The 57,671-nt window shown below is 70.0% G+C and carries 49 protein-coding genes and 4 pseudogenes (1 of these 53 running past the window's edge); 29 read left to right on the top strand and 24 right to left on the bottom strand.

Features of this window, described 5'->3' with window-relative positions; translation table 11 throughout:
• The 4 genes and pseudogenes from ACFYO2_RS36755 to ACFYO2_RS36740 all read left to right on the top strand — a co-directional run.
• Positions 1–1,016: the 3' portion of an NAD(P)/FAD-dependent oxidoreductase gene (locus ACFYO2_RS36755; RefSeq protein ID WP_388358202.1), read on the top strand. The gene continues 268 nt to the left of window position 1, outside the view; the window shows 1,016 of its 1,284 coding nt (coding positions 269–1,284); its start codon lies off the left edge, out of view; it ends in the stop codon at positions 1,014–1,016.
• Positions 1,017–1,159: 143 nt separating this feature from the next.
• Positions 1,160–1,537, top strand: a pseudogene (locus ACFYO2_RS36750) (lyase family protein); the annotation flags it as partial.
• Positions 1,538–1,682: 145 nt separating this feature from the next.
• Positions 1,683–1,862: a hypothetical protein gene (locus ACFYO2_RS36745; RefSeq protein WP_388358199.1), complete on the top strand. Its 180-nt coding sequence runs from the start codon at positions 1,683–1,685 to the stop codon at positions 1,860–1,862.
• The gene (locus tag ACFYO2_RS36740; protein WP_388358198.1) at positions 1,859–2,584 is read left to right on the top strand and encodes a hypothetical protein; all 726 of its coding nucleotides are present in this window, start codon (positions 1,859–1,861) and stop codon (positions 2,582–2,584) included. The genes ACFYO2_RS36745 and ACFYO2_RS36740 overlap by 4 nt, the downstream gene beginning before the upstream one ends.
• Before the next feature lie 119 nt (positions 2,585–2,703).
• Here ACFYO2_RS36740 and ACFYO2_RS36735 read toward each other — a convergent pair whose 3' ends face one another.
• The 4 genes from ACFYO2_RS36735 to ACFYO2_RS36720 all read right to left on the bottom strand — a co-directional run bounded on the left by ACFYO2_RS36735 (position 2,704) and on the right by ACFYO2_RS36720 (position 10,818).
• Positions 2,704–5,583, bottom strand: coding sequence for an FAD-binding and (Fe-S)-binding domain-containing protein (locus ACFYO2_RS36735; RefSeq protein WP_388358195.1), 2,880 nt, complete (start codon positions 5,581–5,583; stop codon positions 2,704–2,706).
• Between the two features lie 323 nt (positions 5,584–5,906).
• Positions 5,907–6,569, bottom strand: coding sequence for a hypothetical protein (locus ACFYO2_RS36730; RefSeq protein ID WP_388358193.1), 663 nt, complete (start codon positions 6,567–6,569; stop codon positions 5,907–5,909).
• Between the two features lie 13 nt (positions 6,570–6,582).
• Positions 6,583–9,864: an amidohydrolase family protein gene (locus ACFYO2_RS36725; RefSeq protein WP_388358190.1), complete on the bottom strand. Its 3,282-nt coding sequence runs from the start codon at positions 9,862–9,864 to the stop codon at positions 6,583–6,585.
• Between the two features lie 420 nt (positions 9,865–10,284).
• On the bottom strand, positions 10,285–10,818 hold the full coding sequence (locus ACFYO2_RS36720; protein ID WP_388358187.1) for an ester cyclase: 534 nt from the start codon (positions 10,816–10,818) through the stop codon (positions 10,285–10,287).
• Positions 10,819–10,949: 131 nt separating this feature from the next.
• Between ACFYO2_RS36720 and ACFYO2_RS36715 the strand changes: the two genes are divergently transcribed.
• Positions 10,950–11,456: a MarR family winged helix-turn-helix transcriptional regulator gene (locus tag ACFYO2_RS36715; RefSeq protein ID WP_388358185.1), complete on the top strand. Its 507-nt coding sequence runs from the start codon at positions 10,950–10,952 to the stop codon at positions 11,454–11,456.
• 195 nt (positions 11,457–11,651) lie between these two features.
• Here the strand turns inward: ACFYO2_RS36715 and ACFYO2_RS36710 are convergent, their stop codons facing one another.
• Positions 11,652–12,665 (bottom strand): LacI family DNA-binding transcriptional regulator, encoded by a 1,014-nt coding sequence (locus ACFYO2_RS36710; RefSeq protein WP_388358182.1) that lies wholly within the window; start codon positions 12,663–12,665, stop codon positions 11,652–11,654.
• A gap of 312 nt (positions 12,666–12,977) precedes the next feature.
• On the opposite strand from ACFYO2_RS36710, the gene ACFYO2_RS36705 reads away from it, so the two are divergent.
• From ACFYO2_RS36705 to ACFYO2_RS36650, 12 genes are all read left to right on the top strand, one after another.
• Positions 12,978–13,997: a sugar ABC transporter substrate-binding protein gene (locus tag ACFYO2_RS36705; protein WP_388358179.1), complete on the top strand. Its 1,020-nt coding sequence runs from the start codon at positions 12,978–12,980 to the stop codon at positions 13,995–13,997.
• Positions 13,997–15,073 carry an ABC transporter permease gene (locus ACFYO2_RS36700; protein ID WP_388358392.1) on the top strand — a complete coding sequence of 359 codons (1,077 nt, stop codon included), beginning with the start codon at positions 13,997–13,999 and terminating at the stop codon, positions 15,071–15,073. The genes ACFYO2_RS36705 and ACFYO2_RS36700 overlap by 1 nt, the downstream gene beginning before the upstream one ends.
• An 8-nt stretch (positions 15,074–15,081) precedes the next feature.
• Positions 15,082–15,987: an ATP-binding cassette domain-containing protein gene (locus ACFYO2_RS36695; RefSeq protein WP_388358176.1), complete on the top strand. Its 906-nt coding sequence runs from the start codon at positions 15,082–15,084 to the stop codon at positions 15,985–15,987.
• A 73-nt stretch (positions 15,988–16,060) separates the two neighbouring features.
• Positions 16,061–16,912 carry a sugar phosphate isomerase/epimerase family protein gene (locus tag ACFYO2_RS36690; protein WP_388358173.1) on the top strand — a complete coding sequence of 284 codons (852 nt, stop codon included), beginning with the start codon at positions 16,061–16,063 and terminating at the stop codon, positions 16,910–16,912.
• A 173-nt stretch (positions 16,913–17,085) separates the two neighbouring features.
• Positions 17,086–18,075 carry a 5-dehydro-2-deoxygluconokinase gene (gene iolC / locus ACFYO2_RS36685; RefSeq protein ID WP_388358171.1) on the top strand — a complete coding sequence of 330 codons (990 nt, stop codon included), beginning with the start codon at positions 17,086–17,088 and terminating at the stop codon, positions 18,073–18,075.
• 4 nt (positions 18,076–18,079) lie between these two features.
• Positions 18,080–18,952 (top strand): aldolase, encoded by an 873-nt coding sequence (locus ACFYO2_RS36680; protein WP_388358170.1) that lies wholly within the window; start codon positions 18,080–18,082, stop codon positions 18,950–18,952.
• Positions 18,949–19,830 (top strand): 5-deoxy-glucuronate isomerase, encoded by an 882-nt coding sequence (gene iolB, locus ACFYO2_RS36675; protein ID WP_388358168.1) that lies wholly within the window; start codon positions 18,949–18,951, stop codon positions 19,828–19,830. The genes ACFYO2_RS36680 and iolB overlap by 4 nt, the downstream gene beginning before the upstream one ends.
• A complete protein-coding gene (gene iolD, locus ACFYO2_RS36670; RefSeq protein WP_388358165.1) occupies positions 19,827–21,710 on the top strand; it encodes a 3D-(3,5/4)-trihydroxycyclohexane-1,2-dione acylhydrolase (decyclizing) in 1,884 nt (627 codons plus the stop codon). The genes iolB and iolD overlap by 4 nt, the downstream gene beginning before the upstream one ends.
• 29 nt (positions 21,711–21,739) lie before the next feature.
• Positions 21,740–23,242, top strand: a complete 1,503-nt coding sequence (locus tag ACFYO2_RS36665) for a CoA-acylating methylmalonate-semialdehyde dehydrogenase (protein ID WP_388358162.1) — start codon at positions 21,740–21,742, stop codon at positions 23,240–23,242.
• Positions 23,243–23,270: 28 nt separating this feature from the next.
• The gene (locus tag ACFYO2_RS36660; RefSeq protein WP_388358160.1) at positions 23,271–23,522 is read left to right on the top strand and encodes a hypothetical protein; all 252 of its coding nucleotides are present in this window, start codon (positions 23,271–23,273) and stop codon (positions 23,520–23,522) included.
• An 11-nt stretch (positions 23,523–23,533) separates the two neighbouring features.
• Positions 23,534–24,730, top strand: coding sequence for a Gfo/Idh/MocA family protein (locus ACFYO2_RS36655; RefSeq protein WP_388358157.1), 1,197 nt, complete (start codon positions 23,534–23,536; stop codon positions 24,728–24,730).
• Between the two features lie 28 nt (positions 24,731–24,758).
• Positions 24,759–25,757 (top strand): sugar phosphate isomerase/epimerase family protein, encoded by a 999-nt coding sequence (locus ACFYO2_RS36650; RefSeq protein ID WP_388358154.1) that lies wholly within the window; start codon positions 24,759–24,761, stop codon positions 25,755–25,757.
• 225 nt (positions 25,758–25,982) lie between these two features.
• Here the strand turns inward: ACFYO2_RS36650 and ACFYO2_RS36645 are convergent, their stop codons facing one another.
• Positions 25,983–26,867 (bottom strand): pirin family protein, encoded by an 885-nt coding sequence (locus ACFYO2_RS36645; RefSeq protein WP_388358151.1) that lies wholly within the window; start codon positions 26,865–26,867, stop codon positions 25,983–25,985.
• A gap of 420 nt (positions 26,868–27,287) precedes the next feature.
• Between ACFYO2_RS36645 and ACFYO2_RS36640 the strand changes: the two genes are divergently transcribed.
• Together ACFYO2_RS36640 and ACFYO2_RS36635 are read left to right on the top strand one after the other, a co-directional pair.
• A complete protein-coding gene (locus tag ACFYO2_RS36640; RefSeq protein WP_388358148.1) occupies positions 27,288–30,260 on the top strand; it encodes an AAA family ATPase in 2,973 nt (990 codons plus the stop codon).
• A 242-nt stretch (positions 30,261–30,502) separates the two neighbouring features.
• Positions 30,503–31,489 (top strand): NADP-dependent oxidoreductase, encoded by a 987-nt coding sequence (locus ACFYO2_RS36635; protein ID WP_388358146.1) that lies wholly within the window; start codon positions 30,503–30,505, stop codon positions 31,487–31,489.
• Between the two features lie 920 nt (positions 31,490–32,409).
• Here ACFYO2_RS36635 and ACFYO2_RS36630 read toward each other — a convergent pair.
• Together ACFYO2_RS36630 and ACFYO2_RS36625 are read right to left on the bottom strand one after the other, a co-directional pair.
• Positions 32,410–33,327, bottom strand: a complete 918-nt coding sequence (locus tag ACFYO2_RS36630) for an HAD family hydrolase (protein WP_388358143.1) — start codon at positions 33,325–33,327, stop codon at positions 32,410–32,412.
• Between the two features lie 123 nt (positions 33,328–33,450).
• Positions 33,451–33,528 (bottom strand): annotated as a pseudogene (locus tag ACFYO2_RS36625) (hydrolase); the annotation flags it as partial.
• A gap of 186 nt (positions 33,529–33,714) precedes the next feature.
• Between ACFYO2_RS36625 and ACFYO2_RS36620 the strand changes: the two are divergent.
• The 3 genes and pseudogenes from ACFYO2_RS36620 to ACFYO2_RS36610 all read left to right on the top strand — a co-directional run.
• Complete coding sequence (locus ACFYO2_RS36620; RefSeq protein ID WP_388358140.1) at positions 33,715–34,182, top strand: MarR family winged helix-turn-helix transcriptional regulator; 468 nt, start codon at positions 33,715–33,717, stop codon at positions 34,180–34,182.
• Positions 34,183–34,921: 739 nt separating this feature from the next.
• The gene (locus ACFYO2_RS36615; RefSeq protein ID WP_388358137.1) at positions 34,922–35,872 is read left to right on the top strand and encodes an NmrA/HSCARG family protein; all 951 of its coding nucleotides are present in this window, start codon (positions 34,922–34,924) and stop codon (positions 35,870–35,872) included.
• Positions 35,873–35,909: 37 nt separating this feature from the next.
• Positions 35,910–36,023, top strand: a pseudogene (locus ACFYO2_RS36610) (SDR family NAD(P)-dependent oxidoreductase); the annotation flags it as partial.
• Between the two features lie 102 nt (positions 36,024–36,125).
• Here ACFYO2_RS36610 and ACFYO2_RS36605 read toward each other — a convergent pair.
• The 6 genes from ACFYO2_RS36605 to ACFYO2_RS36580 all read right to left on the bottom strand — a co-directional run bounded on the left by ACFYO2_RS36605 (position 36,126) and on the right by ACFYO2_RS36580 (position 43,756).
• The gene (locus ACFYO2_RS36605; RefSeq protein WP_388358134.1) at positions 36,126–37,460 is read right to left on the bottom strand and encodes a cytochrome P450; all 1,335 of its coding nucleotides are present in this window, start codon (positions 37,458–37,460) and stop codon (positions 36,126–36,128) included.
• Between the two features lie 327 nt (positions 37,461–37,787).
• Positions 37,788–39,197, bottom strand: a complete 1,410-nt coding sequence (locus ACFYO2_RS36600) for an amidase (RefSeq protein ID WP_388358131.1) — start codon at positions 39,195–39,197, stop codon at positions 37,788–37,790.
• 50 nt (positions 39,198–39,247) lie between these two features.
• Positions 39,248–39,931: an ABC transporter ATP-binding protein gene (locus ACFYO2_RS36595; protein WP_388358128.1), complete on the bottom strand. Its 684-nt coding sequence runs from the start codon at positions 39,929–39,931 to the stop codon at positions 39,248–39,250.
• Positions 39,932–39,933: 2 nt separating this feature from the next.
• Positions 39,934–41,592, bottom strand: coding sequence for an ATP-binding cassette domain-containing protein (locus ACFYO2_RS36590; RefSeq protein WP_388358125.1), 1,659 nt, complete (start codon positions 41,590–41,592; stop codon positions 39,934–39,936).
• A 125-nt stretch (positions 41,593–41,717) separates the two neighbouring features.
• Positions 41,718–42,920, bottom strand: coding sequence for an ABC transporter substrate-binding protein (locus ACFYO2_RS36585; RefSeq protein WP_388358122.1), 1,203 nt, complete (start codon positions 42,918–42,920; stop codon positions 41,718–41,720).
• Positions 42,881–43,756, bottom strand: coding sequence for a branched-chain amino acid ABC transporter permease (locus ACFYO2_RS36580; protein ID WP_388358119.1), 876 nt, complete (start codon positions 43,754–43,756; stop codon positions 42,881–42,883). Before ACFYO2_RS36580 ends, ACFYO2_RS36585 begins: the two co-directional genes overlap by 40 nt.
• Before the next feature lie 116 nt (positions 43,757–43,872).
• Here ACFYO2_RS36580 and ACFYO2_RS36575 point away from each other — a divergent pair, with 116 nt between their 5' ends.
• Positions 43,873–44,817, top strand: a complete 945-nt coding sequence (locus tag ACFYO2_RS36575; protein ID WP_388358117.1) for a helix-turn-helix domain-containing protein — start codon at positions 43,873–43,875, stop codon at positions 44,815–44,817.
• A gap of 16 nt (positions 44,818–44,833) precedes the next feature.
• Here ACFYO2_RS36575 and ACFYO2_RS36570 read toward each other — a convergent pair whose 3' ends face one another.
• Positions 44,834–45,439 (bottom strand): TetR/AcrR family transcriptional regulator C-terminal domain-containing protein, encoded by a 606-nt coding sequence (locus ACFYO2_RS36570; RefSeq protein WP_388358114.1) that lies wholly within the window; start codon positions 45,437–45,439, stop codon positions 44,834–44,836.
• Between the two features lie 145 nt (positions 45,440–45,584).
• On the opposite strand from ACFYO2_RS36570, the gene ACFYO2_RS36565 reads away from it, so the two are divergent.
• Together ACFYO2_RS36565 and ACFYO2_RS36560 are read left to right on the top strand one after the other, a co-directional pair.
• Complete coding sequence (locus ACFYO2_RS36565) at positions 45,585–47,048, top strand: APC family permease (RefSeq protein WP_388358111.1); 1,464 nt, start codon at positions 45,585–45,587, stop codon at positions 47,046–47,048.
• Between the two features lie 75 nt (positions 47,049–47,123).
• The gene (locus ACFYO2_RS36560) at positions 47,124–48,737 is read left to right on the top strand and encodes an amidohydrolase (RefSeq protein WP_388358108.1); all 1,614 of its coding nucleotides are present in this window, start codon (positions 47,124–47,126) and stop codon (positions 48,735–48,737) included.
• On the opposite strand, the gene ACFYO2_RS36555 is transcribed toward ACFYO2_RS36560, so the two are convergent.
• Both ACFYO2_RS36555 and ACFYO2_RS36550 read right to left on the bottom strand, forming a co-directional pair.
• On the bottom strand, positions 48,718–49,212 hold the full coding sequence (locus ACFYO2_RS36555; RefSeq protein ID WP_388358105.1) for a carboxymuconolactone decarboxylase family protein: 495 nt from the start codon (positions 49,210–49,212) through the stop codon (positions 48,718–48,720). The genes ACFYO2_RS36560 and ACFYO2_RS36555 overlap by 20 nt on opposite strands.
• 56 nt (positions 49,213–49,268) lie before the next feature.
• On the bottom strand, positions 49,269–49,844 hold the full coding sequence (locus ACFYO2_RS36550) for a GntR family transcriptional regulator (RefSeq protein ID WP_388358104.1): 576 nt from the start codon (positions 49,842–49,844) through the stop codon (positions 49,269–49,271).
• Between the two features lie 168 nt (positions 49,845–50,012).
• Here ACFYO2_RS36550 and ACFYO2_RS36545 point away from each other — a divergent pair, with 168 nt between their 5' ends.
• The 3 genes from ACFYO2_RS36545 to ACFYO2_RS36535 are packed head-to-tail and all read left to right on the top strand — an operon-like array spanning position 50,013 to position 51,334.
• Entirely contained in the window at positions 50,013–50,396 is a 384-nt protein-coding gene (locus ACFYO2_RS36545) for a nuclear transport factor 2 family protein (RefSeq protein WP_388358102.1), read from the top strand.
• Between the two features lie 21 nt (positions 50,397–50,417).
• Positions 50,418–51,044, top strand: a complete 627-nt coding sequence (locus tag ACFYO2_RS36540; protein WP_388358099.1) for an FAD-binding protein — start codon at positions 50,418–50,420, stop codon at positions 51,042–51,044.
• A complete protein-coding gene (locus ACFYO2_RS36535) occupies positions 51,029–51,334 on the top strand; it encodes a hypothetical protein (protein WP_388358096.1) in 306 nt (101 codons plus the stop codon). The genes ACFYO2_RS36540 and ACFYO2_RS36535 overlap by 16 nt, the downstream gene beginning before the upstream one ends.
• A gap of 129 nt (positions 51,335–51,463) precedes the next feature.
• On the opposite strand, the gene ACFYO2_RS36530 is transcribed toward ACFYO2_RS36535, so the two are convergent.
• The 6 genes and pseudogenes from ACFYO2_RS36530 to ACFYO2_RS36505 form a co-directional block, all read right to left on the bottom strand.
• On the bottom strand, positions 51,464–53,092 hold the full coding sequence (locus ACFYO2_RS36530; RefSeq protein WP_388358093.1) for a transporter: 1,629 nt from the start codon (positions 53,090–53,092) through the stop codon (positions 51,464–51,466).
• Entirely contained in the window at positions 53,089–53,544 is a 456-nt protein-coding gene (locus ACFYO2_RS36525) for a hypothetical protein (protein WP_388358092.1), read from the bottom strand. Before ACFYO2_RS36525 ends, ACFYO2_RS36530 begins: the two co-directional genes overlap by 4 nt.
• 69 nt (positions 53,545–53,613) lie before the next feature.
• A pseudogene (locus tag ACFYO2_RS36520) lies at positions 53,614–54,097 on the bottom strand (PaaI family thioesterase).
• A gap of 29 nt (positions 54,098–54,126) precedes the next feature.
• Positions 54,127–56,043 (bottom strand): acyl-CoA synthetase, encoded by a 1,917-nt coding sequence (locus ACFYO2_RS36515; RefSeq protein ID WP_388358090.1) that lies wholly within the window; start codon positions 56,041–56,043, stop codon positions 54,127–54,129.
• A complete protein-coding gene (locus ACFYO2_RS36510; RefSeq protein ID WP_388358088.1) occupies positions 56,040–56,216 on the bottom strand; it encodes a hypothetical protein in 177 nt (58 codons plus the stop codon). The genes ACFYO2_RS36515 and ACFYO2_RS36510 overlap by 4 nt, the downstream gene beginning before the upstream one ends.
• A gap of 37 nt (positions 56,217–56,253) precedes the next feature.
• Positions 56,254–56,841 carry a TetR family transcriptional regulator gene (locus ACFYO2_RS36505; RefSeq protein WP_388358389.1) on the bottom strand — a complete coding sequence of 196 codons (588 nt, stop codon included), beginning with the start codon at positions 56,839–56,841 and terminating at the stop codon, positions 56,254–56,256.
• Between the two features lie 244 nt (positions 56,842–57,085).
• On the opposite strand from ACFYO2_RS36505, the gene ACFYO2_RS36500 reads away from it, so the two are divergent.
• Entirely contained in the window at positions 57,086–57,235 is a 150-nt protein-coding gene (locus tag ACFYO2_RS36500; RefSeq protein ID WP_388358084.1) for a hypothetical protein, read from the top strand.
• Positions 57,236–57,341: 106 nt separating this feature from the next.
• Here ACFYO2_RS36500 and ACFYO2_RS36495 read toward each other — a convergent pair whose 3' ends face one another.
• A complete protein-coding gene (locus tag ACFYO2_RS36495) occupies positions 57,342–57,560 on the bottom strand; it encodes a hypothetical protein (protein WP_388358081.1) in 219 nt (72 codons plus the stop codon).
• Between the last annotated feature and the right edge of the window lie 111 nt (positions 57,561–57,671).

Here is a 57,671-nt window from a genome sequence, read left to right as displayed (position 1 = left end):
GCGCCCGCGAGCTGTACGACGCCTTCCGCGAGGCGGTCGACGTCGTCGAGGAGCTCACGCGCACCGAGAACATCGACTGCGACTTCAACCGTTCCGGGCGCCTCGGCGCGGTCTGCAAGCCCGGGCACTTCGAGGGCCTGCGGGCCAAGCAGCGCGACCTGGCCGAGAACTTCGGCCACGAGACGGTCGTGCTGAGCAAGAGCGAACTGCGGGCCGAGCTCGGCACGGACTACTACCACGGCGCCCTGCTGGACCCGCTCAGCGCGGGCCTGCACGTGGGCAAGTTCGTCGGCGGCCTGGCAGACGCCGCCGAGCGGGCCGGCGCCGAGATCCACGAACGCAACGCGGCCACCGGCCTCACCCGCCTGCCCGGCGGCGGCTTCCTGGTCGAGACTCTGCACGGCACCATCCGTGCCAAGCAGGTCATGGCGGCGACGGACGCCTACACCGACAAGTCGATGCCGTGGTTCCGCAAGCGGCTGATCAATGTCGGCAGCTTCATCATCGTCACCGAGCCGCTGGGGGAGGCGCGCGCCAAGGAGCTCATCCCCAACGGCCGCCTGCTGGTCGCCCACAAGAACGTCGGCCACTACGTCCGCCTCACCCCCGACAACCGCCTCGCCTTCGGCGGCCGGGCCCGCTTCGCCCCCTCCAACCCGGCCTCCGACATCAAGAGCGGGGACGTCCTGAAGCGGGAGATGACCGAAATCTTCCCGCAGCTCGCCGGGGTGCGGATCGACTACGTGTGGGGCGGCATGGTCGGCTTTTCCTGGGACCGCATCCCGCACGCGGGTGAGGTCGACGGCCTGTACTACTCCATGGGTTACTGCGGCCACGGCGTCCAGATGGCCACCTACATGGGCCGGGCGGTCGCCGAGATGATGGACGGCAAGCCGGAGGCGAACCCGCTGCGCGGATTCGGCTTTCCGAAAGTCCCCGTCCCCTTCTACAACGGCACGCCCTGGTTCCTGCCGTTCGGTGGCGCCTACTACAAGGCGAAGGACAGGCTCTTCTGAGCCGATACCGACGGCGGTGAAGCCGCGGAGACCTCCCAGGCAGTGGTCCTGGGACGTCCCCGCGGCTTTCCGGTCTCGCGGCCTGTTGCCGCACCTCGCATACGCCCACGCCTGAACCGCGTCGAGAGAGGGTCCACTCCGCCATGACCGCCGCCGTCACCCGCAGTGAACACGACCTGCTCGGCGACCGTGACGTCCCCGCCGAGGCGTACTGGGGTGTCCACACCCTGCGTGCCACGGAGAACTTCCCCATCACCGGCACCCCGATCTCTGCCTACCCGCACCTGATCGACGCCCTGGCCGCCGTGAAGGAGGCCGCCGCCCTCGCGAATGAGGAGCTGGGTCTGCTGGAGCCGCGGAAGGCCGCCGCGATCGTCGAGGCCTGCCGGGAGATACGTGAGGGCAAGCTGCACGACCAGTTCGTCGTGGACGTGATCCAGGGCGGTGCCGGCACGTCGACGAACATGAACGCCAACGAGGTCGTCGCGAACCGGGCGTTGGAGTTGATTCAGCGCGGGAAGGCTCCTGCCGGGATGGGCCGACCCGGCGGCCGTCGCACGACGGTGTGAAGTGCGCCACCGTGGACACGGGTCGGGACGACAGCCGGTGGCTCCGATGGTATAGATGATGCATCAACTAGAAAAATTCGGATGTCAGGAGACTGCCGTGAATCCACCGACCACCGTGGAAGACGGCGTATCCCCGTCGCAGAAGACGACGGAGCGCACGGCCACAGGCGTCGTGCCGCTGTGGGAGGCGGCGAGCGCGAAGCGACTTGTGCTCGCCCCGTACCCCTTCGTGTCCGGCACCCACAGTTCGGCCGTCGCTTCCAGAGGGATACGGTGAGTTCCGCTGCCGGCTGCGCCCAGCGCATGCGCCGCGCACCGCGCGAGACGGTCTTCCGTTTCGCCACGGCACGAGAGGCGACGGTGCGTCGGCGTCTGCGGCGCTGCGCGACGGGCGCGACGGTGACCGTGCTCGTCTACGCCGCCCTGTTGGTGTGGCCCGCGGGGAACGAAGGGCTCTTCGAGGCGAGTTGGGTTCGGTTCGGCGCGGAACACCTGCGCACCCCGGCCGCCGCCGCGGCAGAGCGCCTGGCGGCCTTCGGTCAGGACACGGCGCGGACCCTGACCCCGCTCTACGCCGTAGCCCTCTGGCCCTTGGGGGCGCTGGCCCTGCTGTGGCTCGCCCGTCGGCACCCGGTGGTCTATGTGCGCGGCGCCTTCGCGGTGCTGTTGTCCGGCGCGGCCGGGCTGACCGTCCTCGCCGTGGAGCAGGGGCTGCCCGGGCACGAGACATCCCTTGTTCATGACTACCTGGCGCTGCCCGGGGTGCGGGCCGGCTGGTACGTGCTGATGGCGCTCGCCGTGCTGACCACCGCCACGAGAGCGTGGATACGGGCAGCTGCCCTGGTGATCGCGCTGGTCGTGGACGCGGCGACGGTGACGACCGTGCACCAACACCTGCTCGGCGGGCTGCTGGCGGCGGCTGTACCTCTGATCGCCTGGTACACCGCCGGCCGGCTCCGGCTCCGGACGCGACTGCAGCGAGCGGACCCACAGCCATGAACGTCAACGCCCTGATCGAAGCGGCCGGATGGTGGTCGTACATAGTCGTGTTCGCTGTGACGGTCGGTGAGACCGGCGCCTTCGTCGGGCTGCTGCTCTGCTTTGGGAAGTGTTTCGGGCTACTCGGTCGTCCCCGGGTCGATCAGTTCGGCCAGATGCAGGCGCTGTCTGTCGGGATCGAGTTGCCTGACCTGCATGGAGCAGCTGAACCCGTCCGCCAGGACCGGGGTGTCCCGTCCGGTCCTCGCGAGGGCGGGTGCGAGAGCCTGCTGGGCGACCTTCATGGAGATGTCGTAGTGCTCGGCCTCGAAGCCGAAATTGCCCGCGACGCCGCAGCATCCCGTGGCCTCGACGACGTTGGCCACGCCCAGTGCCGCCAGCGCCTTGCCCTGGACGGCGGCACCGAACGTCGAGTACTCGTGGCAGTGGGTCTGCACGGTCACCGTCGAGGGCACCGCCGGAGGCCGCCAGCCGCCGTCGACCCATTCCTTGACGGCTTCGGCGAAGCTGCGGACCCGGGAGGACACCCGCTCGGCCGCCGCCGTGCCCAGGAGCTCGGGGCCCTCCTTCCTGAGGGCGGCCGCGCAGCTCGGTTCGACCACGACGATGGGCGTGTCCGTGCCGTCGTCGAGCTTCGCGACGGCCTTGGACAGAGCCTTCTTGGCGGTGTCGAGCTGGCCCGTCGAGATCCAGGTCAGCCCGCAGCACGCGTCGGTCTCGCAGGAGACCTGACGGCCGGTGTCGGTCACGACCCGCGCCGCGGCACCGGCCACCTCCGGCCGGAAGCCCTTGGTGAACGAGTCGACGAACAGGACGACATCGACGGGCCCTGCGGCGCCGTCGAAGGGTTCCAGCTGCTTGCGGAGGCTGCGCCGCGACGCGAACCGGGGCAGGGCCCGCTGGGTCGTCAGGCCGCCGATCCTCGCCGCGACTCTGCCCACCGGCGTGGCGAGCAGCGCGTTGACGAGCGGGCTGACGTACGCGGTGAGCTTGAGCCAGCGCGGCAGCCAGCCCATCGAGAAGTGGGACATGGGCCGCCTGCGACCCGCGTAGTAGTGCGAGAAGAACTCGGACTTGTACGTGGCCATGTCCACGCCCGCGGGGCAGTCGTGCGAACACGCCTTGCAGGCCAGGCACAGGTCGAGAGCCGCGCGGGCGTCCTCCGACTGCCAGCCCTCGTCGATGCTGTGCGCGCCCCGCACCATGTCCTGGAGCACGCGCGAACGGCCGCGGGTCGAGTCCTTCTCGTCACCGGTGGCCCGGAAGCTCGGGCACATCACGCCGCCGGAGTCCGAACGGCACCGTCCCACGCCGATGCACGACTGCACGGCGTGCACCCACGGATCCGTCCCCGCCTCGCGGGCGTCGACGGGACTGAGCGCGAAGTGGGTGCGCCACTCGCGATCGGGGACACCGGCGAGCGCGAGGTTCGCGTCGATCAGGTCCGGCTGGGTGATCGAGCCCGGGTTGAGCAGCGCCGAGCCGTCCCAGCTGCGGCGGTAGGCCGCGAAGGCGGTGAGCACCGCCGGGCTGTACATGACCGGGAGGAACTCCGACCGGGCCCGTCCGTCGCCGTGTTCCCCGGAGAGCGAGCCTCCGTGCCGGACGACCAGTGCGGCGGCTGCCGCCGTGAAGTCCCGGAACACCTTTCGGCCCGCGTCGGTGCGGAGGTCGTAGGTGATGCGGATGTGCATGCACCCGGCCCCGAAGTGGCCATACATGATGCCGGTGAGTCCGTGCTCGTCGAGCAGCAGACGGAAGTCGGCCAGGTAGTCGGCGAGATGTTCGGGGGCGACGGCGGAGTCCTCCCAGCCGGGCCAGGACTCCGCGCCGGACGCCGGTCGCGAGGACAGGCCGGCGCCGTCCTCGCGGACCCGCCACAGCGACGCCCGCTCGTCGGGGTCGGGAACCGCGCGACCGTCCACCAGGCGCCCGTCGGCCTTCAGCCGCTCGAGCAGCCGTACGGCATCGGCGGCCACCTCCTCCGGCCGCTCCCCGTCGAGGTCGACGTAGAGGAACGCCTTGCCCCGCGGCATGCCCAGGACCGAGTCGGCGCCGCGGCGCAGCCGCATCGTGTCCACGATGACCTCGTCGATGCCCTCCACGGCAGCGGGGGAGAACTCCAGGATGGTCGTGATGTCCCGCGCGGCATCGACGACATCCGCGTAGCCCAGGCACACGAGGAGCGCGCTCGGAGCCTTCGGTACGAGCCTCATCCGCGCCCGCACCACGATGGCGCACGTGCCCTCCGAACCGACGAGGGCGCGGGCGACGTGGAAGCCCTTCTCGGGCAGCAGGTGCGAGAGGTGGTAGCCGGACACCTGCCGCTGGATGCGCCCCAACTCGGTGCGGAACGGTACGAGGTTGGCCCGGGCGAGATCCTTGAGCTGCTCGCCGAGCTCGAATGCTCTGGCCACCGAGTGCGCGTCTTCGGGGTCGGTCGCGCGCAGTCCGCCGGCGAACGCCGTGAGCCGTGCGCCGTCCGAGGTGACGACATCCAGCTCGATCACGTGCTCCGAGGTCCGCCCGTACCGCACGGAGTGATTTCCGCACGCGTCGTTCCCGATCGCGCCGCCGACGGTGGCCCGGGTCTTCGACGAGGGGTCGGGGGCGAAGGTCAGCGCACCGTCCGTGGCCCGCTCCGCCTCGCGGCTGAGCACCGCCAACACGACACCGGGATCGACATCGGCCGTGCCCGAGGCTTCGTCGATCGCGTGGATCCGGTTCATGTGGCGGGAGAAGTCCAGTACCACGCCCGGGCCGATCGCGTTCCCCGCCATCGACGTCCCGCCGCCCCGGCCGACCACCGGCGTGCCGGTCGCGGCACAGGCCCGCACGACCGCGGTGACGTCATCGACGCTTCGCGGGAAGACGACCGCCACGGGCGGTACGCGGTAGTTGGACGCGTCGTAGGCATAGGCGGCGAGCCGGAGCCCCGAGGCCTCCACGGACACGCCGGCGGCCTCGATCCTCGACAGGACGTCCATGGGGGCAGTCACGTCAGAGCCCGTCCTTTCTGTCCGCGGGGCCGCAGCGGACGCCGGTCGTCGCGCGACCGAACCCACTGATGGTCACTCGCCGGAAGGCTAACCGAGGCCGTCACGCGCCCCCTCTCGGAAAAGGCACCAGCCGTCGGACGGGCCCTCGGCATTTCTCCAATGCCGCCTGGGCTCCCTGCCGACCCAGGCCGTTTCTGATGGCTCTTGCTCGGCTGCCGGGCCGACCCGTCGGCGCCACGTGAACCGCCTCGTGTGGCGCCGACCGCCTCAGCAGGCGCACCTACGTCGGCCCGTCGGCGGGTTCAAGAGCCGTCAGAAGCGCCCTAGCGGTCAAGCCAGCGCTGCAGCGCCTCGAGCGCGTTGTTCGGATGTGTGTTGAAGCTCAACCGGATGCCCGGCTGGAGGTCGATGAGCACATTGACGATCCGCTCGAACAGGACGGTGTTCTCCGGGACATTCCGAATGCCGCCGCCGATGAGCGCCACCCCGAACGAGCGCCCGTCGAACTTCCGGCGCAGCTCGGCCTCAGCCTCGTCGACGTCCATGCCGATTTCGCACATCTCGCCGTCGATGCCTGCGGCCTGCAGATCCGCCCAGCCGCGCTCGATCTGGGCGGCCAGCTCCTCGACCGTCGAAAACTGCGGCGGCGGATGCGCGTCCCCGTGCGTGTACGGCCCGCGCTGCACCAGCTTGTTCGCCTCGATCTGGTCCCGGAAGACGGCGACCACCGCACCAGGCTCCAGACCGAGCCCGACGGCCCGAGCGGCGACGTCATCGAGGATGGGCGACGGCGGGCAGCAGCGCGGCGGATGCGGCGACCAACACGGACCGCGTACGTCGGATTCGCACAGGGCCGGTGCTGCCGGTGAGAACTCCAAATCCTTCACCTGGACCGCCGCCGCCGAGATCCTCGCCAAGGTCCGACTCGTCCAGACCAGCGTGAAGAAGCTCGTCAGCGACACATCGAAGAACGCACTCAGAATCACAAGACACTGGGTGTCAGGTCGCGCAGCAGCTTCCGCGGCGGAGGATCGAACCGACCGCGTGCCAGTGCTCGCTGTCGCTGTCCGCCCGGTCGGCGGTGAGGCGGTGGGGGCCGACCACGTTCTCCTGACGGTGAATGATGCCGTCGCGCATCACCCAGGAGACGCGCGTCAGGTCGGTGAAATCCTGGAAGGGGTTGCCGTCGATCACGGTGAGGTCGGCGAGTTTGCCGGGTTCCGCGGTGCCCAGATCGTCCTCGGCTCCGAACATCCGGGCGGGCGTGACGGTGACGGTACGCAGAGCCTGCGCGGGGGACAGACCGCCGTACTGGTGGAGGGCGCGCAGGCCGAGGTGGAGTTGGAGACCGACGGGAGTGTTCGGGGAGTCGGTCCCCGTGACGAGGGTGCCGCCCTCGGCGATGATCCGCCGGTAGGTGGCCATTTCGAGCCGCAGTTGACGCAGCACCTCCTCGGTGGGCGGGGCCTTGGACAGCGCGTTCACGGTGGCGGTGTCCCAGGGGGGCATGAGGGTGGTCACCCGTGGGTCGTCGGCCAGGGCCGGGTCCGCGCCCAGCAGGAAGAGGGCGTTGAAGGGTGTGATGATGAGCCCGAAGCTGCCATCGCGGTAGATCTCGTGGACGTCCCCGTAGGTGTGCATGGTCGGGGACGCGGAGCGGCCGTACTCCTGACGCTCGGTCGCCGTCAGATGGGTCGTCAGGTCCTGGCCGACCTGGATGCCGGGTGTCAGCAGGTGGCCTCCGACGGGGACACCGAGCTCGTGGGCCGTCCGGGTCGCCTCCTTCATCATCGAGGCGGGGGCACGGACGTAGGTCTTGACGAAGTCGTAGTCGAGCGCGACGGCACGTTCGAGGGTGCGCCGGAGGCCGTCGGATGTGCTGTGGGCACGGCCTATGTTGAATCCGACCCGGCTTCCGTCGATGAGTTCGCCGGTGGTGAGCAGCCGCGGGCCGGTGAGGGCACCCGCGTCGGTGGCTTCGCGGAGGCGGGCCCCTTCGTAGGCGAAGCCGCCCAGGGAGACGTTGGTGGTGACGCCGTAGGCGAGCATCAGGCTGGTCTGTCGACCGCCGTAGATGTTCGGGAACGGGTGGGTGTGGGAGTCCCACAGGCCGGGGAGGACGGTGGATCCGGAGGCGTCGATCCGACGCTCTCCCGCTCTCCCGGCACCGGATCGGTGCGCTTCGACGGCTGTGATGCGGTTGCCGGTGATGACGATGTCGACGTCCTCGCGGACGGCCTCTCCGGTGCCGTCCCACAGCCGTCCGGCGTGTACCCGGACCACGTCGGTGCGGGGCGGCAGGCGGCGGGCTGCGGTCAGGGTGTTCGGGAGGGTGCGGCGGCCGGTACCGTCCCGGTTGATCAGCCGCAGCCGGCCGCCGGAGAGGTAGAGCAGGTGGTGGGAGTCGCCGGACCACGACGGGTGGTCGGCCGGCTCGTCGGTGATCTGCTGCGGCCGGCCGGTCGGGGTGCCGTCCGGGCCGACGGGCAGGACCCACAGCGCGGACTCCATGACCAGAGCCAGCCACGCTCCGTCGGGCGACCAGACCGGTCCGCTGTCGCAGCGGTCGGACACCGAGGTGTGGGGCAGCGGCAGGAAGGCTTTGGAACCGCCGTCCCGGGTGTCGATCACCCGGATCACGTTGTACCCGTTTTGGTACCGCTGGTTGAGCTGGTTGCGGTCGCACATGGCGATGTACCGGCCATCCGGGGACCAACTGGGACGGCCCGGCAGGCCGTCGCCGACGAGGGGCGCGGCGAGCTTGGTCTCACCACCGGACGCGACGTCGACGACGAGGAGATTGCCGGTGACATCGTGGCAGGCGAGCCGGGCGCCGTCGGGAGAGAGGGCCGGGTTGAGTCGGCCACCGGTGGCCAGGACCGTGACCTCACCGGTGTCCGGTGAGAGCCGGTGGACGGCGGCCAGACCGTCGCCGCCGGCGTCTCCGTCGTACGAGTAGACGACGCTCCTGCCGTCCCGGGCCCAGGAGGGCATCTGCACGTACCGCGAGGGGTCCGCCTGGAACAGCTTGCGGGGCCGCGCGCCGACGGGCATCAGCCACAGGGCGTTCAGGGCTGCGAAAACGACTGATCCACCGTCGGGTGAGAGCGCCGGGAGGTGGATGCCGCGCGCCGGCACGGGTGCGGTGGAGTCGAAGTCGCGTACCTTGCGGCGGTACTCGGGCGGCGTCACGTCCAGCGAGGCGGTGAACGGGATCTCTCCGGTCGGCTCCAGGGAGGGGCTCAGTGCCTTGATCCGGCCGTCGGCGAAGTAGAGCAGGCCGCCATCCGGCGTCCAGCAGGGCGGGAGCGGCGAGACGTCCTCGGTGCCCGAAACCGTACGGCCGTCCACGACCAGGGCAGACGTCCCCGCGAAGAACCCGGACCCGCCGTAGGTCCACACGTGGGCCACGCGGCCGTCCTTGGAGACGGCGGGACACAGCGGAGCGCCGGTGTCCACGGCGCGTACCGTGGTCACCTCGCCGCCGGCGGCCGGTACCGAGACGATGGTCCGTCCTGAGGCGCTCGCGCGTACGAACAGGATACGGTCGCCGTCCGGGTGCCAGGCGGGGTCGTAGTCCTCGAAGTCCGGCTGACTGGTCAGGCGGGTCAGCTCGCCGGTCGCCACGCCGAGGGTCCAGATGTCGTACGAACTGCCCCGCACCGCGTCCCCGCCGCGCTCGGAGGCGAAGGCGATCCGCGTGCCGTCCGGCGACCAGGACACGCCCCGGTCGTCCCAGGGACCGGAGGTGAGCCGGCGCAGGTTCGAACCGTCAGGGGCCATCGTCCACAGGTGGAATCCGCCGCCCTTGTAGGAGCAGAAGGCAACCGCCGAGCCGTCCGGCGACCAGGCGGGACGGGTCGGCTCCATCCCGGGATCGGTCAGCGCGGTCGCCGTTCCCCCGCTCCGTGGCAACGCCCACAGCACGCCCTGCACCTCGATGACGAGCCGGTCGCCGTCGGGTGAGACGGTCACGGAGGCATTGGTGCCTGTGGTGAACGTCAGCGTCCGGGTGTCCGGGCCGCCTGCCGCGGATGCGTCCGGCGCAGGGGTTGAGGGTGAGGCGGCCGCCGCCGGCGACGCCGAGAACGGAACGAGTGCGGTGCCGACACCGCCCAGGGCCGCCGCGCCCAGGAGACCCCGCCGGGTGACGCCTGCGGGGAGCCGCCTCGCGGAGGTCGCGTCGGATGCGGCGGAGAGGTGTGCGGGTGCGTCGGCCCCCGGGGTGGCCAAGTGCTCGTCGGACGGCTCGCCGGGGAAGCCCTGCTTGACTGTGTTCATGAAGAAAGCTCCGGTGCTGGGGGCATCTGGCATCCGCAGGAGCCGCAGCTCGGCCACCGGTCCGCGTCGGACCGCCGGGCGCGGGCCTGTGCCGTCGACGCGTCCGGGACTCCCCTGAGTTTTCAAGTGCACGCTAGGGCATGGTTGACATATCATCAACCTTGGTAACGTAAAGGAAGTTACTCGCGGGGCGCGGGTGCTCCTGCTCGCCGGCGCCGGCGCGCGTCCCAGTCCGTCCGACGCCCCGGTGATCAGGACGTGTGCCGCGTCTCGGCTCCTCGCTTGTCGAGGGGTGGCGACGGGCGCCGCTCGGGTTGCCCGGATGAGTGAAGTGCCGACCGTGTGGTCCTTGCTCACCGCCGCAGACGTCCTTGGCCCAGTCGCGTGGTGTGGGAGGCGATGGTGACGATCGCCTCTGGATCAGCCGCCCGAGGGTGAGGTGAGAACGCCGAGCTGGACCAGGACCGAGGCGGTGTCGTCGAAGGGCCACTCCTCGCTGATCTTCCCGTCGGTGATCCGCCAGATGGTCCCGGACTCCCAGCTCAGTTGTTTGCCGTCGGCGGGTATGCCCAGCAGGGAGCCACGCACCGTCGCGGTCACGAAGTACCGCACCGTGACGAGATCACCTTCGGCGAGGATATCGAGCTCCTCGGCGTTCAGATTGGGCATCGATTCGATCCACGAACCGATCAAGCCCACCAGGCCCTCCACCCCGGAAACGGTCCCCATGAAGCCGCCGTGCCAGACGAAGTCCGGCGTCACGAACTTGACCGCCAGCTCAGGCTGGTGACCGTTGAACACCTGCGCCGCGTAGTCCCGCACGAGCTGCTTGTTGGCATCTGTGCTCTGCCGGTGGTGCTTGGGGGCCGTGGCGGCGTGGCCGGTTGTAGCCCCGGCGACCGACGCGGCGCTGACGGCGGCGCCGGTACCGAGGAGTGAACGACGACTGACCATGACTTCCTCCTGATGCCGCACATGAAGTGACGCACAGTGCGTCACTCACAGTGAGTTTGTTGCGGCAGCAACAAACTAGCCCCGCGTAGTTGTTACGTCAACCTCTTCTGAGGTTTCCGTAAGATGAGACGGTGACTGAGCTGCCGGACCGAACAACACCCCTCGATGCCGACGAAGAGGCCGCCTGGCGGGCCTTCGCCCGGGCCGTGCTGGTCGTGCCACGGGTCCTGGAGGCCGATCTGCTGGCCGGGTGCGCGCTGAGCCTGGTCGAGTACATCGTCCTGGTGAACCTCTCCGAGGCTCCCGGACGGGCCATGCGCATGAACGAACTCGCCGCCGAGTCGGTCCTCTCCACCAGCGGCACGACCCGCCTGGTCGAACGGATGGCCCGGCAGGGACTTGTGGAGCGCCGGCCCGCCGAGACCGACGGCCGCGGGCTCATGGCCGTCCTCACCGATGCCGGACTGCGTCGGCTCGAGGAGGCATACCCGCACGCGTTGGCCAGCGTGCGCAGCAACGTCATGGACCACCTCGCCGGCCTCGACCTCGCCGCGTTCGCCCGCGCGGTCGGCAGCTTCGCCGCAGACCGGGAACAACCGACCGCCCGCGGCCGCCGCCCCACCTGTCAGCAAGGTTGACGCCCGAGGCGTTGGCGGCCAGTTCCGGCAGGACAGTTCGTTCGTGCCGGCAGCCGGTGCCGCCGACGATGCCCAGGGCCCCGCAGGTCGTCCCCCACGACCATGTGCGGGCAGGTGCACAGCTACGTCACCGCAGGACCCGGGCCTCAAACCCGGCTGCCCGGCCGCCCCCGCTTCCACCTTGCCTTCACCATGTCACACAGGTTCGGCCGTGGTGCCGCGCAGGACGAGGCGTGGGGTGAGGACGACCTCGCGGGGTTCGGTGCGGTCCCGGTCGAGGCGCTCGACCGCGGCGGTCACCGCGTGCCGGGCCTGTTCCTGGGCGCTCTGGCTGACGGTGGTCAGGTTGAAGCAGCTCAGCCGGGAGAGCGTGTCGTCGTCGTAGCCGACGACGGAGACCCGGCCCGGGACGGCGACGCCGGCACGGGTCAGGGCGGCCAGCACACCGATGGCGGACTGGTCGTTGAACGCGACGACCGCGGTGGGCAGTTGGGGGCCGTGGAGGAGGTGGCGGGCGGCGTGCTCGCCGGCCGCCTCGGTCTGGTCTCCGGTGAGAACCCGGATGTGCTCGCCCAGTTGGTGGCGGCGCATGGCGGTGCGGTAGCCGCGGCGCCGGTCGGTGGCGATGACGCCCTTGCCGCCGTCGACGTAGACGATCTCGCGGTGACCGAGACCGACGAGATGGTCGACGATCTGGCCCACGCCGACGTCGTCCGCGGTGCGTACGACGTCCAGGGCGGCGTCGGCGATGCGGCGGCCGACGGCGATGACGGGTGTTTTGTTGTCGAGGGCGGCGAGCGTGTCGGCGGGTGAGGTCGGGCCGAGCAGGATCAGCGCCTCGCTGCGGAAGGCCAGCAGTGTCTCCACCGCGGTCTGTTCGTCACGGGTGCGGGTGAGCGTGCTCAGGACGAGGTCGTAGCCGACCTCCTCGGCCGCGGTGTGCAGGTGCTCGACCAGTTCGGCATGGAACGGGCTGCGGATGTCGACCATGACACCGAGCAGCCGACTGCGCCTGCTGGCCAGCGTGCTGGCGGTGCGGTCCACCTGGTAACCGAGGTCGGCAGCCGCCTTGAGGACACGCTGCCGGGTCCGCTCGCTGGGGCCGGACACGCCGCGCAGCACCAGGGACACCGACGCCGTGGACACGCCCACCCGCGCGGCCACGTCCTCCAACCGCGGACGCTTGTGCCCGCCGTTGCGGTGACGCATGGAACCACTGTCGTCCACTTGTACCTCCGCGCGGCAAATCTCCTCGTGCAACACCCTTGACACGATCGTGAAACAAGGCCGATAGTACCAGGACTTAAAGCGCTTTAAATTGTCCTGATGTTCTGAAGAACTCAGCCAGTGAGCCCGAGGCCTTACAACGGCCTCGGCACCTGGACATCGGCCTCCTCGCTCCACCACCTGCTCCGAGGCCTTGATCGCCACTCCTCTCCAGCGGCCCACCCGAAATCCGCGGATCCCCCTCTCCCCTCCATGCACAGTCCTCTCCCCTCCATGCACAGTGAGGTGCAGCCCATGACCCGCACACCGCTTCCCCGCTCGCGCAGAATCGTCCCCGCAGTGGCCGTGGCCGCCGCGGCCGCCCTGACCCTCGCGGGCTGTTCCAGCAGCTCGGGCGGGAAGAAGGCCGAGGAGAGCGCCGGCAACGTCTCCGCCGGCAAGGCCTCCACACCGCGCATGACGATCGCGATGGTCACCCACGCGCCCTCCGGCGACACCTTCTGGGACACCATCCGCAAGGGCGCCGAAGCCGCCGCGGCGAAGGACAACGTCAAGCTGATCTACTCCAACGACGAGACCGCCGGCGACCAGGCCAACCTGGTGCAGAACGCGATCGACCAGAAGGTCGACGGCATCGCGGTCACGCTCGCCAAGCCCGACGCCCTGAAGGCCGTCGTCGCCAAGGCCGAGAAGGCCGGCATCCCCGTTGTCGGCCTCAACGCGGGCCTGGGCGTCTGGAAGCAGCAGGGCCTGCTGTCGTTCTTCGGCCAGGACGAGTCCGTCTCCGGCGAGGCCCTCGGCTCCAAGCTCAACGGCACCGGCGCCAAGCACGCCCTGTGCGTGATCCAGGCCCAGGGCGACGTCAACCTCCAAGAGCGCTGCGACGGCGTGAAGAAGACCTTCAGCGGCAAGACGGACATCCTCTACGTCAACGGCACGGACATGCCGTCGGTGAAGTCGACCATCACGGCCAAGCTGAAGCAGGACTCCTCGATCGACGAGGTCGTCACCCTCGGCGCGCCCATCGCGCTGACCGCCACGCAGTCGGTCTCCGAGTCGGGCAGCAAGGCGAAGGTCGCGACCTTCGACCTGAACAAGGCCCTGGTGTCCGCCATCGAGAAGGACACCATCCAGTTCGCGGTCGACCAGCAGCCCTTCCTGCAGGGCTACCTGGCGGTCGACTCCCTCTGGCTCTACAAGACCAACGGCAACTTCAGCGGCGGCGGTCAGCAGCCCGTGCTGACCGGCCCGGCCTTCGTCGACAAGTCCAACGTCGACGCCGTCGCCGAGTTCGCCGCCAAGGGAACCCGGTGATCAGTATGACCCAACAGGCTGCGCCGGCGGTGACCACACCGCCGGCCTCCGGCCCGAAGCAGACCGACGGCCGGACCGCTGAACGTCCCCTGGCCCTACGTCTGTTGGCCCGCCCCGAGATAGGCGTCTTCCTCGGCGCCCTCGCGGTATGGGTGTTCTTCCTGGTGGCCGCTCCGCCGGTGCGCGACGGCGACTCGATGGCGAACATCCTGTACCAGTCCTCCACCATCGGGATCATGGCGCTGCCGGTCGCTCTGCTGATGATCGGCGGGGAGTTCGACCTGTCGGCCGGTGTCGGAGTCATCACCTCGGCACTGACCGCGGCCATGCTCAGCTACCAGCTGACCACGAACGTCTGGGTCGGCGTGTTCGCCGCCCTGCTCGTCTCGCTGGGGGTCGGCTTCTTCAACGGCTGGCTGCTGGTGAAGACCGGCCTGCCCAGCTTCCTGGTCACCCTGGGCACCTTCCTGATCCTGCAGGGCGCCAACCTCGCGATCACCAAGCTGGTCACCGGCAACGTCGCCACCGACGACATCAGCGACATGGAGGGCTTCGACCAGGCCCGGGAGGTCTTCGCCTCGTCCTTCGCGGTGGGCGGCGTCCAGGTGAAGATCACCGTCGTGTGGTGGCTGGTGTTCGCCGCGATCGCGACCTGGGTGCTGCTGCGCACCAAGTACGGCAACTGGATCTTCGCGGTGGGCGGCAACAAGGACTCCGCGCGGGCCGTCGGCGTGCCGGTGACCTTCACCAAGATCTCCCTGTTCATGCTGGTCGGCCTCGGCGCCTGGTTCGTCGGCATGCACCAGCTGTTCTCCTTCAACACCGTCCAGTCCGGCGAGGGCGTGGGCCAGGAGCTCATCTACATCGCCGCGGCGGTGATCGGCGGCTGTCTGCTGACCGGCGGCTACGGTTCCGCGATCGGACCGGTCTTCGGCGCCTTCATGTTCGGCATGGTCCAGCAGGGCATCGTCTACGCCGGCTGGAACCCCGACTGGTTCAAGGCCTTCCTCGGCGTGATGCTCCTCGGCGCCACGCTCATCAATCTGTGGGTCAGCCGCGCGGCGACCCGGAGGTGACCCACCCCATGACAACGACCCACGACGACACCCTCACCAAGGACACGGAAGCCCAGGACGACGCCCCGGTCGTCGAGCTGAAGGCCGCGGGCAAGGCCTACGGCAACATCCGCGCCCTGCACGGGGTGAGCCTGACCGTCCACCCGGGCAAGGTCACGTGCGTGCTGGGCGACAACGGCGCCGGCAAGTCCACCCTCATCAAGATCATCTCCGGGCTGCACCAGCACACCGCGGGCGAGTTCCTCGTCGACGGCCGGGCGGTGCGCTTCTCCACCCCGCGCGACGCCCTCGACAAGGGCATCGCCACCGTCTACCAGGACCTGGCGACCGTCCCGCTGATGCCGGTGTGGCGCAACTTCTTCCTCGGCTCCGAGATGACCCGGGGCCCCTGGCCCGTCCGCCGTCTCGACATCGAGAAGATGAAGAAGACCGCCGACACCGAACTGCGCAACATGGGCATCGTCCTGGACGACCTGGAACAGCCCATCGGCACCCTGTCCGGCGGGCAGCGGCAGTGCGTGGCCATCGCCCGTGCCGTCTACTTCGGCGCCCGGGTGCTGATCCTGGACGAGCCGACGGCGGCGCTGGGTGTGAAGCAGTCGGGTGTGGTGCTGAAGTACATCGCCGCCGCCCGCGACCGCGGCCTCGGCGTCATCTTCATCACCCACAACCCGCACCACGCCTACATGGTCGGCGACCACTTCAGCGTGCTGCGCCTGGGGACCATGGAACTGTCCGCCGAGCGCAGTCGGATCACGCTCGATGAACTGACCAACCACATGGCCGGCGGCGCCGAACTCGCCGCACTCAAGCACGAGTTGTCCCAGGTCCGCGGCGTCGACGTCGAGGAACTTCCGGAAGCGGAAGACCTCACCGCACCCGTGGCGGCCTCGTCCGAGGTCTCACCTGACTGACAACGGCGTCGCCGCACGCGTACGGCGACCGCGACACTCCGTCCCCGCCAACCTGATCCGAAGGCATTTCCCCATGAAGATCGCCCTCGACCCGTACATGATCCGTCACGTGCCCCTCCTCGAACTGCCTTCAGTGGTAGCCGAGTTGGGCTACGAGTGGATCGAGCTGTCTCCCCGGGAGGACTTCATCCCCTTCTTCCGCCATCCGCGCGTGGACGACGCGACGGTGCGAAAGTTCCGCAAGGCGCTGGAGGCGGCGGGTGTCGGCATCTCCTCACTGCTGCCGCTGTTCCGCTGGTCCGGCCCGGACGAGGACGCCCGGCAGGCCGCCGTACGGTACTGGAAGCGCTCGATCCAGATCGCCGCCGACCTCGGCGTGGACAGCATGATCTCGGAGTTCAACGGGCGTCCGGAGGATCCCGATCGCAGTGAGGCGCAGTTCTGGAAGTCGCTGGACGATCTGCTGCCGGCGTTCGAGCGAGAGGGCGTCAAGCTGGCGCTGGAGCCGCACCCGGACGACTTCATCGAGAACGGCTACGACGCGATCAACCTGATCCGGGGCATCAACAACCCCAACGTCACGTTCCTCTACTGTGCCCCGCACACCTTCCACATCGGCAACGACGCCCCCGGCATCATCAAGTACGCGGGCGACCTGCTCACCCACGTCCACCTGGCCGACGCGTTCGACCACACGGCGTCCTCGGGCAACCGCTACATCCTCAACCCGCCCGGCACGGCGGCCCGTATCCACCAGCACCTCGACATGGGACAGGGCGAGGTGGACTTCGGCGAGCTCTTCCGTGAGCTGCGCGCGAACGGCTTCGACGGCACCCTCACCGCCTGCGTGTTCGCCTGGGAAGAACGCGCCAAAGAGTCCTCGGTGTTCATGCGCAAGAAGATCGACGAGTACCTGAACACCTGACCGTGGCGGGTCGTGGCCCCGCCGACGGAGGTCTCGTCGGCGAGGCCATGTATTGCTCTAACAACCTATTGACATGACATTTGACGACGGGGCATCGTACTTCCAGGAGCATTTTTAAAGCGCTTTAACTCCATCACTCCCCGGAGTCTCCGGAGCGAAGGGAAACCAGAGAAATGCCGTTCGAAGTACTGACCATCGGCCGGGTCGGAGTGGATGTCTATCCGCTCCAGACGGGTGTGGGACTGGCGGAGGTCACCTCGTTCGGCAAGTACCTGGGAGGCAGCCCGACGAACGTGGCCGTGGCAGCCGCCCGCTACGGCCACTCCGCCGCCGTGATCACCAAGACCGGCCGCGACCCGTTCGGCGACTTCGTCCGGCAGGCTCTGGAGGGTTACGGCGTCGACGCCCGCTTCGTGGGTACGTCCGACATCGCGCCGACGCCGGTGACGTTCTGCGAGATCTTCCCGCCGGACGACTTCCCGCTGTACTTCTACCGCCTGCCGAAGGCGCCCGACCTGGACATCGAGGCCGGTGAGCTGGACCTGGACGCGGTGCGGGACGCGCGGATCTTCTGGGTGACCGGGACCGGGCTGAGCGAGGAGCCGAGCCGCTCGGCCACGCTGGCGGCGTTGGCGCACCGGGCGAAGGCCGGGGCGACGGTCTTCGACCTGGACTGGCGGCCGGTGTTTTGGAATGACCCAGCCTGGGCCGACTCCGGTCAGGCGCGTGGGTTGTACGCCGAGGCGCTGCGCCACACGACGGTGGCGGTGGGCAATCTCGACGAGTGCGAGGTGGCCACCGGTGAGCGTGAGCCGTACGCCGCCGCCAAGGCGCTGCTTGCCGCCGGGGTGGAGCTGGCCGTGGTCAAGCAGGGGCCGAAGGGTGTGCTGGCGATCGCCCGGGACGGCGCTGCCGTCGAGATTCCCCCGGTGCCGGTGGACGTGGTCAACGGGCTCGGCGCCGGGGATGCCTTCGGCGGCGCCCTGTGCCACGGGCTGCTGTCCGGCTGGGACACCCGGCGCACGGTGACCTTCGCCAACGCCGCCGGTGCCGTCGTCGCAGGCCGGCTGTCCTGCTCCGACGCCATGCCGACCGAGGCCGAGGTCGACGCCAAGCTCCGCGAGGCCTCACCCGCCTCCACCTCCGTAGAACGAAAGGCGTGACGCCGTGCTGTCCGACAACATGAGCCGGATCGTGTCCGCCCGGGTGGGCGACCCCGGCACCATCGCGGCCACCGCCGCACGCCGTGTGAGAGCCTCCTCGCTGCTCGGCGAGCACGGCAAAGCCATGATCATCGCCGCGGACCATCCGGGGCGTGGCGCCAACGGCGTCGGTGGCGACCCGAGCGCGATGGCCGACCGTGCCCGGCTGTTGGACCGGCTGTGCATCGCCCTCGACCGGCCGGGCGTGACCGGTGTGCTGGCCACCGCCGACATTCTCGAGGATCTGTTGCTGCTCGGTGTCCTGGACGGCAAGAGCGTCTTCGGCTCCATGAACCGGGCGGGGCTGGCGGGTTCGGTGTTCGAGATCGACGACCGGTTCACCGGGTATGACGCCGAGACGATCGCCGCGATGGGTTTCGACGGCGGCAAGATGCTCACCCGTATCGCTCTCGACGATCCGGCGACCCCGTCGGTGCTGGAGAACACCGCCCGCGCCGTCGACGAGCTCAACGACCGTCAGCTGATCGCCATGGTCGAGCCTTTCATGTCCGCCTGGCGGGACGGGAAGATCCGCAACGACCTGTCGACGGACGCCGTCATCAAGTCGGTCACCATCGCCTCGGGGCTGGGCCGGCGCACCGCCTACACCTGGCTGAAGCTGCCGGTCGTGGACGACATGGAGCGCGTCCTGGCCTCCTCCACCCTGCCCGCCCTTCTGTTGGGCGGCGAGGTCAAGGACGCCGACGCGGCCTTCGCCTCCTGGGGCAAGGCCCTGAAGCAGCCCACCGCGCAGGGCCTGGTCGTGGGCCGCTCCCTGCTCTACCCCGCGGGCGGCGACGTCGCCGGCGCCGTCGACAAGGCGGTGAGCCTGCTGTGAGCGACACCAACAAGTACCACCTGCCGAACGGGACTTCGGCCGACGGCCCCTACGACCTCCTGGTCACGCCGGAGTCGGCGGGCTGGGGACATTCCGGCCTCAGGATCCTGACCCTGAAGCCGGGCGAGGCGCACGCCCTGTCCACCCAGGACTCCGAGTTCCTGGTCCTGCCGCTGACGGGCTCCTGCACCGTCACCACGGACGGCTCGGCCTTCGAACTCGCGGGCCGTACGGGCGTGTTCGCCGCGATCACCGACTTCGCGTACCTGCCGCGCGCGTCGGAGGCCCTGATCAGCAGCGCGTCCGGTGGGAGGTTCGCGCTGCCCTCCGCCCGTACCCAGCAGGGAGGTCACTCAGCTCGGTACGGGCGCAAGGAGGACGTCCCGGTCGAACTGCGCGGTGCGGGCGCGTGTTCGCGGCAGGTCAACAACTACTGCCTGCCGGGGACGTTCGAGGCCGAGCAGCTGCTGGTGTGCGAGGTCCTCACCCCGGGCGGCAACTGGTCGTCGTACCCGCCGCACAAGCACGATACGACCCGCCCGGGCATCGAATCGGAGCTGGAGGAGATCTACTACTTCGAGGTCGCGGGAGACGGGAACGGCTTCGCCTACCAGCGGGTCTACGGCACCGCCGAGCGGCCCATCGACGTGCTCGCCGAGGTCCGCTCCGGCGACACCGTCCTGATCCCGCACGGCTGGCACGGACCGTCCATCGCCGCGCCCGGCTACGACCTGTACTACCTCAACGTCATGGCCGGCCCCGGCCAGGACCGCGCCTGGCTGATCTGCGACGACCCCGCCCACGGCTGGGTCCGCGACACCTGGCAGGCCCAGGACGTCGACGACCGGCTTCCCTTCGAAGGACTCACGCAGCGATGAACACCGTCCGACTCACCACCGCGCAGGCCCTCGTCCGCTTCCTCGCCAACCAGTACAGCGAGCGCGACGGCCAGGAACAGCGGCTGATCCCCGGCGTGTGGGGCATCTTCGGCCACGGCAACGTCGCCGGCATCGGACAAGCCCTGCTCCAGGCCGCCGTGACCAAGGAGGCCGACCTCCCGTACTACCTGGCCCGCAATGAACAGGGCATGGTGCACGCCTCGGTGGCCTACGCCAAGATGCGCGACCGGCTGGCCGCCTTCGCCTGCACGGCCTCCACCGGACCCGGCTCGACGAACATGATCACGGGCGCGGCGCTGGCCACCACCAACCGGCTGCCCGTGCTGCTGCTGCCCTCTGACATGTTCGCCACCCGTGCCGCCGACCCGGTGCTGCAGCAGTTGGAGGACACCCGAGGCGGGGACGTCACCGTCAACGACGCCTTTAGGGCCGTGTCGAAGTACTTTGACCGCATCTCCCGTCCCGAGCAGCTGATCCCGGCCGCGCTGGCAGCGATGCGGGTGCTGACCGACCCGGTGGAGACCGGCGCCGTCACGCTCGCGCTGCCGCAGGACGTGCAGGCGGAGGCGTACGACTGGCCGCTCGCCTTCTTCCGGCGGCGGGTGTGGCACGTGGGCCGCCCGGTGCCGGAGCCGGCCGCGGTCGAGCGGGCCGCGGGTCTGCTGCGGAACGCCAGGAAACCGCTGATCGTGGCGGGCGGGGGTGCCGTGTATTCCGGTGCGGAGACCGCCCTGCGGGCGTTCGCCGAGGCCACCGGCATCCCGGTCGCCGACACCCACGCCGGCAAGGGCGCCGTACCCTGGGACCACCCCTACGCGGTCGGCGGCATCGGCTCCACCGGCTCCTACGCCGCCAACGAGCTGGCTCGCGAGGCCGATGTCGTACTGGGCATCGGCACCCGCTACTCCGACTTCACCACCGCCAGCCACACCGTCTTCGGCCGGCCCGACGTCACCTTCGTCAACCTCAACGTCGCCCGCCTGGACGCCGTCAAGCACGCCGCCGAACCGCTGGTCGCCGACGCCCGGCTCGGCATCCAGGCCCTCGCCGGAGCACTCACGGACTGGGAGGTCCCAGCGGAGTACCGCGAGCGCACCCGTCACCTCATCGCCCGCACACGGGAGATCGAGGAGGAGTGCTTCGCCCCCGACCGCAACACCGGTGACCTGCCCGCCCAGACCCAGATCCTCGGCGCCCTCAACGACGTCCTCGACGACCGCGCCGTCGTCATCAACGCGGCCGGCTCCATGCCCGGAGATCTCCAGCAGCTGTGGCGGGCCCGCGATCCGAAGGCCTATCACGTGGAGTACGCCTACTCCTGCATGGGCTACGAGATCGCCGCCGGCCTCGGCGCGAAGATGGCCGACCCTTCCCGCGAGGTCGTCGTGCTGGTCGGCGACGGCTCGTACCTGATGATGGCTCAGGAGATCGTCACCATGGTCTCCGAGGGCCTGAAGGTCGTCATCGTCCTCGTCCAGAACCACGGCTTCGCCTCCATCGGCGCCCTGTCCGAGTCGCTCGGCTCGCAGCGCTTCGGTACCAAGTACCGCTATCGCGACGGCGATTCAGGCCGGCTGGACGGCGATGTCCTGCCCGTCGACCTGGCGGCGAACGCTTCGTCGCTGGGCGCGGACGTGCTGCACGCCACCAGCGTCGAGGAGTTCCGCAGCGCGATGGAGAAGGCCAAGGCCGCCACCCGCACCACTGTCGTGCACGTGGAGACCGACCTCTACGGACCCAACCCGCCCGGCCACGGCTGGTGGGACGTCCCGGTCAGCCAGACGTCCGCACTCGACACCACCCGCGCCGCATACGACACGTACGCCGCCCACAAGCAGGCCCAACGCCACTACCTGTAACGCCCCCGTCCCCGAAGGAAACCCGCACCGTGACCACCATCCAGCACTGGATCAACGGCTCCCTCACCCAGGGCGCCGCCACCGCCACTCAGCCGGTCTTCAACCCGGCCACCGGCGCCGAGCAGGCCCAGGTCGTCCTCGGCGGGTCCGCCGAGGTGGACGCCGCCGTGCAGGCCGCCGCCGCCGCGTTCGAGAGCTGGTCGGAGTCCTCCCTCGCCCAGCGCACCCAGGTCATGTTCGCCTTCCGCCAGCTCCTTCTCGACCATGAGGAAGAACTGGGCCGGATCATCTCCGCCGAGCACGGCAAGACCGTCGACGACGCCCGCGGCGAGATCACCCGCGGACGGGAAGTCGTCGAGTTCGCCTGCGGCCTCGGCGACGTCCTCAAGGGATCCTTCTCCGACCAGGTCTCCCGCGGCGTCGACGTGCACAACTTCCGCCAGCCCCTCGGCGTCGTCGCGGGCATCACCCCCTTCAACTTCCCCGCCATGGTGCCCCTGTGGATGCACCCCATCGCCATCGCGACCGGCAACGCCTTCATCCTCAAGCCGTCCGAACGCGACCCGTCCGCCGCCAACTTCGTCGCCGGCCTGTACCAGAAGGCCGGACTGCCGGAGGGCGTCTTCAACGTCGTGCACGGCGGCAAGGACGCGGTCGACGCGATCCTCGCCCACCCCGGCATCGAGGCGGTGTCCTTCGTGGGATCGACGCCGATCGCCAAATACGTGCATGAGCAGGCCACTTCACACGGCAAGCGCGTCCAGGCCCTCGGCGGCGCCAAGAACCACGCCGTCGTCCTCCCCGACGCCGACCTCGAATTCGCCGCCAACCACATCACCGCAGGCGCCTACGGCTCCGCCGGCGAACGCTGCATGGCCGTCTCCGTGGCCGTGGCCGTGGGTGACGCGGCTGACGGCCTGGTCGCGCTGCTGGAGCGCAAGGCCCGCGAGGTCGAGGTCGGCCCGGGCGACCGGCCAGGCACCGAGATGGGCCCGCTGGTCACCAAGGCCGCACAGGAACGCGTCGAGAACGCCGTCACCACCGCCGCCGCCGAGGGCGCCACAGTCGTGGTCGACGGCCGCGGCCTGAAGATCGACGACCCCGCGTACGCCGACGGCTTCTTCACCGGCCCCTCCCTCCTCGACCACGTCACCACCGAGATGGAGGCGTACAAGGAAGAACTCTTCGGCCCGGTCCTCGCGATCGTCCGCGCCGAGTCCCTCGACGAGGCCATCGACCTGATCAACGCCAACCCCTACGGCAACGGCACCGCCCTGTTCACCGCCTCCGGCGAGGCCGCCCGCCGCTTCCAGCGCAAGATCAAGGTCGGCATGATCGGCATCAACGTGCCGGTGCCGGTCCCGATGTCGTACTACTCCTTCGGCGGCTGGAAGGACTCCCTCATCGGCGATTCCCCCGTCCACGGTCCCGAAGGCATCCGCTTCTACACCCGCCCCAAGGTCGTCACCACCCGCTGGCCCCAGCCCACCCAGCAACTCACCGCCGGCTTCAACTTCCCCACCTCCAACTGAGTAACGCCCACAGACCATCCGCCAGCAGGTGGCCATGGACGTCAGGGACGACGCCCTCCAGGCCCCCGAGCCCAGCGAACTGATGGTCGTGACAGACCAGTTGCCGGCCTGCACCGCGAACGCGGTCGCCGCCTGCGCCCTGGCGGGGGCGGTGTCGACGCAGCGACGTTCGTCTTCCACCTCCACGTCCACACCGCTCACGAAGACCCCGGGCCGCTCGATGAAAGACATCGAGTCCCACTTCCGCCGGCAGTTCGCCGCCTGCTCACTATTCCTTTGAAGGGCACCGCCATGACCACGTCCGCCAAACCCCTCTCCGTCGCGGTGATCGGCGCCGGCATGGCCGGCCGCAGTCACGCTGCCGGATACCGCAACGTCAACACGGTCTTCGGGGCAGGTCTGCCGCCCGTCCGGCTGGCCGCGATCGCCGATGCCAACGTCGCACTCGGCGAGGACGCCGCCCGCCGCTACGGCTTCGAGAAGGCGCTGCCGAGCTGGGAGGCAGTCGCCGAGGACCCGACGATCGACGCGGTCTCCATCGTCGTAGGAAATGATCTGCACCGTCCGATCGCGGAGGCGCTGATCGCTGCCGGAAAGCATGTGCTGTGCGAGAAGCCGTTGGCCGGCTCGCTCGAAGACGCCCGTGCCATGGCCGAGTTGGAGCGGGGCGCCGAGGTCGTGACGGCCGTCGGGTACTCCTTCAGGCGTTCGCCCGGCATCGCCGCGATCCGTGAGCATGTGCGTGCCGGTGAGCTGGGCGATCCGACGCTGTTCAGCGGCCGTTACTGGTGCGACTACGCGACCGACCCGAACGGGCCGCTGAGCTGGCGGTTCAAGGGCGGCGCCGGTTCCGGTGCGCTCGGGGACATCGGTTCGCACATCATCGACGCCGCCGAGTACGTCGCCGGGCCCATCACCTCGGTCTCCGGTGCCGCGTTGTCGACGCAGATCACCAAGCGGCCGCTGCCGCTGGGCGCGGTCGTCGGGCACAACGCCGCTCCCGTCTCCGACGAGGTGGGCGAGGTCGAGAACGAGGACACCGCGTCCTTCACGGCCCGTTTCGAGTCCGGTCTGGTCGGCACCTTCTCGGTGACGCGCACCGGCTTCGGCCTGCCCAACGGGCTCGCCTTCGACGTTCTGGGCGTGGGCGGGCGGGCCGCGTTCGACCAGCACCGACCCGCCGAGTACCTCTTCGACGACGCGCAGCCCAAGGCCGGTACCCGCGGGGCCCGGCAGATCATCGTCGGCCCGCAGGTGCCGTACTTCGCGGGCGGTGTCCCGATGGAGGCGCCGGGCGTGGGGGCCAGCAACGCCGACCACTTCACCTACCAGGCCCGGGCTTTCCTCGACCAGGTCGCGGGGGTCGCCGAGCCGTTGCCGGCCTGCGCCACTTTCGCCGACGCGCTGCGGACCATGGAGATCATCCGGGCCGTCGTCAAGTCCTCGGGCAACGGCGGTGCCGCCGTCGACGTCCCGCCCGCCGCCTGACCTCCGCACGTATCCAAGGAGCACGCACATGGCCCTCAAGCTCGGCGCCTACACCGCCTGTCTGCACGACCGCACCCTCACCGAGGCCCTCGACATCCTCAAGGAGAACGGCCTGACCTCCGTCGAGGTCAACTCCGGCGGCTTCATCCCCTCCCCGCACTGCCCGGTCGACCTGCTGCTGTCCTCGGCCACCGCCCGGGAGGAGTACCTGGCCACCTTCGCCGACCGCGGGATGGAGCTCACCGGCCTCAACTGCAACGGCAATCCGCTCAATCCACTCCCCGGTGTCGGCCCCAAGCACGCCGACGACCTGCGTCGCACGATCCGCCTCGCGGGCCTGCTCGGTGTGAAGCACGTCGTAACCATGTCCGGTACGCCGGGTTCGGACCCGGATGCCAAGTACCCCTCCTGGGTTGTGAACCCGTGGGACGGCGTGTACATGGACGTCCTTGACTACCAGTGGGGCGTGGCCGTCGAGTTCTGGAAGGAGATCGACGCGCTGGCCCGCGAGAACGACGTCCGGGTCGCCGTCGAGATGCACCCGCACAATCTCGTCTTCTCCCCCGTCACGCTGAAGCGGCTGGTCGAGGAGGGGGGCCTGACGAACGTCGGTGCCGAGATGGACCCCTCCCACCTGATGTGGCAGGGCATGGACGTCGTCGCCTCCACCAAGTGGCTCGGCCCGCTGGTCTTCCACGCCGCCGCCAAGGACGCGACGCTCTGCCCGGGCGCCGACATCCGCGGCGTGCTCGACACGTCGTTCACCCGCGTGCCGGCCGACGCGCCCGGCAAGGTGCCCACGGGATACGGCTTCTGGTGCAACGCCTGGCCGGAGAATCCGGCTTGGAAGTTCGTCGCGGTCGGCCTCGGCAACGACGTCCCCTTCTGGACCGAGTTCCTGCGCGCCCTCGCCGAGATCGACCCCGACATGGCCGTCAACATCGAGCACGAGGACGCCGCCTACTCCCAGACCGAAGGGCTCGCCCTGGCCGCCAAGAACCTGCACAGCGCCGCGGCGGCCTTCTGAAGAGGGCGTCATCCCCATGCGTCATCCCCATACAGCTCAACCAGGTCGGCGGCGTCAGCCGGACCACAGGCCTGTATCAGAGAAGGGCCTGACAAGCTGCGTCCGAGCCGCGCATGACAGGTGGTGGTGACGCTTCAGCGCAGGCCATTGGCCTCTATCGGGGCTCGAGCCCTGGGATCCGGGTAGCGCCCTGCTGAAAAGCTGTTCCGAGATGGATTCCCGACGTCATCGGTACTGCAGCCGGGCCTGGCGCGGGACGGCGCCGAACTTGCCGGTGTGGAAGTCGCGGAACGCCTGCTCGATCTCGGCCTTGGTGTTCATGACCATGGGCCCGCCGAACGCGACGGGCTGCCGGATGGGCGGTCCGCTGAAGGTCAGGACCTTGCTCGGGGTGTCGCCGTCACCGGTCCGCAGGCCGATGGCGGACAGGTCCGCGTGCGGCAGCGGATCGGACCAGGCCGTCTGTCCCGCGGTCACGGTGCGGCCGGCGATGCTCACGGCGCCGGCGAGCACGGTGAAGAACGCTCGGTCCTGGCCGGGCAGGACGTGATCGAGGCTCCGGCCGGGCTCCATGGTGATCACCGAGCCGGAGATCGGCCAATGGGTGAGCGCCGGGCCGGTCAGACCGCCGGTGGGGCCGGAGATGAGGTCGATGCGGGCACCGTCGTGGTCGATGGTCGGCCGGCCGGCGGCAAGCAGGTCCTGGTAGCGGCTGTCGACCAGCTTCATGTCGGCCGGCAGGTTGACCCACAACTGCAGTATGTGTGCGCGTTCGTTACGGAAGGCGAGCTCGCGGTGGATGATCCCGCGACCGGCGGTCATCCACTGGATGTCTCCAGCGGTCAGTGTGCCGCTGTTCCCGATGCTGTCGCCATGCTCCAACACCCCGTCCAGTACCAGCGTCACCGTCTCCAGGCCCCGGTGCGGGTGCCACTCGAAGCCGGGCTCAGAGAACAGGTCGTCGACCAGCACGAGGAAAGGGTCGGTCAGTGCCGGGGCCTGCGGAGAGAACATCAGGCTTTTGTCGTCGACCTGAGCGTCCGGGCCGAGGTGAATCCTGTCCTCGATCCGGGCGACGGTTCGGCGCGAGATCTGCTGCTGTGCCTGCATCAAGTGCCTCCGCACACCCCGTGGCGTTGACGTGTTATTCAATTCAAGCACTTTCTAGGTGACGCGTCAACCGTTGGCTGGTGCGTGCGGTGCGACCCGCCGGAGGCGGGCGCCTGTGCGCAGGTGCGGCCCGCGGTTTCGCTGGGCACATGGATCAGCGGCGGCCAAAGACGGGGGTCTAAACACGTCAGCCGCGGATGGCGGTGAGGGTGCCGCGGGTGTCATGCCCGGAGCCGGTGAATTCAGGCCGCGGCCTCACTCATCCCTCCGGCGCCTATAGCAGACGGTCCTGCGGTTGTGTACCTCGTCCCGCCTCTTGCTTGACGCGTCATTAACCGCGGGCATTCGTTTCGTGCGGGGGAGCGAGGTCGAGTGCGGCTGAGCTCTCTCGCGGTTCTGACGCCGCAACAGGTCGGATGTATGGCGCCGCCTCTTCCCAAGCGCGGAAGCGCAGCGCCGCACCGCGCGCCCGGCGTCGACCGGTGCCCGCGCGACCCTCCTGCCAATGGCTGTCCTGGACAAGTCTTACCTGGTCATGTGGGATCAAAGGGCGTCCGGCACATGTCTTTGCCCAAGGTATTCTTGGGCCGCATGGGAGACGCCCGGTCAATGTTCTCAAGGGACTTCCGTCCGGCTGCGGGCGGGAGTTGTACGCGGCTGATAGGCCGACGCCGTGAGCGCGAGGCCCTCGGCGCCCTCTTGGACGCCGTTCGTGCGGGGGAGAGCCGGGCCCTCGTCGTCAGTGGTGAGCCGGGCGTCGGCAAGACGGCACTGCTGGACTGGCTGGTTGACGAAACATCGGGTGTCCGCATCGTGCGCGCCACCGGTATCCAGGCGGAGATGGATCTGCCGTTCGCCGCGCTGCACCAGTTGCTGGCGCCCATGCTGGATCGGCTGGACCGCCTGCCGGTTCCGCAGCGCGACGCCCTGCGCACGCTCTTCGGTATCAGCCCGGGGAAGGCGCCGAATCGGTTCTTCGGAGGCCTGGCCGTCCTGGGCCTGCTTGCCGACGCTGCCGGGCAACAGCCGCTGATCTGCGTCATCGACGACGAGCCATGGCTCGATCGCGCCTCGGCGCAGGTGCTCGCGTTCGTCGCCCGCCGCCTGGAGAGGGAGTCGGTCGGGCTCGTCTTCGCCACCCGGCGGCCGAGCCGGGACCTCGCGGATCTGCCGCAGCTCGCCGTCGAGGGCCTGGAAGACGGGGACGCCCGGACGCTGCTCGACTCGGTGGCTGTCGGGCCGCTGGACGAGCGGATCCGCGACCAGGTCATCAGCGAGACCCGCGGCAATCCGCTGGCACTGCTGGAACTGCTGCGGGGGATGTCGCCGGCGGAGATCGCCGGCGGCTTGGGGATACGGCGCGGTGCCACCCCCCTGTCGAAGAAGATCGAGGAGAGCTTCCGGCGTCGGATCGACGCGCTCCCGGCCGATAGGCGGCGCCTGCTGCTCCTCGCGGCCGTCGACCCCGTAGGCGATCTGACGCTGCTGAAACGGGCGGCTGCGCTGCTCGGCATCCCGTGCGAGACCGCAACCGCAGCGCTGGAGACCGGCCTGATCGAGGTCCGCCCCCATGTACGGTTCCGGCACCCGCTGGTCCGCTCGGCGCTGACCAACTCCTCCTCACCGCAGGAAATCCGGGAGTCCCACCGCGCACTGGCGGAAGCCACCGACCCGGAGCAGGATCCCGACCGCCGCGCCTGGCATCGCGCCCTGGCCGCGACGGGTCCCGACGAGGACGTCGCCGAGGAACTCGAGTGCTCCGCCGACCGCGCGCTGGCACGCGGCGGCCTCACCGCGACGGCGGCGTTCCTCGAACACGCCGCGATCCTGACACCGGATCCCGCGCGCCGCGCGCAGCGCATGCTCACGGCGGCCTACGCCAAGCTCGACGCCGACGCCCCCGACGACGCGCTGAGGCTGCTGGAGGCGGCCGAGGCGGGTCCGGAAGACGCTCTGCGGACGGCCCAGGCGGAGCACCTGCGCGGCCGGATCGCGCTGGAGCAGCGGCGCATGCCCGAGGCGCCCCAGATCCTCCTCGGCGCGGCCCAGCGCATGGAACCGTTCGATCCCGCCCTGACGCGCGAGATATACCTGGAGGCGCTCGTGGCGGCTGTGCTGGGCGGCGCTCTGGACGGCGCCCTGGACGACTCCAGCAGCTTCCTTACCGTCGCGGAAGCCGCGCGCAACGCGCCGGCCGCTCCCGAACCGCCGCGCGCGGTCGACGTGTTGCTCGACGCCTGGGTGGCGCGGGCCACGAAAGGGTACACGGTGGCGGGGTCAATGCTCGCCGAGGCACTTAGCATGATCGCTGGACCCGACGGCGACTCGGGCCGGCTCGTGGGCGGCAGGGCGGCGGTCGTCCTCGCCATGGAACTGTGGGACGCGGAGGCGTGGTTCACGATCGCCACACGCCAGGCGCGGGTCGCTCGCGGGACGGGTGCGATGGGGCAGTTGCGGGTCGCACTCAGCGTCCTGGGCCTTGGACAGGTTCTCGCCGGGGAGTTCGCCAGCGCACGGGAGCTGATCGCGGAGTACTGCATTCTCACCGAGGCGACGGGCAACCCGTACTTTCCGTTTCCCGAGATGATGCTGATGGCGTGGCGCGGGCAGGAGACACGGGTGCGGGAGCTGGCCGAGGCGAGCCGCCGGGCGGCGCCCAAGCAGGGGACCGGCGCCGTCATGCCGTTCGCGGGCTGTATGAGCGCGGTGCTCCACAACGGCCTCGGCCGTCACGGTGAGGCGCTCGTCGCCGCCCGGGAGGTGTTCGAGCGCGACCCGTGCGGACTGGGACCGTTCGTCGTGCCCGAACTGGCGGAGGCGGCGGCCCGCACCGGCGACCGGGGGACCGTCGACGACGTACTCGAGTGGCTGTCCGAGCGCACGCGTACGGTGCCCACGGACTGGTCGCTCGGGATCGAGGCCCGACTGCGCGCCTTCCTCGCACAGGGCAGCGACGCCGAGGGCTTCTACCAGGAGTCCATCGAGCGCCTCGGCCGTACCCGCGTCCGGGCGGAACTTGCCCGAGCACACCTGCTGTACGGCGAATGGCTGCGCCGCGAGAAGCGACGGGCCGATGCGCGGGAGCAACTGTCCACCGCCCACGACATGCTGGCGACGATGGGTGCCGATGCCTATGCCGACCGCGCACGGCGCGAGTTGCTCGCCACCGGGGCGACCGCTCGCAAGCGCACCGACGACACCAGGAAAGAACTCACGCCGCAGGAGCTTCAGATCAGCCGACTCGCCCGTGCGGGCCTGTCGAACGCGGAGATCGGTGCGAGGTTGTTCATCAGCGCGCGTACGGTGCAGTACCACCTGCGCAAGGTCTTCATGAAGCTCGGCATCAGCGCACGCGGTCAGCTCGACGCCGTACTGCCGGACGACGGGAACTAGTGTCCTGAGTCGTTGATTCGGTTCGGATGTCCGGCGAGGCGTTCCACGATCCCGGTTCGATCTTCGCCCCCACGAAGGGCTCAAGGTACTCGTTCACAGGTCTTGATCCAGGTGTGGGGCCCCGGTGGCGGTCCATTGATCATGACTGGCCATCCGCACTGTGCACTGGCTGATACGAGTGCACCACTGCCGGGACGAGACTTTCCCGCGAGGACGGCCCCCACCCGTCCGCGAGGAGAGCCATGCGCGCGGTGATCGTGAACGACTACGGACAGACGCCGGTTCTGGGCGAGGTGCCCACCCCACGACCAGGACCCCGCCAACTGCTGATCAGGCTGCGGACCGCGGCCGTCAACCCCGTCGACCGCAGGCTCGCGCACGGCGACCGGCGCATCATGTTCCCCGGCACGTTCCCGATGGTGCTGGGCACCGATGGCGCGGGCATCGTCGAGAGCGTCGGCGAGGGCACGACCAGGTTCGCTCCGGGGGACGTGGTCTTCGGGCAGCTGATGATCCCTCCGATCGGGTCGACGGGAACGTACGCGGAGTACGTCGCCGTCGACGAGGACGCGCCGCTCACCCGGGTCCCGGACGCCATGGACCTCGACGTGGCGGCGGCACTGCCGACGATCGGCATGACCGGTCTCGCTGTGACGGCCATGCTCGCACCGTTGGAGGGCAGGACGGTCCTGATCGTGGGCGCCCGGGGCGGCGTCGGCTCCATGGCGACCCAGTTCGCGGCCAGGGCGGGCGCGCACGTGACCGCTGTCGCTCCTGACATCGCCGCCGAACGGATGCGCCGCTACGGCGCCGCCGAGATCATCGGCCCTACTGCCCTCGCCGTGCCGGAGGCGGTACAGCGGGCGCATCCCGACGGCATCGACGCGCTGATCGACCTCGTGAGCGACGCGGACCGCTTCGCCTCGCTGGCCAAGCTGGTTCGCCCGGGCGGCTCGGCGGTCACGACGAGGTTCGTGGCCGATGTGGGCGCACTCGAGGCCGTGGGCGTCACTGAGATCAACTTCGTGCTGTCGGCCTCGGACCGCCTCCTCGACCGTGTCGCGGAAGCCGTCGTCACCGGACATGTCGCCCCGCCGCCGATCACCCGGGTCCCGCTGGAGGAGGCACCGGCCGTCGTGAACGGCACCGTACGAGGGGCGAGCGAGGTCAAGACCGTCATCACGGTGCGCACCGGCATCGGCGGAGCCAGGACGCGGCGAGCACGGTGACCGGTCGTAAGGCGGTCGTGATCACCGGAATCGGCGGCGGCCTCGGGCGGGAAACGGCCCTTGAGCCGGCCGCCAGGGATTACCGGGTCCACGGCATCACGCTGTCGCGGCGTGCGGGCCACGGAACTGAACAGCGCCGGCGGCGGAGCGATCACCGCGACGGTCGGCGACATCACCGACGAAGGTGCGGTCAGGTCATGGGTGGCGAAGGTGTCGCACGCGCTGGGTGGCGGCGGCCTCGACTTCCTCGTCAGCGACGCCGGCAGTCTCACGCCCGGCCCGCTGGAGGTGCTGGGCGCGCTGCGGGTCATCAACGGGTTCCTGCCCGCACTGAGCACATGCCCTTTCTGCCGCGCAGGGCGCCCTGCGCCTTGCCCGCCGGGACAGCGGCGGCCACCGTCGCGTCCGCCGAGCCCGTCGGCCCGCAACCGCGGCACACCCTCGTCATGCCGCTGCGGGACGCGGCCAGAACTCACCGCCTCAAGCCCCCGCGGACCGGGAGCGCACGGCGCTGCTGGAGATGCTGGTCAGGGGCCCTTGCGATGACCGTGGCCGTCCATCTCGGCCTGCTGACCTTGACCGCGAGGAACGGCTCCGCCCACGGAGTCGAGCGGGTGATATGCGTCGGAAAACGCGCGGGCCACTCCTGGGAGACTTGGCTGCGGGGCTGGACGTGACGTGGACGCGCAGACGGTGGCCGGCCCTTCGACCAGTTGTGGGTCCGTGTCCAGTCGACGCCGATGCCGCGCAGCGTGGACTGCCACATGTGGCGGTGGGTGTCGACCAAGCCGGGAATCAGCAGGGCACCCTTCGCCTCGATGACCGCTGTCGCCTGTGGCGCGGCCGGCCTCTTGCCCACGGCTCTGACATCGCGCGATGGGCGCGGTGGGACGTGGGAAAAGCCCCCGCGGGCGCGGGCGTCAGGCGAGCGCGTCGGTGGGGTCGTCGTCGACGTCCCGGACGGTCGGCACGGGGATGTGCCGGGACGGTCGGCGTACGAGTGTGTCGACGAACCGTTCCACCACCTGGGCGACGCCGTCCTCGTCGTTGGCGGGGGCGCGATGACGTGTGGCCCGCAGGACGTCCGGATGGGCGTTGGCCATGGCGTACGAGTGACCCACAGCGGTGAGCATGGGCAGGTCGTTGGGCATGTCGCCGAAGGCGGCGATCTCGTCGCTGCCGACGCCGAGCCGGCCGCTCCACGCAAGCAGGGTGGTGGCCTTGGTGACGCGGGGTGCGCTGAACTCCACCAGGGACAGTCCGGTGGAGTAGGTGGTCTCGGCGTTGCTGCCCGCGGTGCGCCGAGCTCGCTCGTAGAAGTCGTCGAGGGGCAGGGTCGGGTGGTAGGCGAGGATCTTCAGCACCGGCCTGCCCGGGATACGGGTGAGGAGTTCCCCGACGGTGCCGACCGGTTCGGCGGCCTCCTCACCGAACGACCAGGTCGGGTAGGCCGCTTCGTGGCCGAAGTCCCTGTCGTACTCGACGGCGAAAGCGGTGCCGGGCAGTGCCCTGCGCACGCGGGTGATGAGCCGGGTGGCTGCCAGGGGCCGGATCGGGGACACGTACGCCAGGGTTCCGTCTGGGGCGTAGACGGCCGCTCCGTTGGCGGCGATGACGAAATGCGGACCGATGGTGGCCAGCAACTCCGGTACGCGGCGCGGCGGGCGGCCCGTGACCAGCACCACGCGGATCCCGGCCTGCGCGGCCGCCGTCAAGGCGGCCCGGGTGCGGTCCGACAGCGTTCCGTCGCTGCGCAGCAGCGTGCCGTCAAGGTCCGTCGCGATCAGCTTCGGGGGGACGAGAGGGACAACGACCGGCACGGCGGGGGCGGTTGTCATGGCGGCACCCTTCTGGATCGACGGACTGAACAGGTGTGGTCCGGTGCCCTGCGGACACGTGTGCCTCACTTATGGCCCCCTGGCACCGCGCCAGTGTCGGTGTGGGCCCAGTCGCGCTGCCGATCCGGCCTGGACCGTGCGGCGCACGGCCATGCTGTGGGCCTCGGCCGACAGGCTGCCGGAGGCGTCGGTGACGACGTGGGCCGATCAGCAGCAGGACGCTGTTCTCGGGGTCAGCAGGGTGTCCAGGCCGGTCTTCGGAACTCGCTCACGGGATCTCCTCCAGTGCCTGGAACACGACAAGACGTTCACATGTCACGAATCCGTGACGCGTCAACTATTACTAACTCTGGGTGATGTGTCAACCATCGATTAGGATGGCTTTGCATGGAACAGAAAACAGGCTGGCTCACCCAGTCCGAGCAGCGCGCCTGGCGCGCCTTCGTCGGTGTACATCAAAAGCTCCCTGGCAGGTTGGCGCGCGGACTCCAGGGCTGCGGGAACCTGTCCATGGCGGAATACGTCGTTCTTGTTGCCCTCACCGACGCACCCGACGGGCTGCGGCACTTCCAGGACCTGACCAACACGGTGCAGTGGGAGCGGAGCCGCATGTCCCACCACCTCCGCCGCATGACCGAACGCGGCCTGGTGAACCGGGAGTTCTGCCCCAAGGACGGGCGCGGTGTCCACGTGGTCGTCACCCCCGCCGGCCGCGCGGCCATCGAGGCGGCCGCCCCTCGGCACGTCGCCACCGTGCGCCGGCTGATCATCGACCCCCTCAGTCCTGAAGAGCTCGACGCGCTCACCGTTCTTTGTGAACGCATCCTGGGTCGGTTGGAGGCGGATCCCCCCTGATGCCGTAAAGCCTTGGCTCGCCGTCCGGGGACGGGCGGGCGGTGGGTGATTGACACGGGATGGTTGATGTGTCACCTCGCATGGGTTCACGGTGATCGCCACAGTGCTGTCGCGGTACCTGCGTGCATCAGTAATGCCTCGGGAAAGGAACCGAACCCATGCCCACTTCGAGATGGAGCAAGGGGTTCAGGGGGAACCTGGCCCTCGTCGTCGCAGCAGCGGTGTTCACGCCGCCGCTGACGGCCTCCGCCGCTCCCCGCGAGACGGGGCCGGCCCCGCAGGCGCGAACGCGTCGCGGCCGGGGCCGACCGACGATCCCGGCTTTCCGACCTTCGTGCACATGCCCGCCGACCGGGCGCCGCGCCCGGACGCCGGACGTCCGACCCCGGTTGGCTTGCCATGGGAACGTCCCTCGGCAAGCCAACCTTTTGCCTTCTCCTCCTGACCGGGAAACGCGTGAGGACGTCAACGGTGACGTGCCCGGTTGGGGACGGCCGTGCGGATCATGCAGGTGAGGAGTGCCGAGCAGGTGCGGCGGTCCTGTGCGTCGGTGATGGCGACCGGGGGTCTCGGCATGCTGTTGCTGATGTTCTTCGCGTTCCGGTACAGCCGGCGACCATTGCCTGGCACCCCGAAACGATCACGGCTCGTTGACATCTCGGGGGTTGATGTGTCAACCGATTCCCGATAGGTTGTTGATGCGTCACCAAGAAGCCCTCTTCTGACAAGGACAGCCGTCATGAGCAACAAGAAGATCATCGCAGTCGCCGGAGCAACGGGTGCGCAGGGCGGCGGTGCCGCACGAGCGATCCTGGCCGATCCGGAGTCGGGCTTCACGGTCCGCGCGCTCACCCGGAATCCCGACTCGCCCGCGGCCAGGGAGCTCGCGGCGCTCGGGGCCGAGGTCGTGCGGGCGGACTTCGACGACGAGCCGACGGTGCACAAGGCGTTCGAGGGTGCCTACGGGGCCTTCCTGGTCACCAACTTCTTTGCGCACATGTCCGCGGCGAAGGAGACGGAGGAAATCGAGGTCCTGGCCCGTGCGGCCGGGGCCGCGGGGCTGCGGCACGTGGTCTGGTCGACACTGGAGGACACTCGCGAGCTGCTGCCGCTGGCGGACGGCCGGATGCCGGTCCTGCAGGAGAAGTACAACGTGCCGCACTTCGACTCCAAGGGTGAGGGCAACAAGCTGTTCACGGAAGCCGGGGTGCCGACCACCTTCCTGCACACCACCTTCTACTTCCAGGGCTTCCTGCAGTACTTCGGCCCTCAGCGCGGCGAGGACGGTGTGCTGACGCTTAGTCTGCCGCTGGAGGACGGCAGGCTGCTGGCCGGAGTGGACGTGGCGGACATCGGCCGGACGGCCTTCGCCATCCTCAAGGGCGGCGAGCACTTCATCGGCCAGACCGTCAGCCTGGCCGGCGACCATCTGACCGGTGCGCAGTACGCGGAGAAGCTGGCGTCGGCGCTGGGCGAGCCGGTGCGCTTCCAGTCCGTGCCCTACGACTTCTTCCGCACCCTCGACTTTCCGTTGGCCGAGGAGCTCGGCAACATGTTCCAGTACTACGGCGACTTCGACCAGGAGTTCACCGGCGCCCGTGATCTGAACCGGCTGCGCGAGATCAACCCGGCGCTGAAGAGCTTCGACGACTGGCTGGCCGAGAACGCCTCGAAGTTCGAGGTGAAGTGAATGAGCGCGACCACCAGGACGCGGAGCGGTCAACGCGGCGGTCAAGGGCGCCGTGGAGGCCTTCGGCCGCCTGGACATCCTGGTGAACAACGCCGGGGGCGGTCCCTTCGGACCGTTCGAGCAGCTCACTGTCGACGACTTCGACCAGTCTGTCGCGGCGAACGACGTGGCCCCAGATGCGCAGGGTGACTGCGATGCCGGCGGGTGGCAGAGCCGAGACCGGCCGAACAGCCGCTCAACAGGTGATCCGTGGTCAGGACGGCGTCGCACGATGTATGGCCTCCACTGCCACGCGCAGTGGTGCCCTGAAGGACAACAGGCCCAGCATCGGGGGATCCCCCGCGTCTGCCGCGAGCCGCACGTCCGGCAGGCGTCGGGCCACTGCCCGCAGGGCCACCGCCGCCTCGGTACGTGCCAAGGACGCCCCCGGGCAGCGGTGGCGGCCGGCTCCGAAGGCCATGTGGTGGCGGATGTTCGCCCGGTGCGGGCGCATCCGTTCCGGGTCGGGAAAGACCTCGGGGTCGGATCCGCTGCCCAGGAGCATCAGCAGCAACTGTGCGTCCTGCGGGAGTTGCACCCCGCCCAGTTCGGTCGACCGCCCGGCGACCCGCCGCCAGGTGGTCACGGGCGGCTCGCGCCGCAGCACCTCCTCCACCCAGGCCTCCGCCAGGCCCGCCTCCCCGGCCACGCGCGGCCACATGCCGGACTCGCCGAGCACCCGGCGCAGCAGGGTGGCGATCAGCTGGCCGGTGGTGGACTGCCCGGCGATGAAGACGAAGAAGCACGCACCGACCGCTGTCTCCACGTCCAGCGGTCTGCCGTCGGGCAGGCGGTGGCGGGTCAGCGCCCCGATGAACGAGTCGGAAGGGGCCGTGCCGGCGCGCAGGGTGGCGGTCAGCCACTGATGGAACTCGCCCACGGACTGGGCCAGTTCCACCTGCCGTTCGCGTGTCGGCCTGCCCCAGAACAGTTCCAGCGACGCGTCGCTCCAGCGGATCAGAGTGGCGGGGGCGACTCCTGCGATGCCGAGGAGTTCCATCAGCACCCGGCAGGGCAGTACCTGGGCGAAGGAAGCGAACATCTCGCAGCCGCCGGTGGTGTCGATCCGCGACCGCACAGTGTCGAGCAGCTCCTCGGCGATGCGCTCGATCACCGGTACGGCGGCCTCGACGCGCTGTCCGTTGAAGAACCGGGCGACCACGCGGCGCAGTCCGGGGTGGCTGGCGGTGCCGTTGTTGGCGAGCGCGGGCGGAAGGGTGAAGCCCGCCCGGGCAAGCACGCGCAGCGCGGCGACAGGCAGGGGGGCGACGGTGTGCTGGGCGTTGTCCGGCCGGAACAGGTCCGGGTCGAGCAGCACCCGGCGCACGTCGTGGTGGCGGCTGACCAGCCACAGCCCCGTGACGGGGTCGTAGTGCACGGGAGACTCGGACCGTAGGGCGTCCAGCCAGGGGTAGGGGTCGCTGACGAAGCCGTCGCTGAACAAGTCGAGAAGACCGAGGGGATCGCGGGCGTCGGGTGACACGGGGCAGACCGCCGGGCCGCGCCCGGCTGTTCCGGTACCGGGCGCATCCAGAGCTGGGGAAGTCACGGGCGGACGCTAACACTGGCAGAACCCCGTCTGTATGTGCCAAGTATCACTTGATCATGCCTCAGTGAGAAGAAGAACCCGTCGAAGGAGGCGATCTTCTTCGCCCACTTCTCGAACCGCTGGAAGTTTCTCGACCATACGAGAACACCCGGACGGGGACGAGTACCGCGCCGCGATGCTCAAGCAGGGCAATGCCTGATCCGCGATCGTCTTCCTGCCGGATCCCATGGGAAGACGATCGTGACGCGCAGACAATTCGCCGATGCACAGTGGCAGTTGATCGAGCCGTTCCTGCCGATAGGCGAGTACGGCCCGTACCCCCTGAAATCACTCGAAGCGCGCAGGACGGCGCACGGTCCAGTCGCTCAGCTCTTCGAGGGCGGAGGCCAGCCGCAGGAGGGTCGCTTCGTCCCAGGGCCCGCCGATCAGCTGGCTTCCGACGGGCAGCCCGTCGGGTGAGGTGTGGAGCGGCAAGGAAATGGCGGGCAGGCCGGTGATGTTGCAGACGGCTGTGAACGAGATCATCCGGTTCTCGGTCATCCGGAATCCGCCCGGGTCGGCGTTGGCCTCTGCAAGGCAGGTTCCGGCCGGAGGGGGAGGGCAGGCGAGGGTCGGGGTGAGCAGCACGTCGAAGTCGCGGCCCCACTGCGCCCGGACGTCCACGGCCTCATGCTGCAGGAGCGCTGCCGTCCGTGTGTACTCGCCCGAGTGGCGCGTCCTGGCGCGCTCCATCCGGAACCGCAGATGGGGCTCGGCCAGTTCCGGCCGGTCGTAGGGCGCGGTCCACAGTGCCGCGTCCAGGGCGGTCTGCGCGTACCCGAGGCCTGCCTCCTCGGTGAAGAAGCGCGGGGAGACCGGGAAGACCGTGTGGCCGAGCGACTCCAGCAGCCTGCCGGTCCGCTCGGCCGCCGCCACGCACACCGGGTCCACCGGCAGTCCGGTGGGCGCTTCGAGTAGCAGGCCCACCCGCAGTGGCTTGGACTCCCGCCCCACTTCCTCGGAGAAGGGACGCTCCGGCGCGGGTGCGCCGTACATGACGAGGCTGTCCGGCACGCTCATGACGTCCAGCAGCGCGGCCGCGTCCCGCACTGTTCGGGTGATCGCTCCCTCGACCGTGGCGTGCTCCCACGCCGCCAGGTACTGCGGCACCCGTCCGCGGCTGGGCTTGAGCCCGACCAGCCCGCAGCACGAGGACGGCATCCGGATCGAGCCGCCGCCGTCGTTGGCGTGGGCGACGGGCGCGAGCCCCGCGGCGACGGCCGCCGCGGCACCGCCGCTCGAGCCTCCCGGCGAGTACTCCGTGTTCCAGGGGTTGCGGGTGATCCCGTAGCGGGAGCTCTCCGCAGCGGTCAGCATGCCCATGTCCGGGGTGCTGGTCCTGCCCATCAGCAGGAACCCGGCGTCCAGGAATCTGGTCACGACGGGATCCGTGACCGTGCGGGGCGTGTCGTCGCACGCGAGGCTGCCGAACGTGGCGGGCTGCCCGGCCACCAGGTTCAGGTCCTTGATGGGAATGGGCACCCCGTGGAAGGCGGGCAGGTCCCCGCCCTCCATGACGGCACGTTCGGCTTTCACGGCGGCCTCGCGTACCTCCTCGTCGTTGCGCCAGACGAACGCTCGTATCTCGGGATCGAACCGGGCGATGCGCTCCAGATAGGTGTCGACGATCTCGACGGGGCTCAGCTCGCGCTTGCGCACCGCCTCTGCCAGGCGCACGGCGGAGTCGAACGGGTCCATGGGGGGCTCCAGTCTGTAGCCATGTCAGGGGAGTTGCAGGAGGTGGGGAATCAGCCGACGGTGAGCAGCCGGTCGAGCTCCTCGCGGCTGTGCGCGCCGCTCGGGCCGTCGAAGACGACGCGGCCCGCCTGCAGGACGACCGCCCGGTCACAGCGCTCGAGGAGGAGCCCGGCGTGCTGGTCGACCATCACCACCGCCACTCCGGTGGAGGCGATACGGGCCATCGCCTGAAGGACCTGCTGGACGAGCGACGGCTGCAGGCCCTGGGTGAGTTCGTCCACGACGATCAGCGACTGTCCGGACAGCATCGACCGGGCGATGCCGAGCTGCTGTTTCTGGCCGCCGGACAGCGTTCCGGCAGGCTGCCGGCGCCGCTCGGTCAGCAGCGGGAAGATCTCGTGGGGATCGACCGCGGGGACGAAGCCCCGGCGCGTGGCCAGGCGGAGGTTCTCAGCGACGGTGAGGGTGGGGAACACCCCCCGGTCCTCGGGCATCAGTGCCGCGCCCCAACGGGCGAGCAGGTCCGGGCGGCCGCGCGGCACGGGGCGTCCGGCCAGGCGCACTTCGCCGCCCTGCCGGTCGGCCAGCCCGAACACGGTGCGCAGCAGGGTGGTCTTGCCGGTGCCGTTGCGCCCCAGCAGGGCAATCCGCTCGCCCTCGGCGACCCGCAGGGTCACGTCGCGGACGACGGCGGCCTGCCCGTATCCGCCGCCCAGCGCGTTGAGTTCCAGCATCGTCAGTTCACTCCCAGGTAGGCCTGGCGCACCGTGGGATCGGCGGCGATCTCGTCCATCGGCCCGTGCGCGATCACCTGACCCTCGTGCAGGACCACGACGTCGTCGGCCAGTTCCCGGACGATCGCCATGTCGTGTTCGACGACGACCAGGGCGCACCCCGTCCGCCGTGCGACCTGCTTCAGCTCGTCCACGAGCGCGCGGGCGTCGTCGGGTCCCAGCCCGGCCGCGGGTTCGTCGAGCAGCATCAGCCGGGGCGCTCCGGCCAGCACCATGGCCAGCTCGAGGCGGCGCCGGTCGGCCAGCGGCAAGGTCCCGGCCTCACGGGTCTCGTCGCCGGCCAGGTCGTCGTATTCGGCGGGCAGTTCGACGTGGAGCGGCGCGTCCAGGCGGGCCAGCCTGATGTTGTCGGCCGGCGACAGCGCCGTCAGGACGCTGGGGATCTGGAACATCCGGCCCACGCCCAGGTGTACGCGTTCATGGACCGGCTGCGCGGTGGCGTTCGCGCCGAAGATCCGCACCTCGCCCGCGTCGGGGGCGAGTTGGCCCGCGACGACGGCGAGCAGGGTGCTCTTGCCCGCGCCGTTGGGGCCGATCAGGCAGACGCACCTGCCGTTCTCGACCGTCAGGTCCACGCCGCGCAGTACGTCCACCGGGCCGAAGGACTTGCGGATCTCCGTCAGGGCGAGCGCCGGTCCTTCACCGGCCTCGTCGGCGATCTCGTGGGCGCGGTACCGTGGCGCCGCCGCAGCCGGCGGCAGCTTCACGGCCGGACCGCGCGTCCATACCCGGGCCAGTCCCGCCAGGCCCGCCGGGGCCACCTGGACGACCAGGACGAACAGGGCGGCGAGGGCGAGCACGTACCAGCCCTGCCAGGTGCTGCCGAACGTCTGCGCGCCCGCCGTGATCAGGATGGCGCCGAGGAACGGGCCCACGGTCGACTCGCGTCCGCCCAGTGCGAGCCAGACCAGCACGCTGGTCGACATGGCGAGCCCGAAGACCTGCGGCGACACCAGTCCGGCGGCGGGTGCGTACAAGGCGCCCGCGACCGCTGACACGGCCGCGCCGACGGCGAACGCCGCGGTCCTCACCCGCAACGGGTCGATACCGGTCTGGGCGGCGCGCTCGGGGTTGCGGGAGGCGGCGATCAGACGCGCTCCGAACCGGCTGCGCACCACGGTGACGCTGGTGACGGCCACCACGACGGCCACCACCAGGAGAGTCAGGTAGTAGGCGGAGATCACGCCCTGGCTGCTCACCGACAGCCCGTTGGTGCCGCCGGTCAGATCCGTGAGGCTGGTCGCCGCGTGCTGGAGCAGCAGGCCCACCCCGATCGTCAGCAGGATGAGCGGCGCGTCCGGCACCCGGGAGGCCAGTCCGATCCGGACCACCAGTACCGCGATGCCCACGGCCGCCGCCAGGGCCGCCGCCAGCACGGCGGCGAGCGACCAGTCGTGCCCCTGGCTGAGCGCGACGGCGTAGGCGCCGAGCCCGAAGAAGGACGCGTGCCCCACGCTGAGCAGCCCCGCCCGTCCCCAGGAGATGTCCAGGCCGTAGGCGAACAGCCCGTTGCACAGGCCCAGCGTCAGGGTGGCCACCGCGAAGGCGCTCAGCCCGAAAGGAGCCGCCGCCAGCAGCGCCAGCGGCAACGCGAAACGCACCACCACCCCTACTCGGGTGCTACGCCTCCCAGCCCTGGGTGCGGCCGGTGGCCGACGGCGTACGCCGCGCGCGGACGGCGTCGGCAGCACTTGGAGCGGCTTGTCGGCGCCCATTCCCGGGGTGATCACGCGCACCCCGGCGTGGGCGTGGTATCGGCGACGCGGCCGAGCTCGTGGCTGACCTGGTACGCCCCACCCGGCTTGATCGTGACCTGGAGCATGTCGGCCTGAAGGATGTGGTTGGCCGCCGAGAAGCGGGTCTTCTCGCCGAGCGGCGAGTCGAAGGCCAGCTGTCCGATCTCGGTGTTGATCGTTTCGCCGTCGGCTTCGCCCGCCTTTTCGGCGGCGGCCAGGAAGAACTGGATGCCGAAGTAGGCGTTGCCCGCCACCTCGGGCATCGGGCCGTCGAACTTGTACGCCTTGCGATAGTCGGCCACGAAGGCGCGGCTGGCGGGGTCGTCCAGCCGGTCGGTCCAACGCACGGTGTGCGTGCGGCCGTTCACCAGGGCACTGAGCGCGGGGTAGTAGTCGCTGTCCAGGGGCGCGCCGTCGTAGCCGAGCTTGGGGGAGAGCAGGCCGAACTGCTTGGCCTGCTGGCTGAACGACACCGCGTCGGAGCCGACGACCATGGTCAGCAGCACGTCCGCCCGGGCGGCCTTGAGCCGCTTGATCACCGGCTGCCAGTCGGTCTGCCCGATCGGGCTGAACTCCTCGGCGACGATCGAGCCCCCGGCGCGTTTCACCTGCTGCTTGGCGACTTCCAGGTAGTGATGCGGGAAGTTGTAGTCCGAGCCGACGACCGCGACCTTCTTCCCGTACTTCTCGAGCAGCGTGGGGACGGTCGGCGTGAGCAACTGGCGCGTGCTCTCTCCGAACCCCCAGGCGTAGGGACGACACTGTCCGCCGTCGCCGAGGATCGCCGTACCGAACGGGACCTTCGCGTCGTCGGCGACCTTGGCCACGGCCTCGGCCGTGTCCCCGGTGATCGTGCCGAACAGCATCGACACCTCGTCCCGCTGGACGAGTCTGCGGGCCAGCTGCGTCGAGGTGGCCGGGTCGCCCCCGTCGTCGACGACGACGTACTTCACCTTCGCGCCGTTCACCCCGCCGGCGTCGTTGACCTTCTTCACGCCCAGTTCGAAGGCGTCGCGCAGGGCCTTGCCGGTCGAGGAGACGGGCCCGGTGAGTGGCACGACCAGGCCGACCTTCAAGGGCTTGTCCTTGTCGCTCCCGGTGCCCGAGATCGCCGAACCGCCGCAGCCAGTCACCGCCAGCACAGCGGCGGCGGTCAGGATGCCCGCGCCGGCACGCGTATACGGGTGAGCCATGACATGTACCTCCGAATCCAGGGACGCGAGCGCAGTGCCGCGATCGCGAGGATGATCAGGTAGAAGAAGACCTCGGCCAGTACGTCGGTCAGCCACGTGCGCAGCAGCACCGACAGTGCGGCGATGGCCAGGGCGGCCCCCGCGGCCGTGGCGAGCGCGCCGGGGCGGCTGAGCAGCAGGCCGAAGAAGACGGGGACCAGGAGGCCGAAGCCCATGGTCGGGTTGACCGCGAGCAGCGGGCTGTACAGCGCCCCGGCCAGCACGGCCAGCAGCCCGCCGAGCAGGAACGCCAGCGTGCGCAGCCGGCGCGGATCGGTGCCCAGCAGTGCCGCCATCGTCGGGTTGTCGGCCACCGCGCGCAGGGTCAGTCCCCAGTCCGTGCGGTAGGCGGCGAGCAGCACCAGCCCGATGACCGCGACCGCGATCAGACCGCAGACCAGCCGGTACGCCGGAAAGGGCGTGCCCAGGACGGTCACCGTCCCGCCGACCGGCGCCTCCACCGACCGGGAGGTCGAGGTGAACAGCAGCTCCGCCGCCTGCCGCAGAGCCATGCCGACACCCCAGGTGACGAGCATGGTCGCCAGCCCGTCCGCGAGGGGATGCCGCAGCAGCAGCCGTTCGACCAGCAGCAACAGCGGCGCACTCGCCACCAGAGCGAGCGCCACCCGCCAGGCGAACGCCGGACCCGTCAGGACCGCCGCCGTGTAGGCCCCCACCATGATGAGGTCGCCCTGCGCGAGGTTCACCACCCGGGTCGCCGCGAAGGTCACGGCCATGCCGAGGGTGGTGAGCCCGTAGAGGCCGAAGAGAGTGAGAATTGCCAGGAGTACATCCACGTGGTGATATCCCTCCACTTCCGCGGACTGCGGATGAGTGGGACTATCGGCCAATTCAGGCCATGGCGTTGGCACCAGAGCGCACGCTTCTGGTGCTGCAGTGCACAGGAGAGCCGATGCCCCTCGAAGCCCGTATGGACGGCACGCTCGTCTTCGGCTACCTGGACACCGCGTCCTCCGAGCGGGCCGGGGCGTTCGACGCCGTACTGGTCAAGACGGCGACGCCGTACGCCGCCGAAATGCGCCCGGAGCGGTTCGGCGCGATCACCACCTGCGACATCGCCGGCGAACAGAGGGCGCAGGTCGTGCCGCACGCCTCGGTCTCCACCGAGGGGGTCGACACCTTGCTGGGCGTGCTCCTGGCCGGCGAGGTGACGATCGAACAGAGCGGCCGCAAGTGCGCCCTGACCCCGGGCGACTTCGTCCTCTACGGCGGCGGGCGTCCGTTCCGCCTCGACCTCGGCAGCGACTACCGCTGGTTCCTGATGAGACTCGACCCCGGCACGAGCACGCTCCTGCAGCACACCCCCGACGCGATGGTCGCCCAGGAGCTCACCGGTTCCCCCGGCGGCCGGATCCTCTCCTCGATGCTCGTCGAACTCGCCCATCGCGGTCATCGACTGGGACCGGTGTCGAAAGGGGAGATGGGCGAGCATGTGACCGGCATCCTCCGGACTCTCGTCCGCGAGCACGCCGGCCGGCACATGCATCCTGTTCGCGCGGACCGGCTGAAGCATGTCCTGGAGCACATCGACCGGCACCTGGCCGAGGAACTCCCGCCCGCCCGGATCGCAGCCGCCCACCACATCTCGGTCCGCTCCCTGCACGCCCTGTTCCAGCAGCGGGGCGAGACACTCGGCGACCACATCCGCCGACGGCGCCTGGACCGCATCCGCCAGGACCTGGCCGACCCCGGCCTGGCCCACCTTCCGGCCTACGCCGTGGCGGCCCGCTGGGGCCTCACCGAATCGAGTTACTTCGGCAGAGTCTTCAAGGCCGCATTCGGCGTCTCCCCGCGGGAATTCCGCCGGTGGTCTCTTCCCGGCGCCGTCGGAGAATGACCCGCTTCCGCTGCCGTCAGGAGGCGATCAGGCATCGGCAGTGGGCCAGGAAGCCGTTCAGCGCCAGGTCGAACGCGGCGTCGGCACGGTCGGGGCCGACGGCGGCCAGCACCTGAGCGAGCAGCGGGGTTCCGCCGTCGGCGTCGGGTTCCCACATGGCTTCGGGCGCGGCCAGGTCGAGCGCGGAACCGAGGACGAGGTTGTCCAAGGCGGTGAGGACCGCCATGACGCGGTCCTTGGCGAAGCCCGCGTCCAGCAGCAGAGCGACCGCCCGCTCGTACTGGGCCAGCGCGTGGGGCGCGCGGACGGGCGCCGTGGCGAGCAGCGGGATGGTGCGCGGGTGGGCGGCGAAGGCGGCCCGGTAGGAGCGGGCCCAGGCGGCGAGGGCGGTGTCCCAAGGGCGCAGGTCGAGGGTGGCCGGGTCGATGGCGCCCGTTACGCGCAGCCGGATCAGTTCGACGATGCCGGCCCGGCCGTCGACGTGGTGATAGATCGAGCCGGTCTGGACGCCGAGCTTCCTGGCGATCTGCGGGACGCTGAAGTCGCCGTCGCGGTCGACGAGTTCGAGCGCGGCGGTGCCGATGCGCTCCCTGTCGATCAGGGCCTTGCTCGGCCGCCCCATGCGTCGTTCCCCTTGATCATTGCCTTTCGGGTCTTCCCATGGCTGGGGCCCAGGGCTACATTACCGAAACCGAAAGGCTTTAGGTTTAGCTCGCCGGGCGGTCTCCTGCCGCCGAACGGCGCCGTCCGAAAGGTGCCCCGCCGCCATGGCCTCGACCGCCAGACCCCAACCCCTGACCGCCGCGGAACCCGATTCCTCGCTCCGCTCCGGCACCCTCCGCGCCGGTGACATCACCTTCCTCGTCGTCTCCGCCGCCGCCCCGCTCACCGTCATGGCCGGCGTCGCCCCGTTCGCCATCCTGCTCGGCGGCATCGGAGCGCCGAGCGGATACCTCATCGCCGGCGCCGTCCTTGCCCTGTTCGCGGTGGGCTTCACCGCCATGAGCCGGTACATCGGCAACGGCGGCGCCTTCTACGCGTACGTCACCCGGGGCCTGGGCCGGCCCGCGGGGGTCGGCTCCGCCGCCCTCGCGCTGCTGTCGTACAACGCGATGCAGATCGGCCTGTACGGACTGCTGGCCACCACCGTCCGCGACGCACTGCATGCCCTGTGGGGAGTCAGCGTCCCCTGGCCGGTGGCCGCCCTCGTCGGTGTCGCGGCAGTCTGGTACGCCGGGTACCGCAGCATCGACTTCGGGGCCCGGGTACTCGGCGTGCTGCTGCTCGTCGAAGCCGGCATCCTCGTGGTCCTGGCCGGCGGGGTGCTGGCGGACGGCGGCGCGCAGGGCATCCACTTCGACTCCTTCACTCCCGACAACGCCATGACACCCGGCACCGGCGCCCTGCTCGCCTTCGCCTTCGCGGCCTTCATCGGATTCGAGTCCACCGCCATCTACCGGTCCGAGGCCCGCCGGCCGGAGCGGACGATCCCCCGCGCCACCTACGCCGCCGTCGGCTTCCTCGGCCTGTTCTACGCCTTCGTCGTGTGGATCGTCGTGCAGGCGTTCGGCGCGCAAGGTGTCATGGCGGCGGCCGCCCAGGACCCCGCCGCGCTGTTCTTCACCGCCACCACCCGGTACGTCGGCGGCTGGGCGTCGGATGTCATGCACGTTCTCATCGTCACCAGCGTCTTCGCCGCGCTGCTCGCCTTCCACAACGCCATCAACCGTTACACCCACGCCCTCGCCCACGAGGGGGTGCTGCCCGCGGCGCTCGGCCGGGTGCACCCGCGGCACCGCTCGCCGCACATCGCCGGGATCGTGCAGAGCGCGCTCGCGGCCCTGGTGGTCCTCGGCTTCGCCGCCGCCGGCGCCGACCCCTACGAGCGGCTGCTGCTGTGGGTGAACACTCCCGGTGTGGTCGGCATCGTGCTGCTTCAGGTGCTGACCGCGGTCGCCGTCCCGGTCTTCTTCCGTCGCATCAGTCACACCGAGGGCGTCTGGCGGGCCGTGGTGGCCCCGATCGCCGGGGCGGTGCTCATGGGCGCCGCGCTGTACCTGATCATCGACAAGGTCGAGTTGCTGACCGGCGCCGGGACCGGCACCAACGTGACGCTCCTCGCGCCCGTCCCGCTGGTCTTCGCCGTCGGCGTCGCCCTCGCGTACCGGCTGCGCCGCACGCGCCCCCAGGTGTACGAGGCGTTCGCCGCGGAGCCGGCCACCGGCGATTGATCCCCGGCACCCTGCTACCCCCGGCACCCTGCTACCCCCGGTACTCCGTACGAGCCGCTGCGAAAGGCGTTCCACGTGCCCTTCACCAACGCCGACACCGTGCTGGCCGGCGCCACCGTCCGCACACTGGACCCGCGGCGTCCCCTGGCGACCGCCGTCGCCGTCAGGGACGGCCGTATCGCGGCGGTCGGCGAGGAGGCCGATGTACGCCACTGGCGCGGCCCCCGCACACAGGTCGTCGACCTCGGCGGCGCCACCCTCACCCCCGGCCTCACCGACGGGCACACCCACGCCGTCAAGGGTCTCGAACTCGCCCAGGGCGTCGACCTCTCTGGCTGCAAAACCCTGGAGCAGCTGCGCGCCGCGCTGCGCGAGGCCGCCCGGCGGGCCGCCCCCGGGGCGTGGATCACCGGCTGGAACCTCGACCACAACACCTTCGAGGGTGGCCCCATCAGCCGCCACCTCATCGACGACGTAGTGGGCGACATCCCCGCCTTCCTACGGCTGTACGACGCTCACTCCGCGCTCGCCGGCTCCGCGGCCCTGCGTGCCGCCGGGGTCGACGGGCCACGCCGCTTCGACCAGGGTGCCTCCATCGTCTGCGACCCGGATGGGCGTCCCACCGGTCACCTCGTCGAGCAGGCCGCCATGGACACCGTCGCCGCCCTGATCCCGCAGCCCTCTCCCGCCGACCGCCGTAAACATCTGCTCGCGCTGCTGGCCGACATGGCCGCCACAGGCCTCACCGGTGGCCACGTCATGGACCTGGAGACGTCCGACGCGCTCGATCTGCTCGCCGCCATAGAGGACGAGGGCGTCCTGCCGCTGCGGTTGCGCATCGCGCCCTGGTGCCAGCCCGGCGCCGGCCCCGACGAACTGCACCGACTGATCGCCCTTCAGGGGCGCGCCGGACGGCACTGGCGCGTGGCGGGCGTCAAGCTGTTCCTCGACGGCACCGTGGAGGGCGGCACCGCCTGGCTGGACCACCCCGACTGCCACGGCGCCGGTACCGAGCCGTTCTGGCCCGACCCCGCCGCGTACACCCGCGCCGTGCACGCCCTCGACCGCGCGGGCGTGCCGACCGCCACTCACGCCATCGGCGACGCCGCGGTCCGCCGCGTCCTCGACACCGTCCAGGCTCTCGGCACTCCGCAGGCCCGGCACCGCGCCGAGCATCTGGAGACCGTGCCCGACGACCAGATCCCGCGCTTCGCCCGGCTCGGCGTCGCCGCCTCCATGCAGCCGGCCCACGCCACCTACGCCCGGGCGGACCACAGCGACGAGTGGTCCCGCCGACTCGGCCCCGAACGCGCCGCCCGGGCCTGGCGCTGTCGCGACCTGCGCGCCGCCGGAGCCACCCTGGTCCTCGGCTCCGACTGGCCCGTCGCTCCCTACGACCCACGCCGGGTACTCGCCGCCGCCCAACTGCGCCGCCACCCCGGCGACCCCGGCACCCCGCCCGTGCGACCCGACCAGGCGCTCACCCCGCCGGCGGCCCTGGAGGGTTACACCACCCACGCCGCGTTGGCCGCGGGCGAGGAGGACATCGCCGGACGGATCGCGCCCGGCTTCCGGGCCGACCTCACCGCCTTCACCCTCGACCCCCTCACCACCACCCCTGACGAACTCGCCGACGCCCCGATCCGGCTCACGATGACCGGGGGCCACATCACCCACCGGACACGGTGACACCGCTCTCCTCGCCCGGAGCTTCCCGATTCGCCCGTACTGGATGCCTGCTCATGATCGAGACCCGGTTGAACGCGTTGATGGTGACCGCTACCCAGATCGCGGCGGAGATCTGGTCATCGGTGAGGACGTGTCGAGCGGCGTCGTAGGCGGATTCCTGTGCGACGGCATCGGTGGGGTCGGTCGTGGCCTCGGCCAGTGCGAGGGCCGCACGCTCCGTGGGGGTGAACAACTCGGTGTCCCGCCAGGCGGCCAGCACTCCGAGCCGCCGCGCCGACTCACCCGCGCGTACGGCCGCCTTGGTGTGGGTGTCGAGGCAGACGGCGCAGCCGTTGATCTGCGACACGCGGAGGTTGACCAGCTCCACGACGGTGCGGTCGAGACCCGCCTCGGCGGCGACCGCGCGCACCCCTGCCGATGTCCGCACCAGGGCGTGGTAGGCCTTGGGGCTCTGTTTGTCGATGAAAATCCGCATGTCTCCCGCTCGTTGTCCGCTGGTTATGGCCTTTGGTTGTGGACTTAGCTCTATGATCATGGCATTGTCGTTGATGTAACAACTAGATTCCATCGGGGTGGTCTCGGTGAGCAATGTCGAAGCCGAGCCGGCAGTGATGAGATGTGGGCCGTAGGTTTGCCGCATCCGGCGATCAGAGCGCGGTGGAAGTCACGGTGGTGCACCATCCACGCCTCGTTGACTGTGGCGTCGTCCTTGTCCTTGGTCAAAGGAGTGGGCTCAAGAATGTGATGCGTGGCGAGCACCTTGGTCTCCCACCGCACGTCGCCCCGCTCGATCGACATCCGCTGGGCGATCGACTCGATCTCGACCCGGGTCTCGGTCAGGTGCGCGATGTCCTCGACCGACAGCTCACGCACCCGGAAGCCGCGCTGGGGCGTGGAGGCCACGAGCCCCTGCTCGGCCGGCCTGGTCACCGCCGCCCGCACGACTGACTGGCTCACCCCGAACCGCGCGGCGAGTTCGACCATCCGCAGCTTCCGCCCGGGGATCAGCTCACCCCGCAGTAACTCGGCGCGGAGGACATCGTGGACTGCTTCGGTTCGAGTCGACGCAGGCAATTGCTTCCTCGCTCGTGTCGGGCATGGGCTCACTGAGGCATCGACAACGATTCGAGGGAATTATGTAGAGATTTCGTTGACGCGTCGACTGACGGATGCTTTGGTGATGCACACGCAGTTCTTCGTCTGCGGCACGCCGCCCCGCGGCCCTCCCCTCCCCCCTTCTGGACGCTCCACCACTCTCCGACAAGGAAGTCGAACATGACGACGATCCCGCGCACGCCGACCGACACAGCTCGTTCCGTACTCGATGCCATCGACAACGGCGATCTCGAAGGCGTCATCGACACGGTCCTCGCCGAGGACGTGCACGTCCGTTTCGGGAACTTCGAACCCACGTCCACAAGAGCCGGTTTCCTCGCGACGGTGCAGGCCTCCGGCGCCTCCATCGCCGGGATCCGCCACGAGGTGCTCGAGGTCTGGGAGCCCGAGGACGGCGCCGTCGTGGTCACGAGCGACGTCCATTACCGGCGTGTCGACGGGCAAGAACTGACGTTGCCCGCGTGCAGTGTGTTCCGAGTGCGAGACGGCCTCGTCCACGACTATCGCGTCTACATGGACATCAACCCCGTACTCGCACCCTGAACACGGACACGAGGTGCTCCCATGACGGCACTTCCGGCCGGACGGCACTTCGTGCGCGGGGAAGACGGCTGTGAGGCAGCCCGGCGCGCGACCGTGTGGAACGGCCGTGTCCCGGACCGGTACCCCGATGTGATCGTGCAGGCTCGCGACACCGAGGACGTCATCATCGCCCTGCGCCGCGGGTGTCGGGGGGCACCGTGTCACGGTCTGCTCGGGCGGACGCAGCGGGCAGGCGAACCACCTCCGCGACGGCGGACTGCTGCTCGAGGTCAGGCGGCTCGACCACTGCACCATCGACGCAGACCGGAGACCGCGGTCGTCGGGCCCGGCAAGGAGGGCAGTGCCCTGGCCGCCGAACTCGACGCCCGAGGACTGTTCTTCCCCACCGGGCATTGCACCGGCGTGGCCCTGGGCGGATACCTGCTGCAGGGCGGCTACGGGTGGAACAGCCGCCTGCTCGGACCGGCCTGCGAAAGTGTCCTCGCCGTCGACGTCGTCACCGCCGACGGTCGGCATCTGTCCTGCGACGCCGAGCACCATCCCGACCTGTACTGCGCCGCCCGCGGCGCGGACCCGGGCTTCTGCGGTGTGGTCACCGCCTTCCACCTGGGGCTCCACCCACGCCCGGCGGTGTGCGCAGGCCGCTGAACACTTCCGGCGGGCAGATCTCGGCCGGCCGGCCCGGCCTCGCCGGTGGCGACGTGAATCCGCGCTCGTGCCGGCCCGAGTCCGCGCTCGTGCCGGCCCGACAGGCACATCAGATGGGTCTGGTGTCCGAGGTGGTCGAAGGCGACGCGCTGCCACGGGCGTTGGAACTCGCCGAGGTGGTGGCCGGCAAGGCGCCGCCGGCGGGCCGGCAGATCAAGGAGGTCGTACGGCAGGGGCTCGACGCCCCGCTGGAAGCGGGGCTGCGTCTCGAACGACACCGCTGCGGCTGATGTTCGCAACCGCCCACTTCCGCGAAGGCGGCAAGGCCTTCGTCGACAAGCGCACCACGGAGTTCACAGGGGACGACCGACAACGCCGAGGGGACGCCGTCCGGGGGAGGACGGCGTCCCCTTCGGCGTTCAGCGGGCCTTCGGCCCGACTTCCCGGCCTGTCAGAAGCTGGTGCTCGACCTGCCGGAAATCGGACGGCGAGCGCTCCGGCGAGGCGATGCTGCCGAGCCAGCCGAGGAGGAACGCGGCGGGCACCGAGACCAGGCCAGGGGTCTGGAACGGATACAGATCGATGCTCGCGTCCGGCCACAGCGCGAACTCACTGCCCGAGACGGTGGGCGAGAGGATCGTCAGGACCACGCTGAGCACCAGTCCGCCGTAGACCGACCACAGCAGGCCGGTGCGGTTGAACCTGCGCCAGAAGAAGGAGTAGATCAGTGCGGGGAAGATGCACGACGCGGCGACGCAGATCGAGAAGGTCGCGAGGAACTCGGTCGGATAGTGGTGCGTGGAGGCGGCCAGCGACAGCCCCACGGCACACAACAGGACGGCGGCCACGCGCAGTGCCCGCACTTCTCCGCTTTCGGTACGAGGCCGCTTGCCGCGCGCGAACACGTCGTGGACGAAGGAGACCGCGGCGGCGAAGGTCACGCTGGTCACCGAGGTGAGGACGGCGGCGAACACGACACAGGCCACCGCGGTGATGAGCGCGGCGCGCGCCGCACCGGCACCGAGGACGCCGGAGGCCAGCAGGATGGGGGACGACTGCCCCGTGGCGTCGAAGGTACCGATCTCGGCACCGCCCACCACGGCCGCGGCCCCGAAACCCGTCGCGATCAGGAGGAGGACGAAGACTCCGACGAGTACGGTGGCGATGCTCATGGACCGCCGCGCCGCGCGCCCCGTCCGCGAGGCACTGACACGCAGGATCAGGTGCGGCATCACGGCCGTACCGAGGATGATGACGATGTGGTTGCCGAAGGTGTTGAGCGTGCCGAGGCGCGCCGTGTACGGCCACATGCCGGGGCTCAGGTAGTCGTCCGGTGCCACGCTGTTCGCCACGGCGGCCGAGAGCAGGTCGCCGGGGTTCCACGAGAACTTCCTGAGGGCCAGCACCGTGACCACCGCGAGGGTCGCAAGGGCGAGCGGCACCTTGACGACGTGCATGAGGGTGGTGCCCTTCAGGCCCGCCACCGCGGCGAAGCACGCGACGAGGCAGCCCATCAGGATCGTGCAGATGATCTGGGCCCCATCGGTCGACATGCCGATCAGGAGGGCCGCGCTGATGCCGGCGGCACGGAGCTGGACCAGGAGGATGGGAATCGTGACGGCCAGCGTCACCAGAGCCGCGGCAATACGCGGCCCTGGCCCCGCAGCGCGCAAGGAGAAGAGGCCCCCGAGCGTGTAGCGGCCGCTGTTGCGTATCTTCTGCGCCAGGACCAGAAGGATGCCCAGCGTGATGAGTGTGTCGATGGCGAAGGTGACGCCGTCGTAGCCGAACAGGGCGACCACCCCGGAAGCCGCCAACAGGTTGACGACCGAGATCTGCTCGCCCGCCATGGCGAACCCGTTGAGGACCGGGGAGAGGGACCGGTCGGCCAGGTAGAGCCTCTCCGGGTGGTCCTCCTCCGCTGTGGCGAGGGTGAAGAGCCACAGCAGAGACATGCCGATGAAGAGCAGGAAGGAAAAGATCACGGGGCGTCTGGCATCCGAGCCGATGGGATCGAGGACGCCTGAGCTCAAGAGGTGCAGGGTCATCGCGCGAGTGACTCCTCAAGGGGATCGCCCGACCGCGTGGACTGCGTCTCGTACCACCAGGCGCTGGCGACGAACAGGCCGCACTGCAGGATGCCCCACACCAGGCCCAGGGTCAGGTGCCCGTGCACGGAGACCGCGGGGACGTCCGTGAAGCAGGAGAGCATGATGCCGGTCATGAAGGGGACGGCGTTGACGACGACGAAGGCGCGCTGGGCGCGATGCGTGGTTTCGCTCAGGGCATCGGCGAGTTGGTGTCGCAGTGCCTCACCCGAGGGGGGCGAAGCAGGGGTGAAATGAGGGTGCACGGGAACCTCCGGGCGGTGAGGGTGGATGACCGCGCCGCGGGCGATGGGGGACGGGGCGACGCGTGCATACGCGGCGTCCACCGCAGGGTGGAACGAGGCGATGCGGAGAAAAGGCCGGGCACGGACGGCCCAGCCTGTTGTGGTCACGAGGATCAAGGATGACCGATGACCTGTCAACTGTCTGTGAGGTATCTGTGACTACTCCGTGTTGGTCCGTCAACCGGCCGAGGTGTCGGGACGATTGGGTACAGACCCCCGGACCATGCAGGTCAGCCGTGCTGAGCAGATCCGGCGGTTGTCCTCGTCGATGATGACGAGGTCGTAGGCGGCGCTGCTGCGTCCGCGGTGCAGGGCGGTGGCGACGCAGGTGACGAGGCCGGAGCGGGCGGAGCGGTGGTGGGTGGCGTTGAGATCGATGCCGACGGCGAACCGGCCGGGGCCGGCGTGGAGTATGGCCCCGCAGCCGCCGAGGGACTCGGCGAGGACGGCGGAGGCGCCGCCGTGGAGGAGGCCGTAGACCTGGGTGTTGCCTTCGACGGGCATCGTGCCGACGACGCGTTCGGGGGAGGCTTCGGTGAGCTGGATGCCCATGCGGGTGCCGAGGTGGGGGGGTGGCGAAGAGGGAGGGGAGATCGACGCCCGACTCGGCCCACTCCTTGAGGATCTCGGCGGGGAAGCGGATGGCGCGGTGATCGCCCATGAGGTGCCGGGGCTCCGATCGCGTGCTGGTCAGTCGGTCGTGATGGTGAACGGGAAGGCGAAGGCCCCGAGTACCTTGGCCGCGGCCTCGACGTCCGCACCTGCGGGCAGGGTCGCGATCACGTTCTGCGGCAGGTCCGGATCCGGGTGCCTGAGTACGACGGCGTTCGCGAACCCCGCGTCGCGGAGCGCGGCGGTGAGGGCCGCCTCGGTCTCGCGGCGGCCCAGGGCGGGCTTGAACAGCTTGCCGACCGCGGTCATCGGCATCCTGTCGATGACGTGCAGGGCCTTGGGCCGGGCAGCGCGCTCCGCGATGCGCTCGTCCAGAAAGGCGAGCAGGTCCTTCTCGTCCGCGGTGGCGCCGTCCTTGAGCTGGACGTAGACCACCGGCAGTTCGCCCACCCGGGGATCCGGCCGGCCGACGGCCGCCGCGTACTGCACGTCCGGGTGGGCATACAGCGGTGTCTCGATCACCGAGGGGTCGATGTTGTGTCCGCCGCGGATGATGAGTTCCTTCTTCCGCCCCGTCAGCCAGAAGTAGCCGTCGGCGTCCTGGCGTCCGAGGTCGCCGGTGTTCAGCCACCGGTCACCGTCGCCCGTGTCGACCCACAGGTTTGCGTTCTGCGCGGCCACGCGGTATCCGGCGAACACGTTGGGCCCGCTGATCACCAGCGCCCCGGTCTCCTCGGCCGCGCAGTCGCGCACATACACACCGGCGTCGTCGAGTACGACGGCCTTCATCCTCTGGAACGGGATCCGCAGACCGATCGAGCCCGTCCGACGTTCCCCGAGCGGGGGGTTGACCGAGGACACGCAGGTCCCCTCGGTCAGTCCATAACCCTCGAGGATCTTCACGCCCGTGGAGCTCTCGAACCGGTTCATCAACTCCACGGGAAGCGGGGCCGCTCCGCAGATGCCGTACTCCAGAGAGCCGAGGTCGTACCCGTCCGTGGGGTGCTCCAAAAGGGCGGCATAGATGGTCGGGACGCCGGAGAAAAAGTGGATGCGGTGGTGCTGGACGATGTCCCAGAAGGCCGCGAAGAGCCCGTCGGCCCGGTAGCCCTGTGGCGTTCCGAGGACCACGTGCGCGCCCTGCGAGAAGGGGACGAGACCGGTCATGAGGACGGCGTTGACATGGAACATCGGCAGGCCGCAGAAGATGTTCTTGCCTTCGCCGACGAGGCCGGAGAGCAGGTATGACGTGCTGAGGGCGTCGGAGACCTCGTTGCGGTGGGTGCGCATCGCGATTTTGGGCAGGCCGGTGGTCCCGCCGGTGCCGAAGTACGACGAGAAGTCGTCCGGGGCGATGACCCGGCCGCTGACCAGGTGGTCATCCGGTTGCCCCGCCCGCAGGGCGGTGAAGGCGTGTACGGCGATACCGGACAGTACCGGCCGGGCGTCCCCAAGGGGTGCCGACGTTGGTCCGGGCACATGCACTGCCAAGTTGACCAGGACGACATGCAGCACGGAATCGACGCTCTCGACGGCCCGGGCGACCTTCTCCCAGGTGTCGGTTCCCGGGAAGGGCGCGAGCGTGACCACGATCGCGGCGCCCGCCGCTCGGAGCAGGTCGGCGATCGCCTCGGGCTCCAGGAGTGGGTTGAGGGAGAGCACGATGCCGGCCGCCTGGCCGCCCCAGATGACGAAGTGTGTCTCCGGAAGGTTGGGCAGGATGTAGGCGATGACGGTGTCCTTGTCGGCACCGAGAGAGTGGAAGGCGTTGGCGGCGCGGTTGATCTCACCGAGCAGTTGTTGATACGTCCAGGTCTTGGGCGTCCGGTGCCGGTCGGCGGTGAGGAAGAAACTGAGGGCGGGCGCCGAGGGGGTCCGGTCGGCGGTGCGCCGGATCGCCTCGTACGTGCCGGCCGGCACGTCCCGCGGCCAGCCCCGCGCCTCGATCGCCTCCACGTCGGCCAGGGTCGCCACGCCCTGCGGTCGCGCGCTCATGACCGGCCTCCGTCGATGACGCGGTTGCGCTGCACGCCGAGGTCGACACGGCCGTCCCGGCCGAGCAGATCGCCCGCGGCGAAGTCCTGCACTGGGGAGAGCTTGGTGAGCGTCTCGGCCGGCTTGAACACCACGTTGGAACGGCGGGCAGGCTGCGGAGTCGTCTGACGCACGGCGGCCCTCCTCGTCTGTGTGCTTGTCGGGGATGGCTCAGCCTTCCGGCGGAGCGGGCAGATCCATGGCGGCGAGGCGCTGCGCCTCGTCCGGTGCGATGCCGAGGGCTCGCAGGATCAACTCGGCTGCCGCACTGCCGGCTTCACGCCAGCCCTGGTGGCCGTCGAGGACCATCCACATCGCGCTGACCGTCGTACCGCTGATGAATCCGGCCACGCTCAGTGCCTTCGTCTCCGTGATGTCGTAGCGCCCCGAGGCGATGCCCTCGGCGAGGTCTCTCATGGGCGGGCCGCTCAGCAGCGTCCGCAGATGTTCGTCGGTGAGGGCGTAGCGGACCAAGAACCTGCCGATCGCCGGATCCTCGTGGGAGAGGCGGACGAACAGCCGCAGCCCTGTGGCGAGTCGGGCCGCGGGGTCGGTGTTGGCGGTGCCCGCGACGACCGCGTCGATCTTGGCGTGCAGCTCGCGGGTCATGTTCTCGACCACGGCCGTGAACAACTGCTCGATCGAGTCGACCTTCTGGTAGAGCGTGCCGCGCGCGACCTGCGCCTCGGACGCCAGCTCGCTCATAGTGAGGTCGGGCTTGTCCCGCTCGGCGAACAACCGGATGGCGGCCGCCGTGATCCTCTTCTCGGTAGCGCTCAGAGGCGTGGCCTCCCCGTGGTGGCCGTGCGTGGATCGTACGCACGCGCTCTCTATTGGTCATGAGTGCTTTGTATTTAACACCCATGACTTGGATTGAACATGACTGTTCACTCCGCGGTCAAGCGCAGAGCGGAGGGAACGACTGCGACACATGGACCCTGCACGTGCCGCTGGGCATCGACGGGAACGCGGACTCCATCGATCCCCAACGTCTGCTGTACCGGTGCCCGGGCCGTATACCTTCGACTGCGAGATCCTCGTCGCCACCGCGTGGACCCAGCGGCTGATCGTCGCCGACCGGTTCGGGCAGGGCCGGTTTCTGGCCGGCCGGCGATGCGCTGCACAGCGTGTCGCCCACCGGGATGCGGTATGAACACCGGCGTCGGTGACGCCGTCGAATGGGACCTCGTCCTCGTCCGGCCCTGACCGCGCGTCGTATGGCGGGGAAACCTGCTGCCCGAGACACCGGTGCGCATCGCTCACCGGGTACGCGGCGCCGCCACGACCACCGTCTGACTGGCGCGCGCCATCCGAACACGGACAGCCGACGGCGACCATCCGGCCGCTGCCGGGAACAGAGCGCGGTCCCCGCCGAAGGGCGGGGTCGTGGAAGGCGGGGGGCCGATCTCGGCGGGGGAGAGTTCCCTGATGTCGACGATCTCGGCGCGCCCGTCGGTGTCGATGCCGACCGCGTTCATCAGGAAACTCGGACCCGTGTTCCTGGCTGGTTGTCAGCCGATGGGGGCGTGGAGGCCGAGGTTCTCCAGCCAGTTCAGAACGGTGGTCGCTGCTTCCGCCAGCTGTTCGGG

Origin of the sequence: Streptomyces sp. NPDC006602, from assembly GCF_042870385.1 — a bacterium.
In the GTDB taxonomy this organism is placed as follows: domain Bacteria; phylum Actinomycetota; class Actinomycetes; order Streptomycetales; family Streptomycetaceae; genus Streptomyces.
The sequence above is the reverse complement of the archived record's forward strand: the minus strand, read 5'-3'. Positions and strand labels throughout refer to the sequence as shown.

Coding starts and splice junctions, on each gene's coding strand:
- ACFYO2_RS36725 (WP_388358190.1), bottom strand. CDS start 9,864: ATGAACACAGTCAAGCAGGGCTTCCCCGGCGAGCCGTCCGACGAGCAC.
- ACFYO2_RS36720 (WP_388358187.1), bottom strand. CDS start 10,818: ATGGTCAGTCGTCGTTCACTCCTCGGTACCGGCGCCGCCGTCAGCGCC.
- ACFYO2_RS36710 (WP_388358182.1), bottom strand. CDS start 12,665: ATGCGTCACCGCAACGGCGGGCACAAGCGTCCGCGGTTGGAGGACGTG.
- ACFYO2_RS36705 (WP_388358179.1), top strand. CDS start 12,978: ATGACCCGCACACCGCTTCCCCGCTCGCGCAGAATCGTCCCCGCAGTG.
- ACFYO2_RS36695 (WP_388358176.1), top strand. CDS start 15,082: ATGACAACGACCCACGACGACACCCTCACCAAGGACACGGAAGCCCAG.
- ACFYO2_RS36690 (WP_388358173.1), top strand. CDS start 16,061: ATGAAGATCGCCCTCGACCCGTACATGATCCGTCACGTGCCCCTCCTC.
- iolC (WP_388358171.1), top strand. CDS start 17,086: ATGCCGTTCGAAGTACTGACCATCGGCCGGGTCGGAGTGGATGTCTAT.
- iolD (WP_388358165.1), top strand. CDS start 19,827: ATGAACACCGTCCGACTCACCACCGCGCAGGCCCTCGTCCGCTTCCTC.
- ACFYO2_RS36655 (WP_388358157.1), top strand. CDS start 23,534: ATGACCACGTCCGCCAAACCCCTCTCCGTCGCGGTGATCGGCGCCGGC.
- ACFYO2_RS36650 (WP_388358154.1), top strand. CDS start 24,759: ATGGCCCTCAAGCTCGGCGCCTACACCGCCTGTCTGCACGACCGCACC.
- ACFYO2_RS36645 (WP_388358151.1), bottom strand. CDS start 26,867: ATGCAGGCACAGCAGCAGATCTCGCGCCGAACCGTCGCCCGGATCGAG.
- ACFYO2_RS36640 (WP_388358148.1), top strand. CDS start 27,288: ATGGCGCCGCCTCTTCCCAAGCGCGGAAGCGCAGCGCCGCACCGCGCG.
- ACFYO2_RS36635 (WP_388358146.1), top strand. CDS start 30,503: ATGCGCGCGGTGATCGTGAACGACTACGGACAGACGCCGGTTCTGGGC.
- ACFYO2_RS36630 (WP_388358143.1), bottom strand. CDS start 33,327: ATGACAACCGCCCCCGCCGTGCCGGTCGTTGTCCCTCTCGTCCCCCCG.
- ACFYO2_RS36620 (WP_388358140.1), top strand. CDS start 33,715: ATGGAACAGAAAACAGGCTGGCTCACCCAGTCCGAGCAGCGCGCCTGG.
- ACFYO2_RS36615 (WP_388358137.1), top strand. CDS start 34,922: ATGAGCAACAAGAAGATCATCGCAGTCGCCGGAGCAACGGGTGCGCAG.
- ACFYO2_RS36600 (WP_388358131.1), bottom strand. CDS start 39,197: ATGGACCCGTTCGACTCCGCCGTGCGCCTGGCAGAGGCGGTGCGCAAG.
- ACFYO2_RS36595 (WP_388358128.1), bottom strand. CDS start 39,931: ATGCTGGAACTCAACGCGCTGGGCGGCGGATACGGGCAGGCCGCCGTC.
- ACFYO2_RS36585 (WP_388358122.1), bottom strand. CDS start 42,920: ATGGCTCACCCGTATACGCGTGCCGGCGCGGGCATCCTGACCGCCGCC.
- ACFYO2_RS36575 (WP_388358117.1), top strand. CDS start 43,873: ATGCCCCTCGAAGCCCGTATGGACGGCACGCTCGTCTTCGGCTACCTG.
- ACFYO2_RS36570 (WP_388358114.1), bottom strand. CDS start 45,439: ATGGGGCGGCCGAGCAAGGCCCTGATCGACAGGGAGCGCATCGGCACC.
- ACFYO2_RS36565 (WP_388358111.1), top strand. CDS start 45,585: ATGGCCTCGACCGCCAGACCCCAACCCCTGACCGCCGCGGAACCCGAT.
- ACFYO2_RS36555 (WP_388358105.1), bottom strand. CDS start 49,212: ATGCGGATTTTCATCGACAAACAGAGCCCCAAGGCCTACCACGCCCTG.
- ACFYO2_RS36545 (WP_388358102.1), top strand. CDS start 50,013: ATGACGACGATCCCGCGCACGCCGACCGACACAGCTCGTTCCGTACTC.
- ACFYO2_RS36540 (WP_388358099.1), top strand. CDS start 50,418: ATGACGGCACTTCCGGCCGGACGGCACTTCGTGCGCGGGGAAGACGGC.
- ACFYO2_RS36530 (WP_388358093.1), bottom strand. CDS start 53,092: ATGACCCTGCACCTCTTGAGCTCAGGCGTCCTCGATCCCATCGGCTCG.
- ACFYO2_RS36515 (WP_388358090.1), bottom strand. CDS start 56,043: ATGAGCGCGCGACCGCAGGGCGTGGCGACCCTGGCCGACGTGGAGGCG.
- ACFYO2_RS36495 (WP_388358081.1), bottom strand. CDS start 57,560: ATGAACGCGGTCGGCATCGACACCGACGGGCGCGCCGAGATCGTCGAC.